The organism is Clostridium weizhouense, assembly GCF_019431045.1.
Classification (GTDB): domain Bacteria; phylum Bacillota; class Clostridia; order Clostridiales; family Clostridiaceae; genus Clostridium; species Clostridium weizhouense.
In genome coordinates this window covers 230,687-288,357 of record NZ_JAHXPT010000001.1, presented here as the reverse complement: position 1 = coordinate 288,357, position 57,671 = coordinate 230,687, and the positions used below count along the sequence as shown (strand labels likewise).

Genomic DNA, 57,671 nt, shown 5'->3' with positions numbered 1-57,671 from the left:
ACCATTAACTAAAGTTGCAAGCAGATATGTGGTAATTATGGCTGGAATGTTATTAGTTATACTTGGTCTATTTCCTAAATTTGCAGCGTTAATTAATATTATGCCACAACCCGTTTTAGGTGGAGTTGGAATCGTTATGTTTGGTACAGTTGCTGCATCTGGAATTCAAACATTAAGTAGAGTTAAATTAACTAACCGTAACTTATTAATAATAGCAGTATCTATAGCATTAGGTCTTGGAGTAACTTTTAGACCAGAGATCATATCACAATTACCAGAAGGTCTAAAAATGATATTTGCTTCAGGAATTTCTACAGGAACAATTTCTGCATTAGTTTTAAATTTAGTATTAAAAGAAAAAGATTTATAGAAGTTTCATATAAAAGGACTGTATACAAAAGCATATATATATATATTTATTTGCTATATTTAAGTGAATGTTAATATTGAATATAATGATGAATTGGCATTGAAATTTGCTTTTGTCAATGAATTCTATATTCAATATTAACTTTTTGATATAAAACTCATTGATTTAACTAAAATATACTAAAAATAAAAATATATTTTAAACAAATATGGAAAATATATACTGGGAAACAAACAATTAATATGCAATAATGTAATTAAAATACATAATAAGAAAGGGGTACCATATGAGAAAAATAAAAAGAATTTGGTCCATTATATTAACATTTGTATTAATAACAACTTTTTTTGTTGGGTGTGGAAAAAGTAAAGAAGTAGTTAGTAATAATGTGGACAAAACTATTACTGTTGAAGATCAATTAGGAAGAAAAGTAGAAATAAAAGGGGAAGTAAATAAAATAGTTTCAAGTTATCCTATTACAACTTCACTTTTAGTAGCTTTAGGACTTAAGGATAAACTTACAGGTGTTGAAATGAAACCTAAAGATAGAGAACTTTATAAAAGGGTTGCGCCAGAATTTTTTGATCTTCCACAAATAGGTTCAGCAAAAAGCATAAATGTGGAAGAGTGCGCAAAGATAAAACCAGATTTAGTTATAATTCCAACTAGAATTAAAGAAGTAATTCCACAATTTGAACAACTTAATATTCCAGTTATAGCTGTAGAACCAGAATCATTAGATTCATTTTTAGATTGTGTAAAACTTGTAGGAAAGTCTACTAATACAGAAAAAAGAGCTAATGAAATAGTAAAATACTATGAAGATAATCTAGAAAAAGTAAAGAAAATAAATGAAAACAATAATAATAAACCTAAGGTTTATTTATCAGGAAGTGCAAATGTTTTAAGAACATGTACATCAAAGATGTATCAAGATTACATGATAAAAGCTTCTGGTGGAAATAATGTGACTTCATCGCTTGAAGATGGTTATTGGGTAGATATATCAGCTGAACAATTATTAGCTTATAATCCAGATATTATTTATATTGTGCAATATGCTAAATATAGCGTAGAAGATGTGCTTAATGATGAAAGATTAAAAGACGTAAATGCAGTAAAAAATAAGAAAGTTTTTGTTATACCATCTGTAATAGAACCTTGGGATTATCCAACACCATCATCAATTTTAGGTATTCTTTGGATGACAAATAATATTAATCCAGATAAATATTCAAAAGATGAATTTGAAAAGACAGCAAAAGATTTTTATAAGAAATTCTTTAATTTAGAAGTAGAAAATAAGGACATTGGAATATGAGATTAAGATATTCTAAAGTGATAAGTAGCATTATCTTATTGATATTAATAATTAGCTCTCTATTAATAGGAAGATATAATATTAAACCAATAGATATAATAAAAACTATGTTTTATGGACAATTTAATTCATTAGAATTTAATCTGATTTGGAACATAAGATTTTCAAGGGTAGTATTAGTATCAATAAGTGGAGCTGCATTATCACTATCAGGAATAGTTTTTCAAAGTATATTTCAAAATCCAATAGTATCTGCTGATGTACTTGGCGTAAGCTCAGGAGCCTCTCTAGGTGCAGCAATTGCTATAGTTTTTTTACCTTTTTCTCCAATAATAATTCAAGTAATGGCATTTATTTTTGGAATAGGAGCTGTGATTTTTTCATTACTTTTATCTAGACAAATGAGAAGCAATAGAATATTAGCTCTTATTATATCAGGTATTGTAACTGGTGCAATATCATCATCGTTTTTAATGATTATAAAGTATTTGGCAGATCCATACAAAGAATTACCATCAATAGATTTTTGGTTAATGGGTGGATTTTATAATAGTACATGGAATAGTGTATTGTATGTATTTATATTAACAACTATATCAGCAGTAATATTATTCTTATTTAGATGGAGATTAAAAGTGCTTACTATGGGTGATGAACAGGCAAAACTTTTAGGGGTTAATGTTAAGGTTATCAGAATAATTGCTATATTTTGCTCAACTCTTTTAGTATCTGCTGTAGTTTCTGTGGCCGGAATTATAAGTTGGATAGGTCTATTAGCACCTCATATAGTAAAGTTTTATGCTAAAGATGACATATCAGAAGTTATGGGATTAACTATGGTTGTTGGAGCAATAATTCTTATAATAGCAGATACTATTGCAAGAAGTTTAACTTCAACAGAAATTCCAGTTAGTATATTAACTTCATTAGTAGGTGCACCGTTTTTAGTTTATATTCTTAATCGAAAGGAAAATTTTATTAGATGAAAAGCGATTTAGAAATAAATAATTTAAGTGTCAGATATTCAAATAAAGCAGTATTAAAAAATATTAATCTAACACTTAAAAGAGGAGAAGTTACAATACTTTTAGGATTAAATGGAGCTGGAAAAACAACTTTATTAAAGTCTATGACTGGACTTATGAAAAGCATTACTGGGGAAGTAATTTATGATAAGAAAGATATATTAAAGCTTTCTAATAAAGAAAGAAGTAAATTAATATCTTATATTCCACAAAATTTACATACAAGTCAAAATTATAGTGTTCAAGATGTAATTCTTATGGGGATCACACCGTACCTTGGAGTATTTGATATGCCAAGTAAAGAGCATCATGAATTAGTGAAAGATATTTTAAAAAAATTAAATATAGAGTATTTAAAAGACAAGTATATAAGTGAAATTAGCGGTGGAGAAAGAAGACTGGTTTATTTAGCAAGAATATTTATTCAAAATTCTAATATCATACTTTTAGATGAACCAAATACTTTTTTGGATTATGTAAAACAACATGAGTTTTTTAAATTTATTAGTGATTTAATTAAACAAAATAATCTAATTAATTTAATTACAGTACATGATATTAATTTAGCATTGAGATATGCAGACAAAATAGTGATATTAAATGCAAATGAAATAGTGGATATTATTGATTGCAAAATTGAAGGTTATGAGAAAAAATTTATAAGTTTAATGGAGCAAATTTATAACAAAAAACTTGAACTATCTTATACAAAGTTTGGTCCTGTTATAGTTTGTTAATATAATAGTATTTTATTTTTAAATTAAGTTATATAGTGCAAATTTTAATGCTAAATTTTCAGTTTTATAATGCAGAATAACTTTAATTAATTTATATATTTGGAATTTTAATGTTCAATATAACATATTTAAATATTTGATTTATTGAACAAATCTTATTACACATATATATAATTTAAAATTAAAAAGTTAATAAAGGAGATACGTTAACATAATATGAAAATCTTTAAATGTGAGAATACGAGAGTGAGTAAAGCAAAATCATTAATACAAGTTTTAAATATAGATATTACTAAAAAATTAATAATCTCATTTGTAGGTGGTGGTGGTAAGACAAGCTTAATATATCAATTAGGTGATGAATTAAGCAAATTAGGTAAAAAAGTTATTATAACAACAACTACTCATATGCTTATGCCTGAAAGTAATGTAGTAGTTACAGGCAAAAAAGATGATATTACAAAATTTTTATATAACGAAAACATGGTTACAGTTGGGTTATTATGTGATGAAAAAAAATCTAATGTTAGAGATATTGAGTTAAAAAAAATAAAGGGTTTATCAAAAGAAACAGCTGAAAGTCTTATAGAACTAGCTGATTTTGTATTAGTTGAAGCTGATGGAGCAAAGAGATTACCATTAAAAATGCCTGCTGAACATGAACCAGTAATATTAGAGGGAAGCAATTTAGTTGTAGGGGTATGTGGCATTGATTCAGTAGGGAAAAGTATTAATGAAATATGTCATAGACCTAATTTGGTATCAAAATTTTTAAATACAGATGAACAGCATATTATTAATGAATGTGATATTGCTCAAATAGTACTAAGTGAAAAAGGACAAAAAAAGGATGTAAAGTGTGATTATAAAGTAGTTATAAATAAAGTGGATGATAGAAAAAATCTTGAAATAGCTAAAAATATTTTACATGAATTTTTAAAATTAGGAGCAAATGAATTAATATTAACAACGTTTAGAGGAAATATAGATTAACATTAACTTGAAATATAGAAATGTTGTAATATAAAAACATATTTTATATGCTTCTTAAGCAAGGGACGTGAAACTTATGATATTAATGAAGGGCGCAGGAGATTTAGCAACAGGAGTTGCTAATAGATTAAAAAAATGTGGATTTGATATAGTCATGACAGAAATTTCAAAACCAACTACAGTAAGAAGAACTGTGGCATTTTCACAAGCTGTGTATGATAAAGAGGTAGAAGTTGAAGGAATAAAGGGTATTTTAGCCTCTAAAAAAGAAGATATTAATAAAATAATTTCAGATGGAAATATTGCGATTATAGTAGATGAGGAAGCTAAAATTGCAGATGAAATTAAGCCAGATATAATAATAGATGCTATAATAGCTAAAAAAAATTTAGGAACACATATTGATGATGCACCAATTGTAATTGCACTTGGACCAGGATTTACAGCTGGAGTTGATTGTGATTGTGTTATTGAAACAAAAAGAGGACATTATTTAGGAAAGACAATATATAGTGGAAGTGCTATTCCTAATACTGGTGTACCTGGAAATGTTGGAGGATTCACTAAGGAAAGAATAATCAGGGCCACACATGACGGTAAAATATTACCAGTCTCTAAAATAGGGGACTATGTGAAAAAAGGCGACATTGTAGCCTATGTTAATGAAACACCAATTTTTGCACAATTAGATGGAATAGTACGTGGAATGCTTCAAAAAGATGTTAGTGTATTTAAAGGAATGAAAAGTGGAGATATTGATCCAAGATGTGAAAAAGATCATTGTTTTACAATTTCAGATAAAGCTAGATCTATTGGAGGAGGCGTCTTAGAAGCAATTTTATATTTAAGAAATAATTTAGATTAATTTTAATGGGAAAACAAGGAGGGTATTAAATGAATAAGATAGTTGATGCAAAGGGCAAGAATTGCCCAATACCAGTAATAATGGCAAAGAAAGAGATTGATGGTGGAAATAATAATTTCTTAGTTGAGGTTGATAATAAAATAGCTGTACAAAATCTTCAAAAGCTAGCTAATAGCCAAGAATTTATATCATCTGTAGAAGAAGACAATGGAGTATTTAAAGTATATTTTTCAAAGGATTCTGATAGTGATAATAAATTAGAAGAGTGTGAAGAATGTAATCAAATACTTGAAAAAATAGAAGGAAATAAAAGAGGTATAGATACATGGTCAGTATTTATAGGAAAAGAGATTATAGGTGGTGGAAGCGAAGACCTTGGTAAGACACTTATGCAAATGTATTTTTATACAATTTCAGAGTCTGATAAGTTACCAAAATCAATTTTATTTATGAATGCTGGAGTAAAAGTACCTACATTAAATGAACAAGCAATAGAAAATTTAAAAGTTTTAGAGGAAAAAGGTGTTGATATATTAGTTTGTGGAACATGTCTTAACTTTTATGGAATTGAGAAAGAATTAAAAGTAGGAAAAGTAAGTAACATGTATGATATAACAAATGCTATGAAAGAGGCATTAAAAGTTATTACATTATAAAAATATTTTAGATATGTTTTAAATAGTATTGATATTTAAAACATATTGAATTTTTAAAACTGTTTAATAGGAGGATATGTTATATGTCAAAGGATATAAAACTTACTAGTTTAACTAAGAGTTCAGGATGTGCTGCTAAGATAGGTCCAGGCGTTCTTCATAATGTTTTAAGCAGTCTACCTAAGTTTAAAGATGAAAATTTACTTGTTGGATTTGATAATAATGATGATGCCTGTGTATATAAGGTTAGTGATGATAAGGTAGTAATTCAAACAGTAGATTTCTTTCCACCGATGGTAGATGATCCGTATACTTTTGGTCAAATTGCAGCTGCTAATGCTCTTAGTGATATTTATGCAATGGGTGGAAATCCAGCAATAGCTATGAATTTAATGTGTTTTCCTTCATGCATAGATATATCAATTATGCATGATATACTTGCTGGCGGATATGATAAGGTTAAGGAAGCAGGTGCAATAATTGCAGGAGGACATACTATTGCAGATCCTATTCCTAAATATGGACTTTGTGTAAGTGGATTTGCACATCCAAATGAAATTCTTTCAAATAGTAATGCAAAGACTGGAGATGTGCTTTTGCTGACTAAACCTTTAGGTATTGGAATAATGAATACTGCAACAAAAGCAGGATTGTTAAGTGAATCTAAAATTAAAGAAGTTACATCAATTATGTCTACATTAAATAAGTATGCTAAAGAATGTATATCTGGATTAGATATTCATTCATGTACTGATGTAACAGGATTTAGTTTAATTGGTCATAGCTATGAAATGGCAAGTGGTAGTGATAAAACTATAGAAATTTTTAGTGATTCTGTTCCTATTATAGAAGGAGCATTAGAATATGCCAAAATGGGAATTATACCTGAAGGTATGTATAATAACCTTGATTATTTAAAGGATAAGTTTACTTTAGGTTCAAATATTTCTCAAGAATTACAAGATGTATTGATAGATCCTCAAACATCAGGGGGATTATTACTTTCAATCTCAGAAAAAGATGTTAAGGAATTTTTATCAAGGACCGAAGTATTTACTTCTCATGCAAGAATTATTGGACAAGTTGTTGATAAAGTAGATAAACACATAGTAATTAAATAAGAATGATGAGGGAGATTATACAATAATTAATATAATGAAGATAAATTTAATTTTATTGGCATCAGGAAATAGCATAAGATTTAAAAGTAACAAATTATTAACTATAGTTAATAATAAACCAATGTATATGAATGTGGTTGAAAAGGTTTTAAAAGTTGATTTTAATAAAATAGTTTTAGTTACTCAATATAAAGAAATTAAGTTAGCTTTATCTAAGCAAGATATTCAGGTTGTTATGAATAAAAATAGTGAATTAGGAATATCTCATTCCATTAAACTCGGTATACAAAATGATATGAATGCGGACGCTTATATGTTTATGGTATGTGATCAACCATTTATATCATTAAAAAGTATAAAAACATTAATTAATAGATTTATAAAGAGTGATAAAGGAATGGCTTGTGTTGAAAATAACGGTAAACTCGGTAATCCAACTATATTTTCTAAAAAGTATAGGGATGAATTATTGAATTTAAAAGGTGATATTGGTGGAAAATTTGTTATGAAGAAGCATATTGATGATTTAGAAAGAGTAGTTATTATTAATCAAATAGAAATGATGGATATAGATACTAGAGAAGAATTAATTAATATATCCTACAATAATATATAATGAGGTAAAAAATGATGAAGAAAAATTTTTATAAAGATCTTTTTGAAAAATTAAACTTAAATGAAGAAGTATTTATAGTAACTGTTGTAGAAGGAAAATATGATGGTAAAAATATAGCAGGACAAAAGTTATTTAAAAGTAAAGAAACTGTGGTTAAAGAAAACGAAAATATTAAAAATTTTTGGAATGAAATTTTAAGTAAAGTAGATTTTAATAAAGGCACATACATTTTAAAGTTAGATAATGATGTAAAATTATTTATAGAATATATTATAGGACAACCTAATTTAGTTATTTGTGGTGCTGGGCATGTCGCTTTACCTTTATGTCAAATGGCTAATTTATTAGAGTTTAATACTACAGTAATTGACAATAGAAAAGAATTTGCTAATAAAGAAAGATTTCCTATGGCTGATAATATCATATGTAAAGATTTTAGTGAAGCATTTAATGAAGTTAAATTTAATAAAAATACTTATTTCGTTATAGTCACAAGAGGTCATAAAGATGATAAAATTTGCGTAGAAACAGTACTTAAAAATGACTTCTATTATGTTGGAATGATTGGAAGCAAAGGAAAAGTAAAATTTGTGACCAATAGTTTATTAGAAAATGGATTTAAAAAAGAAGAAATTGATAAAGTCCATACTCCAATAGGTCTTAGTATAGGAGCTAAAACACCAGCAGAGGTAGCAATAAGTATTTTGGCTGAAATAGTTCAAGCTAAGAATGAAAAAATAATAAGTACTATATCAGATGATATTTCTAATGCTATATTAAATAGAAATGAACCGATGGTTTTAGCTACAATAGTTGAAAAGCATGGATCAGGTCCTAGAGAAGCAGGAACTAAAATGCTTGTATATAAAACAGGAGAATTTGTTGGTACTATTGGTGGTGGAAGTGTAGAAAATTCTGCACATAAAAAAGCACTAAAATTATTTGAAGAAAAACAATCAACTTTAGAAAAATATGATTTATCAAATTCTGCATCTGCAAAACTTGGTATGGTATGTGGAGGAAATGTAAAAGTATTTTTTGAATATATTGAATAAAAAATATATTATTTTTATTTTATATATTTAATATGAATTAAAAATAGAGACTCAGAAATTGATATATTACTGAGTTCTCTATTTTTTAATGTATATATTATATTTTAAAGTATATTAATTACAATACTGATTAATATATGATGGTAAGATTAAATCTAATCTAAAGTATCAAAATATCTATTCATTTTACATCTTCTTAATGAGTTAATATCTTGATTTTGTTCCCAATCTTCAACTAGTTTAATAGCATCTAAAGGTATATTTCCTAAGCCTACTAGTATACCTGATAAAATTGATTTTTTAATGAGCGCACTACAGGTAATATTTTCATTTTCTGATAAGATAATGTTAATTAATGGTTCGATAAATTTATTCCAATCATCCAAAGTGAAATTAACTGTAGATTGTTTAATATAATTTTTAGGCATTGATAAATTATTCATAGTATTATTTGATGAAAGTATATTATTAAGTTGTGTAATATGATTTAATTCATTTGCAATTATATTTGATAATGTAGATATATATGAAGATCCAGTAGGAAATCTATCTCGAATCGACTTATATCGTTCTACTTCTTTTAATTCCCTACTTATAGCTTCACTAATACCAGATAAGTATGATTCTGGCATTACTAGTTTTTCTTTAGCATCATGTGAAATCTCAATCCCTGTAAGTTCTTGATACATTTTTCTAAAAAGTGTAGCATGCATACGTTCATCATTTATTATAGAATATATTATTTCTTTCTCTTGATCTGTTGGTGCTATATTAGCAAGATATTCATAATATATTAAATCACTTCTCTCATCTTGGAATGCTTCATTTAAATCTCCAATAGATTCCATAAATTTTGTACTAGTAGGATCTAAATTATTATTATAGTATTCCATAAATATTATATCTCCTCTTAATAATTAATTTACTTCTATCTTATTAACTCAATATATATTTGTGCTTTTTAGATTAATAAAATAAAAAATGTAAAAATAATTTATATATAGATTAGTATTATTAAGCATTTGGATGACATGCAGTTACTATTATATATCTAAATAATTAATAGTTAATATGTTTTGAAGTACTAGATGCAAAAGTGAGAAATTATTAAATGAAGTTGAAGTTAGATATATATAAGATTTTTATTAAAAAGCTCAAGTTTATTAATTATTAATTTAAGAAATAAAACTTCAACTAAGAACACTTACGTTGAAGTTTTATTTCTATTCATTGTTATATTTATATATAGTTGTATTTAATATAATCTCCTAAGTTTAATTATTACCATTTAATCATTAATATCTAAATTCTATAATATTAAACTTAATATATATGTTCTAAGTTAAGTTATTATATTTATAATTTTTATAAAATTTTTATAGAAAATTATGTCTTGAATTAATAGTACTAATTATAAACATATATATTAGTTAAAGTAATAAGTAATTATTATAATTTTATTTACTTTTTATATTTTTATCTGTATTTAATGAATCAGAAGAATTATTTATCCAAATAATTTTTTCTTCAGAAAAATTTTTTGTATATTTAATAGTATCAATATTTTTTAAAACCCATTTTAATAAATCATTCATAATATCCCTCCATAATGTGAATAAATGGTTTAGAAATTATTATGTTATATACAACATATACAACTAAAAAATTAAGAATTTTTTATAGAATATAACATAATAATAAATGTTTACCAAATAGGTATAAAAAGACAACATCCAATTAAGAATGTTGTTCATTTAATTCTTTTATAATAGCTTCAGCATCTATTTTGTTTTCTTCAAGTTGTTTTATAAATTCTTGCATCATATTCATATCAAATTTACTTTTTTTTCCGCTCTTAAATTTTAAATGAATATCACCTTTAGGAGTACTTATATTAGTTTTACCAGTTAATAAATAATCAGTAGATGTATTAAAAATTTCACTAAGCTTAGTTATAACTTCTAGATTAGGTTCTCTATCTCCATTTTCATAATTTCCTATTGTTTTATATGTGACTTTTAATAACGCAGCTAAATCTTTTCTACTCATGTCATTAGCTTCTCTTAAATTTTTTATAGCCTCACCAATACACCACATTATTATACCTCCTCTTATTGAAAATATTTTACTATAATATACACAATTTTCAAAGAAAAATAGAACAATTTGTAGAAAAAGAGGTTGACATGGAACTAATTGTACTTTAATATAATATTTAATTGGAACAAATTGTTCAAAAAGTAAAAAATAACAATATGATAATTAATATGGTAGTTAAAATCCAAATAAAAAAGGGGTATAAAAGATGAATGTAAAAATAAGGAGTATAGAAATTGAACATCCTCAGAATGTGGTAAAAAACGAATTTTATGTAAAGTTATTCAAAGAACAAGGAAAAGATATAAGAAGGATGTTGGAATGTTTTGGGAAAAGTGAAAGGAAAGTAGTAAATAATAATTCTGATACTACAGTTACATTAGGGGTAAAAGCTGCATTAAAGGCGTTAGAAAGTGCTAATCTTACAGGAAATGATATTGATATCATTATATTTTCAAGTCAATTTCCAGAGTATACATGTCCAACGCAAGCATTAATAGTTCATGATGCTATAGGTGGAAAAGAAGATGCTATGGTTATGGATTTAAATGTTAATTGTATTGGTATGCTCGTAGCACTTGATTCAGCTACAAGATATTTACTTCAAAATCATAATTTTAAAAGAGCTTTAATAATAGGTGCTGATTATGCTACAATTCATGCAAAAAAAACTGATGAGTTTGTATATCCTATGTTTGGTGATTGTGGATGTGCAATCATTTTAGAAAAAACTGAGGAAGATTGTGGTATGATTGATTCAACTTATTATACAGAAAGCCCAAAATATGATTCGGTAGTATATCCAAAATGTGGTGCATCTTCTTTTTATAAGAATACTACATCACATGAAGATATGAAATTAGGTTGGACAGAATGTGATGATAATGTTGTATATATTGCAAAAAATTCTATTAATAAATTATTAAAAAATAATAATTTAAAGGTATCAGATATTAAAGCATTTTGTTTTTCTCAATTTGCTAGTTCTCTTGTTTATGGTTGTGCTGATATACTTAGAATAGAGGAAGAAAAAGTAATATATGTTGGTGATAAGTATGGATATACTGGTACAAGCTCTCCGCTTATTGCTTTATATGAAGGTATAAAAAAAGGACAAATTAAAAGAGGAGATAAAATAATGTTTTGGTCTATTGCTGCGACTAGAACAGCTTGTGCATTGTTATTTAAATATTAAATTTTATTCTACATAATAAACATCAACTTAAAACATAGGGTTAAATAAAATAAAAGCTGTTTCAAAAAAATATTATTTGTTATTTGAAACAGCTTTTGTTTAATATGCTTTAAGTAATTATTAATATTATAGTAGGATGATAAATTTATCTAGTTAATATTATTATTTTTAAATGTAACATATTTATTTATTTATTTATTTATTTATTTGCTGGCTCCCATTTACAACGTATAGGTGATACAATAGCTTCTTCTTTTTTTAGTTCTTTAAATGCCTTATCAATATCTTTACGATCTAGCCCTAAAAGCTTTTCTACTTCTCCAGCACTTAATGGTTTATTAGCTTCTTTCATAGTATTTAATATTTTTTCTTTAATTTCCATTTTAATACCTCCTGAAAACTTTAGTTGTAAATTTTAGATAATATATTATGAATATTAGAATTATATTATTATTTAATAATAGTTATTATAACATAACGATTATAAAAGTAAAGTGCTTAAAATTATATTAAAAAATATTTTCTAATATTTAAACAGATATTATTATTAAAATGAATTTTATACTTATATATAAAAGAGGTGAATTCATTAATTCGAATGTACCTCTTTTAGTATAATAATATTTAAATAAAAACATTATACATATTCATTTAAGACACATTCAAAATAATAACAAGTCAATATACTAGTCTATTTCGTGTCATGTTGCGTCATCATAATGGCCTAATAGCCTGCTATTAAACAATTATGTTTCCTTGCCTGATGCAAAATATACATCGCATTTTGGACTTGTTATTTTCTTTCATGTGTCTAATAAATTTCTCAATTTACTTAGAAAATATTATACAGAATAATTATTTTAAAACACAGAGTGAAAAATACATTATTTAATTTATAAAGGTCCATATTTATCTTTATCTAATATAATTAATACTTTAGTAAGTTCTTCAACATGTTCCTTTTCATCTCTAGTAACTTCTTTTATAATATTAAATATCTCATCATTTTCTGTATTTTTTAAAAAGTCTTCATACAATATTATAGCTTCTAACTCTCCTTTAATTGCTTCTCTAATATGAGTTAATAAGTATGCTTTACTTTCTTTTGTATTATAATATTCTTTATAATTGTTCTTGGTAGTTATATTAACATGTTCATCTACATCTTTATATAATTCAAATTCTTCTTTATCTATTGAGCGCAATGCTTCTAAAAATAGACCATAGTGTTCTTTCTCTTCTTCCATTATATGATGAAATACTTCCTTAACTTCCTTATTTTCAGTAATACTTAAAAATTTACTATAGTCATTAATAGCAACTATTTCAGCTATTAAACCTTCTCTAAGAAATGTCTCATCATTTTTTAATGTTCCTTGAGGTTGCCTATTTGTAGTATAGCTCATAAAATCTCCTTTATTATATTAATTAATATATATTATTAGAATATTTATGAAAATGTTCTAAATCTCTATTTATAGTGGTAAAATAATAAATTATGATATACTATATGGTATAAAAAGTTTAATTGTAAGGTGGAGAAATTGATGAATGTAATAAGTATTAAAAAATATACAAAATTAATTTTGTTAATAATTTCTATAAGTTCATTATTATTAGTCGGTTGTAGTAATGTTAAAATGAAGGATAAAAAAGAAAATAGTAATGCAACTAATACAACTGAAAATGCTAACGGTGATTTACCAGAGTTGACTGAAAATTTACCTTTAGCAACTATAAAGGTAAAAGATTATGGAGATATTGAAGCTGTATTATATCCAGAAACTGCGCCTAATACAGTAAATAATTTTATATACTTGGTTAATAAGGGATTTTATAATAATCTTAAATTTCATAGAGTAATTAAAGGATTTATGATTCAAGGTGGAGATCCAAATGGAGACGGCACTGGAGGTCCAGGATATTCAATAGAAGGTGAGTTTACTTCAAATGGTTTTCCTAATGGATTAAAACATACAAAAGGTGTGTTATCAATGGCAAGAACACAAGATCCTAATAGTGCAGGTAGTCAATTTTTTATAATGTCTGGAGATGCACCACATCTTGATGGTGAATATGCTGCTTTTGGTAAAGTTATATCAGGATTAGAAATAGTAGAAAAACTTGAAAATGTAAAAACTAAGTCAAAAGATATACCTAAAGAGGATATAATTATTGAATCAATTACTGTTGACACTAAGGGCGTAGAATATAAAGAACCAAATAAAAAATAAAAATTTATTTATTAGTTTTTATATCATCATTGCATTTGCTTTGATGATATTTTTTCTTTTAGAAATTTAATGTTTTAATTAAGAAAGTTCATGTATAAAATAAATAAGAATGTTTTCATAGGATTATTTTTAATAAATAGAAATTTAACAATTACTATAGAACATTGTTAAATTATTTAAATAAGGGAATTAATGATATAATAAAGGGTAAATAGTTATTCTTGGAAGGGGATATTTTGAGTTGGTTACTAAAGATATAAATATTAATATGTCTAAAAATGGATATGCTAATACTTCTGAATCTGTACATTTAGGAATACTTTTAGCTATGGTAGGAGGATTTTTGGATGCATATACGTTTGTGTGTAGGGGAGGAGTTTTTGCTAATGCAGAAACAGGAAACATTGTTTTAGTGGGAGTAGCAGCAACTAATGGAAATTGGAAAGGTGCCATTATGGCATTTTTACCTATTTTAGCATTTATAATTGGTGTAATTGTTGCAGAGAGAATAAAAGAAATTAAAGCATCAGCATATTTTATAAATGTGGATAGTGATCGTGCTATTTTAATTATTGAAATTATAGTACTTTTTATTATAGGATTTATACCTATTACTGCACCTAATATATTTGTAACTACAACAATATCATTTGTTTCATCTGTTCAGATTTCTTCATTTAGAAAACTAGTTGATTCTCCTTATAGTACAACAATGTGTACTGGAAACTTAAGAAGTGCATCACAGGCTGCTTATATGGCTTTTAGAAAAAAAGATAATATTTATGTTGTAAAATTAATTCGATATTGTATAATTCTATTTTCTTTTTTAACAGGGGCATGCTTAGGGGGAGTATCAACTATAAAAGTTGGAGTTAAATCTGTTTGGATTTCTGCATTTATATTAATTTGTGCTGTTATATTATTTAGTATAGATGAATATAGACTGAAAACAGAATGTAAGTAATAAACAATAGAAGTGTAATAAAATTTATGCACTTCTATTTTTATATTTTTGATTAAATTTTATGTTATATATTCACTAGTAATATTTTTTAATATACATTAAAAATTAAGATTTGTAAAAAATAATCAGATATTAAATTAGCATAAGAATTGTAATTAAATTGAATTAAATTCTATTAAAAGTAATTTTATTGAATTTAATTACAGCTACCAATAAAATGGAAAAAAAGTAATATAAACTGAGAAAAGGTGAATTAAATAAATCTAATAAGATATTGCAAAAATTACATCATTTTACTATTTAGCGATTTAATTGTACAATCGATTGAGATTATTATGATTATTTGGAGGGATAGTATAATGTTATATTCGGATATAAATCTCCAGCAAGAGGTTTATAGAGAAGATGTTTTTAATATGGCAAAATGGTTAAGCGATAAAGATGTAACAAAATTTTTAAATGAGAGAAATGGAATAAATAATAGTTTAAATAAATTAGCAAATAAGTCTACATTACCTATAATGACCCAATATTTCAATACTAATGGACCATTTTATATAATAGAGCATAAAAATAAATCTATTGGATATTTAAAGATTATTCCTAAAGGCAAGATTGCAGAAATGGTTATTGCTATAGGAGATAAGAAAAAATGGGGAAAAGGAATAGGAACTATAGCAGTTAAAAAAGGATTAAGCGAAGCATTCTTAAAATATAGGGTTGATGAGGTTGTGGCAAAAGTTCATAAAGAAAATCATAGATCTAGTAAAGTAGTTAAAAAAGTAGGATTTATAGAGAAAAAATATTTAGAAAAAGAAACAAAATATTCTATAACTTTTAATAAATATATTAGTCAATTTAATTGATATAAATATTTTTTTTGTGCTAGGAGATACTATTTAATATTAGACACATTAAATAGATAACCAAGGAGGAATTAATATGAATTTTCCAACTTCATTTCTAGCACAGCATCAAGATCATCAACCAGGGTTTGAATATGAAATGAATCCAGCACCGATATATGATGATCCTAATTATAATAAAAAGGGTGAATTATTAAATAATAAAGTTGCAATAATTACTGGAGGAGATAGTGGAATAGGAAAAGCAGTAGCAGTAGCTTATGCTAATCAGGGAGCAGATATAGTAATTGTTTATTATAATGAAGAAAAAGATGCAGAAAATACTAAAAAAACTATAGATCAAATAGGTAGAAAATGTACTCTTATAAAAGGGGATATTGGAGATCCTGATTTTTGTAAGGATGTAATTAAAAAAACGATTGATGAATATGGAAAAATAGATATATTAGTAAATAATTCTGCTGTTCAATATGAATGTAAGGATATAAAAAAACTATCAGATGAGCAATTTGATAAAACTTTTAAAGTAAATGTATATGGTACATTTTATATGACTAGGGCTGCAATGGAGCATTTAAAAGCAGGAAGCTGCATAATAAATACAGCATCAGTTGTAGCTTTTAGAGGAAGTGAAACTTTAATAGATTATTCAATGACCAAAGGAGCAATTACTGTGTTTACAAGATCGTTAGCACTTGCATTAGCAAAAGGAAAAACTGGAATAAGAGTAAATGCAGTTGCTCCAGGCCCTATATGGACACCGCTTATACCAGCTAGTTTTGATGCAAATAAAGTTTCTCAATTTGGTTCAGATACTCCAATGGGAAGAGCAGGTCAACCAGTTGAATGTGCTGGAGCATATGTATTTTTAGCCACAGAATGTGCTTCATATATTACAGGCCAAACAATTCATGTTAATGGGGGAGAAATAGTTAATTCATAATATAAAAAATAATGAGCCTTAACTTTAAAGGCTCATTTTGGCATCCTAATTATCTTTTAAAATTAGATTGATTAGTATTATTTCTATTATACATATTATTTTGATTCATGTTATTCATTCTATTCATATTATTATTTTGATTCATCATACCATTCATATTCATAAATGGATTAGTGCCATTATTGTTTTGTCCTCTCATTAACATATTAATTAGAGAATTCATATTCATGTTGTTATTTCCATTCCCATTCATATTCATATTCCCATTATTCATATTGTTACCATTCATAGGATTTCTATTAGGATTAGATGCCATCATATTCATCATATTAGGGTTCATACCACCTAAAAGCATATTTAATAGGGGATTACCACCCATTCCTTGAGGATTATTATTCATGCCACCGAACATGTTCATTAAAGGATTACCGCCCATCATTTGATTGCCACCCATGGGATTCATCATACCACCTAGACCCATATTAGGGAAAAGGGCACTAAATAGCATATTTAATAATGGATTCATTTTTTCACCACCTAAAATATTTATTACTGTTTAGTTTATCTTATTGCAGTTAATGAAAAAACGATACATTAAATTATAATATGAGTAAAATAAATTAATTATGAATTAAAGTATATTATTAGGATAAAATAACACCATAATGTTATAGGAGGTGTAATTTTATGGACAATAAAGATGGAATGTTAGGTGGATTACCAATTAACATTAATAAAGAAGTACCGACACCTAATAGTAATGCACAATCAATAGCAGCTTTAATAAAACACTCTGGAGAAGTGATTGGATATGAACTTTCGAATGGTGAAAGAATATCTAAAGAAGATGGAGTAAGAATGGCTAAAGAAGGTAATATATATGGAGTAGCCGTTGGAGTATCTAAAAAAGGTGAAGAATATTTAAGAAGTTTACCAGACCAAAATGAATCTAATAACTTAAATTCTTTGCCATCTATAACTGAATAAATTTAAGCCTAACCTTAATTATTAAGTTATTAATTTAGGTTAGGCGTGTATATAATATTTATATTATTCTAAATTTAATTTATTTTTTACAACATAATTAGTTATGAAGAAATAGCAGATAAAGAAAATTAAATTAACTGCAATAACACCCCAAATAATTCCGTGTAATAATCCTAATGAATGTTGATTTATAGTATCTGCATACATTTCTAACTTCCAAGAGAAAGTTATTCCAAGAATAGAAGTAATTGTGTTCATAATAATATTTAATACAATAAAAGCACCAAATGAAGAAAGAATTTTTCTTTTATTAAATAAATGACCTATTGAAATAGAAGCATAAATCATAATTATACCCATTGCCATTTGTATAAATACGGCTAATATAAATTCTAAAAATAGCATGAATCCACTTATTCCCACTTCTTTGTATATTTCAGAAAATACTTTACCAAGTTCATTAAAGAAATTAGGATCAAAATTACTAACACTAAATGCTAAAATAAATATAGAAAGTATCGCTACAATACCACTTATTACAGTCCAAAAAATTCCGATTAAAAGTTTACTTAAAATATTCTTCCATGTAGTTACAGGAAGGGTATGCATTAAATAACCTTCATCTCCAAGAAGATTTTTATAAAAACGTTGTATTATTATAAAGAAAGTTACTATAAAAATTGCAGCCATAGTAACGCCATAAGCAAATATACTAAGAACAGCAGGAATTCCACCTAAAGTACTAGCATCTAAAGTATCCCAATTGTTACCTATAAATAGTTTGTTAATTAATGTAAATGCTAAAAGGACTCCATATAGTGGCAAAAGAATTCTCCCAGTTGCTTTTATTTCATATTTCATTAATTTTCCTAACATTTAAATACCTCCCTAAATAGAGCATCAACAGTTTTTCCGTGCTCTTCTCTTATTTCGTCAACACTTTTTGTTAAGAATATTTCCCCATAAGAAATAAATATTACATCATCAAGTACTTGCTCAATATCTGATATTAAATGTGTAGATATTATAACTGTAGCATTTTCATTATAATTATTAATTATTGTATTTAAAATATAATCTCTAGCAGCAGGGTCAACTCCAGCTATTGGTTCATCTAAGAAATAAAGTTCAGCTTCTCTACTCATTACTAAAATAAGTTGAACTTTTTCTTTAGTCCCTTTTGACATAGTTTTTAATTTATCCTTAGGATTTATATTTAACTTTTGTAACATGTCATAAGCTTTTTCAGAATTAAAATCATCATAAAAATCTCTAAAGAAGTCTATGATATCAGAAACTTTCATCCAATCATTTAAATAAGTTCTTTCAGGTAAATAAGAAACTATTTTTTTTGTTTCAACGCCAGGTTTATTTCCAGCAATTAATATTTCACCACTTGTTGGTGTTAATAGTGAATTTGCAAGTTTAATTAAGGTACTTTTACCACTACCATTTGGTCCAAGAAGTCCTACAATTCTGCCTCTATTTATTTTTAAGTCAATTCCTTTTAAAGCTTCTTTTCCACCATAATGTTTAACTAAGTTTTTACATTCTAATATAGGATTATCCATTATTTCATCTCCTTTACTATTTGTTCGACTATTTCAATTGTTTCTTTAGGGGTATAACCAATTTTTTTCATATTTTCAAAGAAATCTTGAATTTGTTCTTTAGCTATATCATCTCTCATTTTTTTAATCATTTCCCCATCCTCCGTAATAAATCTACCACTTGTTCTTTGACTAAATACCAGACCCTTCCGTTCTAATTCTGTAAGTGCTTTTTGCATTGTATTTGGATTTACTGACGCTTCACTTGCTAAATCTCTTACAGATGGAAGTTTTTCTCCTATGCCATACACACCAGATACTATTCTAAGCTGTATTTGTTCTACTAACTGTATATATATTGGACGTTCATCCTTGAATTCCCATATCATAGTTTCATCTCCTTTGTACTATTGTACTAATTGCTTAATACAATAGTATAATGATACATATATTTTGTCAATAATATTTTGGAAATATTGTATATTTGATTATAAAAAATAAATTTTATTATTATAGAAAAAGCAGTGCAGTGAAAACATATAATAATATATATTTGAATTTTAATGCGAATTAACTATTAAAGCTATATATAAATAATTTATAAGGAGGAAAAATGTATGATTATCAGTAACCTAACTTCCTCAATAGATATTATAGTTATTGTTTTGATTATAGCTGGATTGTCGCTTATAGGTATGATAATTCTTTATTTCATTGTAGAATTACAAGAATCATTATATGAGAATAAAAAGAAAAATATATTATCAAAAGAAATCAATAATAATTTAGAAACTAAAAAAGAAATACAATGTAAACTCAATAAGTAATAATTTAGAAAGTATTAGTATATTAAAAGAATAGTATAGTTTTTCATAAAACACATTACAAACTAAAAAACACACTATAATTTATAGTGTGTTTTTTATGGTTGCGGGGGCAGGACTTGAACCTACGACCTTCGGGTTATGAGCCCGACGAGCTACCAACTGCTCCACCCCGCGATATTAAGTTAATATATACATTATAATTTATTTTATTATATAAGTCAACAGTTTCTTTTTAGAAAATGTTGATTTATATAATAAATTTCAATTAAATATATTAGTAGTAAGTTTTTTACAGATATATGATATAATTAATAAAAAAATATACTTAAAATTAAAAAGGGAAAAGACAATGAGTAAGATAATTACTTCATTAGAAAGGGCTAATAAACTTAATTAAAGGTGATAAGGGAGCTGAAGAATATGTTGATAATGTAGAAGAAGTAACTACATTACAACAAAAGCAAGATGAACAAATTAACAACATACAAAATAGTGTAGAAAATATACAAAATCAAAGTAAAGAACTTGAAAAATATTTAATAGATAAGTGTATATTATGCTTAATAGTGTATATTATATAAAATAATATAATTAAAAACGTACATTGTATTAAATGTGCGTTTTTTGAAATTAACTTCACTATAGCCAATTAAGTTTATAATTAAAGATAATAAAATTTATTGTAAACTTAATTAGGATACTAAACACGGGGGGATAAAAATGATAAAAAAGATTATCTGTATATTGTTTCCTATTTTTATAGCTTTGATAACTATTAATTATTTAGACTTTTTTTTGGACAAGGAAGTAAATAAAATGCTTAAAAGTAAAAATTTAGATTACATAAACAGAGAATATGGAAGTGTATATAAAGATAAGGGTGTAATATATAATGAAAATATTACTAAACAGAATGAATTGGTATTACAAGGATCTTCTGAATTAGCATCTCCAGTTTCACAATTACCAGCAACATTTTTTCCAATTAAAGGGTTAGATACAATTGTTACAAATGGAAGATCATATTCTCAAAATTTACATCAAGTATCTACATTAGGAAGTCAACATGTAAATATGAATGAGAAGAAAGTTGCCTTTATAGTTTCACTTCAATGGTTTATGGACGAAAATGGGATTGATGCAAATAGTTTTCAAGCTAATTTTTCACCAGTTCAATTTTATAAGTTTTTAGACAATAAAAAAATAAGCAATGAAAATAAAAATTACTATGCTAGTAGAGTAAGTAAGTTATTATTAGGAAATACTCAATTTTTATCAGAAAGAATTTATGCAAAAATTTATCTTAATAATAGTTACATATATAAAATAGCTAATATAATATGTAAGCCATATCTTATTGCAAGAAAAAAAGTTGTGGAACTTAAGGATAAAGGATTATTATATAAAGAGTTAAAAAAGTTACCTGAAAAAAGAGAAATTTCAAGCAAAGAAGTTAATTGGAAACAAGAGTATGAAAAAGCTGAAAAAGAAGGAAAATCTCAGGTGACAAATAATGATTTTATGGTTTATGATAGTTATTATAATAATAATTTAAAAGCAAATGTAGAAGCAAAAAAAGATTCTAATAAGGGTATAGATTTGATGAATTCAAAAGAATTTGATGATTATAAATTATATTTAGATACATGTAATGATTTAGGAATAAAACCGTATATAATTTTAATGCCAACTAACGGATTATGGTATGATCATACTGGGTTAAAAAAGGAAACAAGAAATAATTTTTATACTAGAGTACAGAAGATGGCTGAAGATAAAGGCTTTGATGTTTTAAATTTAGAAGATGAAGAATATACGCCTTATTTTATGTGTGACGTAATGCATTTAGGATGGAAAGGATGGCTTAGAGTAGATGAAGAACTTTATAACCGTTTTAAAAACTGATAAATATTTAAGTTTTGCAATAGTAAGTTCTATTATAGTAATTTTAGCTATCCTTATATTAGTGTTTGAACCATTTAATGAAATACCATTTATATATAATCAATTCTAAAGGGGGAATTTTAAAAATGAAGATTTTAAATGGAATAAAGAGATATTCAGAGAGTGAGAGAATTGCATTAACTTGTGATGGTGTATCTATGACATATAGAGAATTAGATAATGTATCTGAATGCGTAGCAGGATTTTTATTAAAAGAATTAGGTGATGATAGAACACCTATTATTATTTATGGAAATAAAGAGAATTTAATGATGGCAGTTATGATGTCTGCATTAAAGTCAGGAAGAGCGTACATACCAATAGATATAAGTTATCCTAAAGAAAGAGTAGATGCGATTATTAGTGAAGTTAATCCTAAAATACTTATAGATTTTAGTGAAGGAAATACATTTGATAATATAAGAGTTTTAAGAGAAAATAAAATTCATGAAATAGTTAAAGAATATAGTGATGTAAAAGTTGATAAGAATAACTGGGTTAAAGAAGATGAAAATGCCTATATTTTATTTACTTCTGGTAGTACAGGCAAGCCAAAGGGTGTACAAATAAGTAGTAATAATTTAGATAATTTTGTTGAATGGATAGCAGAATACTTAAATTTAGATGAAAAAGAAGAAGTATTTATGAATCAAGCAGCATATTCTTTTGATTTATCTGTAACTTCAATTTATCCAGGATTATGCTATGGTAAAACATTACATGGCTTTTCAAAGAAGACACTTTCAAATTTAAAAGAAATGTTTAGTGATATTGCAAATTCAGGAATTAATATATGGGTATCCACTCCATCATTTGCTGGAATGTGTGTAACTGAAACAGCATTTGACTCAAATATGTTACCTAATTTAAAAGCTATGGTATTTGTGGGAGAAGTGCTTCCAAAACCATTATGTGAAGAACTTTTAAATAGATTTCCAAATACAAGAATTATAAATGGATATGGCCCTACAGAAGCAACAGTAGCAGTGAGCGTAAATGATATGAATAGAGAAGCTTTATCAAAAGAAGGAAGTTTACCTATTGGACATCCTATGAAAACATCAATTGTTAAAATTGTTGATGAAGATGGCAATATTGTAAAAGATGGTGAAAAGGGAGAAATTATAATTGTTGGACCTAGTGTAAGCAAAGGATATTTTAATAATGAAGAAATTACAAAAAAAGCATTTTTCTATGATGATTATAATGGAGAGAAGTGCAGAGCTTATAGAACTGGAGATCTAGGATATTATATTGATGGAAATTTATATTATTGTGGAAGAAAGGATTTCCAAATAAAACTTAATGGATATAGAATTGAGATAGAAGATATAGAAAATAATTTAGTAAGAGTTAGTAATGTAAAAAATGCAGCAGTTGTTCCAGTAAATAAGGATGGCAAAATTGCATATTTAACTGCTTTTATCGAATTAAAAGAAGACAATGGATTAAGTGGATTAAAAAATGGAATAATGATAAAGAAAGAATTAGGTGAACTAATACCTTCATATATGGTTCCTAGAAATATAAAAATAGTTAAGGAGTTCCCAACAAATATAAATGGAAAAATTGATAGGAAAAAATTAGCAGAGAATTTATAGCGGAGGATTTATAATGAAATTAACGCAGTATGGAGATTACTTTTATTTATATTTATTATTTGTAACATTCATTCCTGCAATACTCTTAGGATTAAGTGGCATTAATACTAAGTATTATGGAATAATTGCATCAATAGGTATGACTCTATTAATAATGGGTAATACCTTGGGATTAAAATTATTCCTAATGTTTTTAGTGTTAGAAATAATTTTAATTTATATGTACTTATTTATAAGAAAAAAAACGGATAATAAGTATGTATATTGGTTATTTTTATTTAGTTCTATGCTTCCAGTTATTTCAACTAAAGTAGCTGGAGTTACACAATATGCTTCATATGTTGGATTTATTGGATTATCATATTTAAATTTTAAGGTAATCCAAATGATAATTGAAATTTATGATGGAAGAATTACAGAAATAAAATTTATGTCATTTATATATTTTATTATGTTTTTTCCAACATTAAGTTCAGGACCAATCGATAGGTGGAAAAGGTTTGAGGATAATTTAAATACCAAAATAGAAAAAGATGTGTATATAAATGAATACTTAATATCAGGATTAAAAAAGATATTTATAGCAATAGGTTATAAATTTATTTTGGCATACTTGATAGATACCTATTGGTTGTTAAAAATACCTGATAATGTTACTATATTTAATAGTATAAATTATATGTATGCTTATACATTATATCTATTTTTTGATTTTGCTGGTTATAGTTTGTTTGCAGTTGGAACAAGTTATATATTTGGCATAAAAACTCCAGAAAATTTCAATAAACCTTTTTTAAGTAAAGATATGAAAGAGTTTTGGACTAGATGGCATATATCATTATCAAGATGGTTTGGAGATTATATTTTTTCAAGATTTGTATTAAATTCAATGAGAAATAAAAGATTTAAAAATAGATTTATAGCATCGCATGTTGCACAAATTATAACAATGTTTATAATGGGATTATGGCATGGACTTACTGCATATTACATAATTTATGGATTGTATCAAGGCTCAGCGTTAGTTTTAACTGATATATATCAAAGAAAATCTAAATATTATAAAAAGCATAAAAAAGAAAATTGGTTTCAAATTATGCAGAGGATAATAACATTTCATATAGTATGTTTTGGTATGTTGGTATTCTCAGGATATTTATTTAAATAAAAAGTATGTTTTAAATTGACTTTGATATTTTTAGTATAAAGCTCATGGACAGAGGAATTTACTTAAAAACTCTAAAAATAAAGATTAATCCAATTAATGCATGCTCCCAATCAAAGATTGTGACAAGCAATTAATTGTACAGATCTTCATTAAGAGTTCTAAAAAGCAAATTCCAATGCCATTCCGCCCTTATACTAAAAATATTAACATTTATTAATTAAAACATGGATAAAAGAAATAAAGTGTAGTTAACTCTATGCAATATATATTAAAGGAGTGTAAATTATGAAAGATAAAGTATTAGAAATATTTATTGAGGTTACTGGTAATGATGAACTTGCAGAGGATTTAGATTTAGATCTTTTTGAAGCTGGATTATTAGATTCATTAGCAATTATAGAAGTTTTACTTCAAATAGAAGAAAAGTTAGGAATAAAATTACAACCAACAGATTTAGAAAGAGAAGATATGTCAACTGTAAATAAGTTAACTGCATTCTTAGAAAATAGATAAATAGTATAATGAACATTTTTTAAATATAGATGTTGATATTATAGTATAAAGCTCATGAACAGATGAATGTATACTTGTAATATAAACATTTATGAAAAGATAATTGGAATGTTTAAGTATATAACTAAAAAAATCTCTTTTGTGATTTAATAATTCACAAAAGAGATTTTTTGTTTTTTAGGAATTTATAATAATTTTAAATATAGGGATAATGAATATTTATATAAAAAGTTCACAATTCTACAGTAGTATTGATGAAATCTTATTCTATTATTTCACCATTTGTTGAGATAGTAACTATTTGCCACGGAATCATTTTTCCACTTGCAATAAGTGCATTTTTTACTGCATTAACAATTCCTCCACAGCAAGGAACTTCCATACGTACAACAGTAAGGCTTTTTATATCATTATATTTTAGTATTTCAGTTAGTTTTTCAGAATAATCATCTTCATCAAGTTTAGGACATCCAATTAAGGTAATTCTATTTTTTATAAATCGATTATGAAAGTCTCCATAAGCATAAGCAGTACAATCTGCGGCAATTAAAAGATTGGAATTTTGCAGATATCCTGCATTAGAAGACACAAGTTTAATTTGAACTGGCCACTGATTTAATTGAGAAGAAACTTTCTCATTATTACATTCATTAGAAATAACTTTATGCTTAAGAGTTTTTTCTTGGGATCCTGGACATCCACAAGGCAATTTTAGGGCTTTTTTTTCAGCCTCTCTTTTTTGCATATTAATTTTTACTGCTTCTTCATCATATTCTAAAGCTTCTCTTTCCTCAAAAGAAATTGCACCTGTTGGGCAAGAAGGTAAACAGTCACCTAATCCATCACAATAGTCATCACGTAATAATTTTGCTTTACCATTGACTAATCCGATTGCACCTTCATGGCAAGCATCAACACAAAGATTACAACCAGTACATTTATTTTCATCAATTTTAATTATTTTTCTAATCATAATTAAATTCTCCCTCATATATTTATAATTTTGCTATGTTTTAAACAGTATTGATGTTGTAGTATAAAGCTCATGGACAGAACTTAAATAGGAAACTCTACTCATGTATATTCGTGGAGTAAGTTCGAATAACCAAATATAAAAGTTGGATTCTCACTTAAGAGTTCTAAAAAGCAAATTCCAATGCTAGTTCGCCCTTATACTACAATATCAATTTTTACTCAAAATACAGTATATAATTTTTATTAGTATTCTTAATTTGTTTTTTAAATTTTGATTTGATAAGTAGAGTATAATATAATATTAAGAAAAATTCCGTATCATTTGATACAAATAGAAGAAATAAAATTTGTAAATTTTAGGATATATTTTAATTCGATATTGGAAAGTGTATATTTCTGTAGATAGATTATAATTGCATCGTATATAATGGGGGTGGAAGTAGAGTTATAGAAAATGTATGATTACAGGATATTCTATAAGAAAGAATTACAAACTTGTAGAGACTAACATTAAAACAAGTTTCTTTCGCAGATATAAAAGTTTATAATAGCAAAAAGAAGGTGATAGTTTTATGAAAGTTCAACATGTTAAAGGAACGCCATTTGATTATAGTGATGATAAAGTAACTGTTTATTTTGAAATAGTAGATAAGCAAAGTGTAAGAAGAATTATGGAAGATATATATTTTATAGATAACATTAAAGATTTAGAACATGGATTTGAAGTGAAAATAGCAATACAACAAATACCAGAAGTAATCCGTTGTTTAGCTGAGGAAAACATTGCTATATATGCTGTAATTCCTGAAAAATAATAATAAGCAATATTTTTATATTATCTATTAATGAAGAGTGTTTTCTTTTTCTTAATATTTAAAACATATAATGAATATTAAGAAATTAAAAATTGAATAAAAAAGTATATTAAAATTATGATATATAAATAAATAAAAAATATAGAAATAAATTTAAAATAATAATTAATAAAAGAATATTTTGTATTAATTGTTTTAATATGATATTTGACATACTATTTTTAATGCTATATAATTTAGGAACAGACAACAAAATTGAATATGTAAGTTTACAAACATCTTATGAACATGGGGGCGTTTTGGCTTCGACGGGGGTAAGAGGGGTTTGTTAAGCGAGTCGAGGGAAGCATGTGTCCTCGTTAATAAAGTATGCATTAAATGTAAACGCAGAAGACAATTTTGCATTAGCAGCTTAATATAAGCTACTCATCAGCCCAGGTTGCCTACGGCTTGGATCACTGGTGTCATTGAGTGGGACACGAAGTTTAGCAAAGCTTTGAGCTAAAGGGGTATTTATGAAGCTACCAAAAGGTGAAGCCTGTCTATGGGCGTCATCTGGCGGGAATTTTAAAATATAGACTGCACTCGGAGAAATTCAAATTCAACTACTTTCGGACACGGGTTCGACACCCGTCGCCTCCACCATGAAATCCACGACAAATTTGTCGTGGATTTTTTTATATTATATTGAATTATGTTTAATATTAGTAGTTCGCAATTTGATTAGAATGAATAACTTTCTTTATTTTACAAAAAATATTATAGGGTGATAATATGCCAAAATATATTCAAGATGATTCATATTTTGAGAAGATAGATACTGAAAGAAAGGCGTATTGGTTAGTTTTTTTGTATGCAGATGGATGTGTATTTAAAAAATTTGAAAAAATAAAAATGTAATAATGCAATTAAATCCAAATGATAGAAATATATTAGAAGAGTTTTTAAAAGATATAAATTTTGATAGACCAATATGTGTAAATAAAAAAGGATATATTTCTATTAGTATTAGTAGTACTAAGATGGCGAATGACTTAATAAAACTAGGATGCATACCAAGAAAATCATTGGTATTAAAATTCCCAAATGAAAATATGGTGTCTAAAAATTTAATTAATCATTTTATTAGGGGATATATGGATGGTGATGGCTGTATATCAACTTATATGAAATCAAGAAAACAGAGAAAAAGTTTAAATTTTATTTGTGAAATAAAATTTATTGGTACATATCAAATGTTATATGGAATTAAGAAATTTTTTGATTCAGAAAAAGAGGTTTTAATAAATAGTCATTCACCAAATAGTTATCAAATAAGTTTTCCTGGTAAAAAATATAGAGATGCTATAGAGTTTTTATATGAAGATGCAACTATTTATATGAAAAGAAAAAAAGATAAATGGGATAAATTTAAGAGATACATGGAGTATCAGGAAAATAGAAGAAGTAGAAATGAAGATATAAGAATAGTAAAATTGGATAAAAATGCGAATTATATAGGGGCATATACTTTACAAGAGCTAAAAAAAGAATTTGATTTAAGTTCTATTAAAAAATGTTGTAAATATGAGAAGCATAAATCACATAAAGGCTTTTTATGGTTATATTTAAGAGAATATAATGAATATTTAAAATATGGAATTAACATACGGAGTAAATTTGGATATACAGAAAGAGATATTAATGGAAGGTTAATTAAAGTGTGGGGGAATTTACGGGAGGCCGCTACTTTTTATGATGTTACATTTCAATCTATTGAAAGAGCTATTAATGGAAAATATAAAACTTGCTGTGGGTTTATTCGGAAAAATATGTGAAAAAATTAAAAACATATAATATAGATTTTAAATTTGAAGTTATAATTAATATTAAGTAACAGAATTTTAATAATATAGAAAATAATTCTTTTAAAAATTATATTGCATAATAGAAAAAAAAGTGTTATGATGTAAACGTAGTCAAAAAAGATTTAGGAGAGTTCTTAAGTAGATTACAATAAAATAAAAATATTTAGCGTGTTACTGATTCGATCAGGCATAAGCGTATGGAAATAAAAAATGCAATAGGATAAATGTAATATTTGTTTTTTGTATCACATGTTTTGTATATTTTTATAAGGTATTATAATATTTTTTTATGATTCAATTTAGTATACAAGAGGTGTGACAAATTCTTAACATATATTGCTTTATTTTATTTCCAAATGCTTATGCTTTTTTTGTTTTTGTAACAAATAAAAAAATAGGAGGTATAAAAATGGTAGGAATTATTCTTGCTAGTCACGGAGAATTTGCTAAAGGCATCATGCAATCTGGTAAAATGATTTTTGGAGAACAAGAAAACGTAAAAGCTGTTACGTTGATGCCTAGTGAAGGACCTGATGATCTTAAAGCAAAAATGAAAGACGCAATTGCATCCTTTGACAATCAAGATGAAGTCTTATTCTTAGTTGATCTTTGGGGTGGTACACCATTTAATCAAGCAAATGGTTTATTTGAAGAACACAAAGATAAATGGGCAATAGTAGCTGGTTTAAATTTACCAATGCTTATTGAAGCTTATGGTGCACGTCTTTCTATGGAATCTGCACAAGAAATTGCATCTTATATTGTAACATCAGCTAAAGACGGAGTTAAGGTTAAGCCAGAAGAATTAGAACCAGAAGATACTGGTAAGGCTATTAACGCTTCAGCTCAACAATCTAATGCAGGTGCACCAGGATCATTTGAATATGTTTTAGCGCGTATTGATTCTCGTTTACTTCATGGTCAAGTAGCAACTGCTTGGACAAAAACTGTTCAACCTACAAGAATTATTGTAGTTTCAGATGCAGTAGCTAAAGATCAACTTCGTAAGAAATTAATACAACAAGCTGCTCCTCCAGGAGTTAAAGCACATGTTATTCCAGTTGATCATATGATTAAACTTTCAAAAGATGATCAACATTTTGGGGGTCAACGTGCATTACTTCTTTTTGAAAATCCAGAAGATGTACTTAGAGCGGTAGAAGGTGGAGTGCCATTAAAGACAATAAATGTTGGTTCTATGGCTCATTCTATAGGTAAGGTTCAACCTAATAAAGTACTTGCTTTTAATCAAAAAGATATCGATACATTTAATAAGTTAAAACAAGCTGGACTTAATTTTGATGTTCGTAAAGTACCAAATGACGCAAAGGGAAATATGGATGAAATACTTAAAAAAGCACAACAAGAATTAAATAAATTAAAATAATCTAATTATTTAAATAAAAAAGGAGGATTAGTAATCATGACTTTAAATATACTTCAAATTGTATTAGTCATTATTATAGCATTTCTAGCTGGTGTAGAAGGTATATTGGATGAATTCCAGTTCCATCAACCATTAGTTGCATGTACATTAATTGGATTGGTTACAGGTAATTTATTACCATGCTTAATCTTAGGTGGTACTCTTCAAATGATGGCCTTAGGTTGGGCCAATATAGGTGCGGCAGTAGCACCAGATGCAGCATTAGCATCTGTTGCATCAGCAATCATTTTAGTTCTTGGAGGACAAAGCGGTAAAGAAGGAATTACTGCGGCAATCGCTATTGCTGTTCCTTTAGCAGTTGCAGGACTATTATTAACAATTATTTGTCGTACAATTGCTACAGCATTCGTACATTTTATGGATGCAGCGGCTAAAGAAGGAAATATAAGAGCTATTGAAATGTGGCAAATTGCTGCTATTTGTTTACAAGGTATACGTATTGCAATTCCAGCAGCATTAATTTTAATAATTGGCGCCGGTCCAATATCTGGATTACTTGCATCTATGCCAGCTTGGTTAACAGATGGTTTAGCAATCGGTGGTGGAATGGTTGTAGCTGTTGGTTACGCAATGGTAATCAATATGATGGCTACAAAAGAAGTTTGGCCATTCTTTGCAATTGGTTTCGTATTAGCAACTATCTCACAAATTACACTTATAGGACTTGGAGCAATAGGTGTAGCTTTAGCTCTTATTTACTTAACACTTAGCAAACAAGGTGGAGTAGGTAATGGTGGAAGTTCAAATACTGGTGATCCTTTAGGGGATATCATTGATAGATACTAAGAAGGGAGAGGAAACGAAAATGTCAAAACAATTAAAATTAACAAAAAAAGATCGTATTTCTGTTTGGTTCCGTTCATTTTTCCTTCAAGGTTCTTGGAACTATGAAAGAATGCAAAACGGTGGTTGGGCATATGCAATGATTCCAGCAATTAAGAGATTATATAAGACTAAAGAGGAACAATCAGAGGCATTAAAACGTCATTTAGAATTCTTTAACACTCACCCATATGTAGCTTCACCAGTTCTTGGAGTAACATTAGCTTTAGAAGAAGAACGTGCAAATGGCGCACCTGTAGATGATGCAACTATTCAAGGTGTTAAAGTTGGTATGATGGGACCTTTAGCAGGTATCGGAGACCCAGTTTTTTGGTTTACTGTTAGACCAATTTTAGGAGCATTAGGTGCTACTCTTGCTATGAGTGGTAATATACTTGGACCAATAATATTCTTCTTGGCTTGGAATATTATTCGTATGGCATTCATGTGGTATACACAAGAATTTGGTTATAGAGCAGGATCTCGTATTAGTGATGATTTATCAGGTAGTTTATTACAAGATGTTACAAAAGGAGCATCTATACTAGGTATGTTCATTTTGGGATCATTAGTTAATAGGTGGGTATCTGTTAAATTTGCACCAGTAGTATCATCAGTTAACTTAAGTAAAGGTGCATATATTGATTGGAGTGCTCTTCCACAAGGAGCAGAAGGTATAAAAACAGCGTTAATGCAACAAGGAGCAGGTATGTCATTAACACCTGAAAAAGTTACAACATTACAAAATAACTTAGATTCATTAATCCCTGGACTTGCAGGATTAATAATTACATTTATTTGTATGTGGTTGCTTAAGAAGAAAGTATCTCCAATTGTAATTATTCTTGGATTATTCGCAATTGGTATAGTTTTCCACTTGATTGGTTTAATGTAATATTTTTTGTTTAGCCTAGGCATTTAGCCTGGGCTTTTATTAACACATAAATCAGTTAAAGTAAGAAAAATAATTTTTATATTAAAGAATTATGAGATTTGTTTATATAGGAATCAAACAAATTAGTGAAATATGTGTTATTTTTAATTGATTTTTAAATGATTGATAGAAATATATAAAGGATATATAATAAAAATAAATGTATATACAAGTAGAAATGGGGTAACTTAGATGGTTCAATCACTCAATACAAAGGTGGATTTAGTAATTGATGCAACAGCTTTTACTGGACTTGCAGATTATGGTAAAATAATGATAGGTGATAAAGGCTTTGAGTTTTATAATTCTCGTGATTCTCATAAGTATATTCAAATTCCTTGGGAAGAAGTTGAATATGTTATTGCATCGGTATTGTTTAAGGGAAAGTGGATTCCGCGATATGCAATCCAAACGAAGAAAAATGGTACATATACGTTTTCTTCTAAAGAAGCAAAAAAAGTGCTTCGTGCTGTTCGAAATTATGTTAATCCAGATCATATGGTTTCTTCGTTAAGTTTTTTTGATGTCTTAAAAAGAGCTATGAAATCTATATTTAAGAAGAGTTGATTAACCTTAATCTTTACTAATGAAATCCACGACAGAGATGGAGTGTTTACAACTTATAATGTAGATTAAATTTTTAATACAGATTCAAACGTGGAAACGTTGACAAATAGAAAAATATATGTTAATATGACAATATATTAAGAGGAACAGGGTAGTAATTGTTTAAGTGCAAGCTAAGCCTATTCATTAATATGCAGAGGATACTTATAGTTTCTTTTGCATTATAATGAATGGGCTTTTTCATTTTTAGATAAAATTTAATTTATATAACTAAATTAAGCAAAACATCCTTGAAAGGGAGGAAAAGCTATGGTTATTAATAGACTTTTGAATAATAATGTTGTAATTACAGTAGATTCTAATGGTGAAGAAATAATTGTTATGGGAAAAGGAATAGGATATCAAAAGTCCAAAGGTGATGTTATTGATGAAGAAAAGATAAATAAAGTATTTAGAATATCTAATAAAGAAATCTCAAATAAGTTTGAAGAGTTACTTAATAGTATACCAATACAATATATGAAGTTATGTGATGAAATTATTGAATATGCTCAAGATAAGTTAAATAAAAAATTGAATGAAAGAATTTATATTTCATTAAGTGATCATATATATACTGCAATTCAAAGAACTAAAAATGGAATTATAGTGAGAAATGCTCTTCTTTGGGAAATTAAACGTTTTTACATAGATGAATTTGAAATTGGAATGAAAGCATTAGATATTATAAGAGAAAAAACAAAAGTTAAACTTCCAGATGATGAAGCCGGATTTATTGCTTTTCATATTGTAAGCGCACAGTTAAATGAAGAACAGCCTATGGTTCAAGGGATTACAAAGTTAATAAATGAAATACTTACTATAGTGAGAATTCATTTTGGAGTCCAATTTAAAGAGGAATCAGTATTTTATTATAGATTTATTACACATTTAAAGTTTTTTGCTCAACGTTTATTTTCAGATAATACATATAGTGGAGATACAGATGAAGAGCTTTTAAGCATAATAAAGAAAAAATATTCTAAGGAATTTGAATGTATCATTAAGATTAGAACTTTTATTCATAAAAAATATAATTATAATTTAACAGTTGATGAAATGATATATTTAACTATACATATTGCAAAGGTAATACAAGATTTAAAATTAAAAGTATAGATATTTATTATATAGTTTGAAAGGATGTGGTATTTGTATAAATTATCTTTTAAGTTGGATAGTAACATTAAGTTGGCTAAACCTTCAAATTTCAATTAATAATTTTAAAAGAAAGATGGAGGAGTAAAAAGATGAAAAAATATAATCAATTAGCAAAAGAGATTGTAAAAAATGTTGGTGGAAAAGAAAACATTATTGGTTTAACACATTGTATTACTAGATTACGTTTTAAATTAAAAGACGATAATATAGCAAATGATGATGTATTAAAAAATATGGAAGGTATCGTTACAGTTATGAAAAGTGCTGGACAGTATCAAGTAGTTATAGGAAATCATGTTCCAGATGTATATTCAGAGGTATGTGAATTAATAGATATTGACAATTTTAATAAAGGTTTGGATGAAAAAAAATCAGGAAGTTTACTTGATAAGGGAATTGATATTGTATCAGGAATCTTTCAGCCTATATTAGGTATTATGGCAGCTTGTGGTATGATAAAGGGATTAAATGCATTATTTGTAGCAATAGGATTATATACAAACACTTGTGGTGGATATTTAACAATAAATGCGATTGGAGATGCATTATTTACATTTCTTCCTTTATTTCTAGGATATACTTCAGCTAAAAAATTTGGTTTAAAACCAATGCTTGGATTAGTTATTGGAGCAACTATGTGTTATCCAGGTATACAGTCAAGTGCTCTATCAGCAGGAATAGATCCATTATATACTTTATTTAATGGAACAATATTTTCTTCACCAATTTATATTGATTTCTTTGGTATACCAATAATTTCAATAGATTATACAGGAACAGTTATTCCAATTATACTAGCAGTATATTTTGCAGCAAAATGTGAGAAATTCTTTAGTAAATTTATACCGGATTTAGTTAAATTCTTTTTTGTACCAATGTTAACTTTATTAGTGGCATTACCAATTGTATTTATAGTTATTGGACCAATAGCAACTTTCGGATCTAAAATTATTTCTGAGTTTGTATTTTCAGTAAGAGATTTTAATCCATTATTAGCAGGAGCAATAGTAGGATTTACTTGGCAAATACTAGTTATTTTTGGATTACATTGGGGATTTATTCCAGTATATATAAATAATATTATGACATTAGGATATGATAATGTTATGATGCCTTTCTTTGCATGTACATTTGCAACATCAGCAGTTGTATTAGCAATATTCTTTAAGACAAAGGATAAAAAGCTTAAGGAAATGGCACTTCCAAACTTTATATCAGGAATATTTGGAGTAACTGAGCCAGCTATATATAGTATTTTATTACCATTAAAGAAACCTTTTATAATTAGTTGTGTTTCTGGTGGTATTGGAGGAGCATTTTATGGATTCTTTAATTTGAGAAAATTTATGGCAGGTGGAATGGGAATATTTGAATTACCAGCTATGATTGAACCAGATGGATCTATGGGAAATTTAATAGTAGCTTTAATAGGTATTGTTATTTCAATGGTTGTAGGGTTTATATTAACAATGATTCTATATAAAGATAAAACGGAAACAGTAAAGGAAGAAAAAGCTACAGAAGTTAAATCTAATAAGTTAGGAAAAGTAGTAATAGCCAGTCCGTTAAAAGGAGATGCTGTTAAATTAAACAATATAGAAGATGAAGCCTTTTCATCAGGAGTATTAGGTCATGGAATTGCAATTATTCCTAGTGAAGGAAAGGTAGTAGCTCCAATAGATGGAGAAGTTACAACTTTATTTCCAAGTTTGCATGCTATAGGGATTACTGCTGAAAGTGGTGTAGAAATTCTTATTCATATAGGATTAGATACTGTGCAACTAGAAGGTAAAGGATTTAAGGCACATATTAAGCAAGGGGATAAGATTACTAAAGGACAACCTTTAGTAGATTTTGATATAGATTTAATAAAAGAGGCTGGGTATAGTGTAGTTACTCCTATAGTTGTCACTAATATGTCAGAGTATTTAGAAGTAGTAGAAACTGAAAATAAAAATATAGAAAGAGGAAGTAATTTAATAACTGTTATACTTTAATTATTAGATAAGGCACATTGAATTTTTTCATGTGCCTAAAGCATTAGCGTAAGTTAATGCTTTATCTAACTAGGAGGAGAAAAAATATGAAATTTAGAGATGGTTTTTTATGGGGTGGAGCCACTGCTGCCAATCAATGTGAAGGTGGATATAATGAAGATGGTAGAGGACTAGCTAATGTTGATTTATGTCCTACAGGTAAAGACAGATCATTAGTTATTAAGGGTAAATTAAAAATGTACAACTTTGATGAAGAGCATTATTATCCAGCTAAGATAGCAATTGATATGTATCATAATTTTAAGGAAGATATAAAATTATTTGCACAAATGGGGTTTAAAGTGTATAGAATGAGTATTGCTTGGAGCAGAATATTTCCAAATGGAGATGAAGATATTCCAAATGAAAATGGACTTCAATTTTACGAAGATATATTTAAAGAATGTCATAAATACGGTATAGAACCATTAGTTACAATTACACACTTTGATTGTCCTATGCATTTAATAGAAAAGTATGGTTCTTGGCGTAATCGTAAAATGATAAGTTTCTATGAAAAATTATGTAACGTTATTTTTAGAAGATATAAAGGTTTAGTTAAATATTGGCTTACTTTTAATGAAATAAACATGATTTTACATGCTCCTTTTATGAGTGCAGGAATTTGTTTTGAAGAAGGAGAAAATGAAGAAAAGATAAAATATCAATCTGCTCATCATCAACTGGTGGCTAGCGCTATTGCAACAAAGATTGCACATGAAATAGATAAAAATAATTTAGTTGGATGTATGTTTGCAGCAGGAAGTGTATATCCGTATAGTTGTAATCCTAAAGATGTTTTAGAATCTATAAAGGTTGATCGTGAGAATTATTTTTTTGTAGATGTGCAAGCAAAAGGTAAATATCCTAATTATGCAATTAAAGAATTGGAACGTAAAGGTATTATGCCTATAATGGAAGATTCTGATAAAGTATTATTGGAAAAATATACGGTGGATTTTGTTTCATTCTCATATTATAATAGCCGTTGCGTAAGAACTGATGATAACAAAGATGATACAGCGGAAGGTAATTTATTTGTATCAGCTAAAAATCCATATCTTAAATATAGTGAATGGGGATGGCCTATAGATCCAATAGGATTAAGAATTACGTTAAATCATATATATGATAGGTACGAAAAGCCTTTATTTATTGTAGAAAATGGGCTAGGTGCAAGAGATACAGTAGATGAAAATGCATATGTAGAAGACGATTATAGAATAGATTATTTGAGAGAACATATTAAAGCAATGAGAGATGCAGTAAATATTGATGGAGTAGATTTAATTGGGTATACATCTTGGGGGCCTATAGATTTAGTAAGTGCTGGTTCAGGAGAAATGGAAAAACGTTACGGCTTTATATATGTAGATAGAGATAACAAAGGAAATGGAACTTTAAAAAGAAGTAAAAAGAAAAGTTTTTATTGGTATAAAAAAGTAATACAATCAAATGGTGAAAATTTGTATTAGATGATAAAATAATTTAAATTGATAGATTTCAAAAATCATGTTTCATCTTCACCATAGAAAAAACTGTACATTTTTTTGTACAGTTTTTCATTTTATAGAAATAAATTCATTACAGAACTTTTTTAAACTTTAAATTCTAATAGGGATAGAAATAACAAATAAAATATTTTCAAATTTAGTAGAAGTTAGATTTATAGTTCCACCATGTTTTTCTATAATTTTCTTTGTTATAGCTAAGCCAAGTCCACTTCCACTGGAGTTACTATTTTCTGATTTTACAAAAGGTTCAAATATTGTTTCACCTATTGAAGTATCAATTATTTCACCATTACTACCAATTTCTAAGATTACATGATTATCTTTTAAATAAGATTGAATATTTAGACTTGCATAATTTTCATTATGACTTAAAGCATTATTAAAAATATTAGAAATTGCTCTTTTCATAAGTTTTTTATCAAAACTAAATATAATAGAATATTCACTAATATTAAGTGATAAGTCAAAATGCTTATTTTGAAACTCTTCATAATATTCTACAATAAGACGCCTTAGCCATTCATTAAAATCAAGTTCTACTAAGGATAATTTATATTCTGAATCTTCTAGTTTTGAAAGTGCAAATAAATCTTCAATAAGTATTGCTGAATATGCTGATTTATTATAGATTATTTTTAAAAACCTATCCCTTTCTTCTGGTGTTATATTTTCTTCTAATAAAAGTTTTGAAAAACCTTGGATAGAGGTTATTGGAGTTTTTAAATCATGTGATATATCTACTAAAAGCCTTTTTTTACTTTTATCCATTTTTTTATTTTGTTCCTTAATAGTTTCAAGTTCTATTACCATTTCATTAAATTCACTCTGAACCTCTTGAAGTTCTTTTAAACCTTTTATATTAGCTCTAGTACCATAATCAAGCTTTTTAAAATTTTTTATACTGTTTACAAATGTTTTAAGAGGAGTTGTTATAAATCTTGAACTTATAATACTGTAAATATATATACTTATTATTAAGAGAAGAGCTTGAATTAAATACAATGTACCATAGGCCTTTAAAGAAAGAAGGCTATTTGATTTACTAGAAAAATTAGGTTTGTACATGAATGAATGTTCAATATTTCGTCTATCAATTTTACAAAGAAAAATATAGTCTTCTTCGTTTTTCCCTTTTACTGAAAATATCTCTCCGATATAAGGATTTTCAGGTGAATACTTTGAAGAAGAAGCTAACTCAAATAGTTGTTTTTCAGTATAGTGTATAATATCATCTTTCTTTTCACCTTTTACATAAATCACATTTTTATTTTCATCTAGAACTTCTTCCCAAGCATCCATTTCAGATAAAAATCCAAGCTTTATTTTATCAAAATCCTTATTATAGTATGAGACCATTGATGTAACTCTAATTTGTTCATCCTTAAAGATAAACTTTTCTAAAATAAAAGTTGAAGATTTATATGATAACTGAACGAGTATATATAATATTAAAAAGGTTATTAAATAATTTAAAATAAGAAAGCCTTTTACATCTAATTTTTTATTACCGATCTTAAAATTTATCTTCATAATTTTACTTACCTTCAAACATATAACCAAGACCTCTTATGGTTTTAATAAACTTAGGGTCTTTAGGAGTATCTTCTATTTTATCTCTTAATTTACTTATATAAACCATTATAATTTTTTCATCTCCAAGATAAGATTGATCCCACACCTTTTCATACAATTGACCTTTAGTAAAAACTTTATTTTTATTTTTCATAAGAAAACATATAAGCTTGTATTCAAATGATGTTAGCTGAAGTTCTTCGTTATTTTTATATAATTTGCAAGTTTTTTCATCTAATTTTAAATATTCATTAATGATTATGCTTTCACTCTCTTCTAGATGATTATTTAAGATAGTACTTCTTCTTAAAAGGGCTTTAACTCTCGCTATGAGTTCTATAGGATTAAAGGGCTTAGCAAGATAATCATCTGCTCCAAGGAATAATCCATCAATTTTATCTATATCCTCACCTTTGGCAGATAAGAATATTATAGGAGTATTATTTTCTTCTCTAATTTTTCTTAAAACCTCTTTTCCATCAAGCTTAGGCATCATTATATCTAATATTATTATGTCTATTTGTTCTTTTTCAAAAATTTCTAATGCTTCTTTACCATTAAATGCTCTAAATGTATTATATCCATTATTTTTTAGATAGAAATCTATTAGCTCAACAATTTCTTTTTCATCATCAACAATCAAAACTGAATTCAATTTTTTCACCTCTTATATTGATATATTTGTATTTTATTATAATACTTACCAATAAATAAACTACCATAGTTTAACAGCTAATTCAAATTAATTATTAAAAGCTAAGTTTAAGTTTTATGTTTCATTAAGCCTATATTAATCAGATATTAATTTTAGTGATATATACTTTGGTTAACAAAGAAAATTTATAGAACATGAAATAAGAGAAGATTATATATGGATATTTGAAAATTAGGAGGTAAAGTTATGATAAAAAAAATGTTACAGATTTTATTAGTATTTATGTTGGTTATTATATTGGTAGGAGTAGGCATTGTTTATTTTTTACCAGGTAAAACAATTAATGAAGAAAAAATTTTTACTTCACAGGAGATATCAAATTTACAGGAAATATCATTAAATGGAAATTTTGATATTAATATTACAGATTCTGATTCAAAGGATATAAAATGTAGTTTTTCTAAAACACAAAAGGGGTATGTAGCTAATGGGTATGAAATAGAAAGCAAAATTGAAAATAATGTTTTATATGTTACAACAAATAATCAAAAAGAATCATCAGTTGTTTTAGGTGGTGAGACTTTAAAAGTAAATATTGATATTCCCAAAAGCTATAAAAATAAATTATCAATAAAATCTAAACTAACTCCAATAAACATATCAAATTCGAATTCTGAAGATATAGAATGTAGTACAACAGATGGTAAAATTGAAATTTCTTTAGATAAAATATGCGGTGATATTTCTGTAAATACACACTTAGGAGATATAGATTTAAAATTACCTAAAGATGAAAAATTTAATTTATCTGCTAGTTCAAGAATAGGAAAAGTAATTAATAACCTTGAGTCAAATGTAGATTCTTCTACAAGTGATAAGCATATTAATCTTTCAGCTTTAGATGGGACAATAACTATAAGTGGAAAATAATTTTAGGAGGAAATATTATGCTTTCAATAAAAAATGTTTCAAAAAAGTATTCAAATGATTTTACAGCTCTTTCAAATTTTAATTTGGAACTAGAAGGGGGAGTAATAGGACTTTTAGGTGCGAATGGTGCTGGAAAATCAACATTAATGAAGATGATAGCAACAGTTTCAAAACCAAGTGAAGGTATTATCACTTGGAAGGGACACGATATTCATAAAAATGGAGATGAACTTAGACATGATTTAGGATATCTACCACAAAGTTTTGGAGTATTTCCTAATTTAACGGCTGTTGAATTTTTAAAGTATATGGCAGCTTTAAAAGGGATTAATATGAAAAAAGCAATAACTAGGATAAGCGAACTTATTGATTTATTAAATCTTAATGAAGTAGCTAATAAAAGAATAGGAAATTATTCTGGTGGTATGAAGCAGAGAATAGGAATTGCACAAGCACTTTTAAATGATCCTAAAATTATTATATTTGATGAGCCTACTGTTGGATTAGATCCAAATGAAAGAATGAATTTTAGAAATTTAATTAATAGTTTATCTAAAGATAAAATAATTATATTATCTACTCATATAGTATCTGATGTAGAGTCTTCTGCTGAAAAAATTGTTCTTATGAATAATGGAAAACTTATATGCTTCTGTAAAAATGAAGAACTTTTAAATTCATTAGAAGGAAATGTGTGGGAGTACTTAACTCAGGAAAGTGAGCTTGAAGATATAAAAAATAAATATATAACAGGAAACATTATAAGAAGAAATGAAGGAATGGTAGTAAGAATAATATCAGAAACTAAACCAAAATCAGAAGCTGTAAATGTGCAGGCTACTCTTGAAGATGCTTATATTTATTATACTTCTGGAAAGAGAGGAAGAAATATTGAATAAGTTATGTCAAATTTATTATATAGGAATATCTGATTTTTTAGATAGGATAAGAAGAAAAAGTATATTTATTAGTACTCTTTTAATGATGTATATATCTTATTTATTTTTTCCACAAAATAATAGTAGTTTTTATTATACATTGAATTACAATTTTGAAGGATTTTTTTATAGGGGAATTTATAATTCTGTATGGCTTGGTTGGATTGCTACAATAGCATTTATTAGTGTTATAACCTTGATTGGTTTTTATTTTGTTAGAAATTCTATAAAAAGAGAAAGAGAACTTTTAATAGGTGAAATAACTGCTTCTATGGAGGCAAAGTCTTGGATTTTTATATTTGGAAAAACCTTTGGTAATTTATTATTTTTATTATTGCAAATGGTTATAGTGATTTTTATTACAATCATAATGCAGTTTGTGAGAGGAGAAAGTTATTCTTTTGAAGTAATTAAACTTGTAACACCATTTTTTATATTAGCAGTACCAACTTGTTTTATCATAGCAGTTATAGCTATAATTTTTGATATTATTCCTATACTTAGAAATTCTTTTGGGAATGTGGCATATTTCTTTGCTTGGTCTGGTATATGTGTAGCATCTCTTGGAGAATCAAAATCTTATTTAGCAGATGTTTTTGGAATGAATACTACAGCTAGAATAATTTTAGAACAATTCAAGAATAACTTTGATGAGTTTAAAGATATTGATAGTTTTAGTCTTGGAACAAATGGTCCACTTCATGATAATATTAACACTTTTGTAATGGATAACGTTAATATTGATATAACTGTATTTATTGGGAGATTATTTTGGATTGTTATAGGAATTTTAGTACTTTTTTTAATTGCTATATTTTTTAAAAGAAGTTCTCTTATAAGAACAAAAGTATCTACAAGAATAAAAAAGGGTATGGATATTAAACAAAAGGAATTTAATACTGAAAAAAGAATAGTTTTAAGTAAAATATTTGAAAATAAAACTTATTCTAATAATTTTAATATAATATTAAGTGAGCTTAAGATTATGTTTTCCACATGTAATTTATGGTGGTATTTAACAATGGTTTTATGTTCAATAGGAGTATTTTTTGCAAAAGGAGAAAACTTATATAAATTGTTAATTCCAATAATGTGGATTTCACCTATTTTTATATGGTCTAAATTAGGAACTATTCAAATGAATTTTAATATGGAAAATTATCTTGTTACTTATAAAAATTATAGAAAATCTCAAATGTATAATTCGGTTATTGCTGGAATTTTATTTACTATAATTATAAATATAAGTATAATTATAAAATTTATTTTATTAGAAAATTTTCTAGGAGTTATTTATATTTTAATGGGGATTTTCTTTGTAAATGCTTTTGGAATGTTTATGGGTAATATTACTAAAAATTCTACTGCTTTTGAAATAATTTATATAATCTTATGGTATGTAGGAATGTTAAATGATTTCACAAGTTTAGATTTTCTTGGTCTTACTAAAATAGCTGTAAGTAAACACATTCCAATTATGTATTTAGTAGTGGGAATTATATTGATAATAGCGTCAATTCTAATTAAGAAAAATCGAATTAATACTTTGAAAATTTAGATAGTTTAAATTTTAAAACAGATATATTATTAGATAGATTTAAAAGAGGATAATTCACTTTAATATGAAACTCACGGAAATTTTATTAGATTTTCGTGAGTTATTTTATTTTGAGAATTAGTAATGAAAATTGTATTATTTAATTTTGGAGTAAAGATTTTTTATAGATAATTATTACAAGAAAGTAAATAAAAACTTTTAATGTATTTAAGTAGATGATAGAATATAATCTGGGATTAAACAATAAGAAAAAAATTAGGGGGAACAATAATGAAGAAAAAAAGAATAATTAGCTTTTTTACATTAATAGTTTTATGTTTTTTATTTAGCGGATGTTTTGATAATAATGCAGCTAAAACTTCAGCTGAAAGATACTGTTCATTAATTTTTAAATCAGATCTAGATAATACTCAAAAATTAGGAATATCTGAGTCAGAAAAAGATGATCTAGTAAATAAATTTAAAGATAAGATCAAGGAACAACTTAAACATAATCTTCTTTTAATGGGATATTCAGCTTCAGATGATCAATTAAATTTAGTATCTGATGGATATAAAGAAGCACTTTCTAAAATTACATATAATGTAAAACAAATTTCAAAATCAGGTGATGAAGCGGAAGTTGAGATTTCAACTAATCATTTTGATATTAAAGAAATTGATGAAAAAGCAGCTATGGATGCACTGGATGAAACAGAGGATATGAGATTTACTATTGGTTATGAAGAAAATAAAAAGTTTAGTGAGATTTATTTAAATAAACTTGCAGAGGGACTAAAAAATGTAGAGGTAAGCTCTGAACAATCTAAAAATACATTTAAATTTAAAAAAGAAAATAATCACTGGATTCCAGATGATTCAGATAATTTCGGATATAAGTTAGTTAAATTAGCAACAAATAATAAAAATCCTGATTTAAATATCAATGAAGAAAGTATTTCTCCAGAAGAAAGTGCTAAAGTATTTTGGGATTTAGTAATTAAATCTGATAGTACTTCTATAGAGAAAATTGGATATAGCAAAGCTTTTGGAGAAAGAATAATAAAAACTATGAATAAGTCAGAGTTAGAAAGTTTAAAAAAAGAATTTAAACAATCAGGTGTTTCACCATCAGATGATCAAATACAAGGCATAGTAGATGCTTTAAGAAGCGCAATAAGTCAAAATTCAGTTGATTTTGAAGTAGTATCTAAAACAGATACTACAGCAGAAGTTAAAATATCAGCAACATCAATAAATTTAGATTCAATAGTTAATGATGTATCAAATGAAACTAGAAATCAAATAATATCAAGTAGAATGACAGATAAGCAGAAAGCTGTAGAATTATATTGTAGAAATCTTGTAGATTCAATAAAAAATGTACAAGTAGGATCAACAAAGAGTGAACAAATATTCAACTTCTCTAAAATAGCAGATATGTGGATGCCAACAAATGTAGAGAAATTTTTTGAGAGTATTGGAAAACTGAATATACAATAAACTTTATAAAGGTTATATATGAATAGAGTGTATTAAAAATATAATGCTTTGCTTTGATAATAGAAAAAACTGTACATCTCTTTTGTACAGTTTTTTTATTGTAGACATAAATTTATTATAGAATTTTATTTAAGTTAATTACTATCATTAACTAAATACTCTTGGCCTAATCCGTATTTTGCAAGAATTTTTTGGATAGTTCTATCTTTTTTCATCTCATCAATTTTTTTATTCATTGAATTTAATAAATTAACATCATTTTTTCTGACTGCTATTCCTACGATTCCAGGATATTCAGGTGTATAAGGTTCTAGTATTTTTAAATATAGATTTCCTTTAAATAATAGGTATTGTCCGATTATTGAGTCCATTATACCAGCATCTATTTTTTTAAAGCTTATTGCTGTTAACAATTCAGGTATATCGTCAAAGACAATTACATCTTTCACTTTACCTTCTTTTTTCCATTTTTCTGCCAAATCTAGATACACTGATCCTTTTTGTGCTCCTACAACTGCATCTTTTAAATCTTCAACAAAATTAATTCTTGAGACTTTTGGCACAATGATAGCTTCTGATTGTTTATAGAGTGGATAAGTGAAATCTACTAATTCTTTACGTTTATCTGTAATAATAATTCCACTAGCTGCTACATATGTACTATCATCACTATTTAATTTTTCAAATAAATCTGAAAAAGGAACTATTTTCATATCTACTTTATTAAAACCTAGTTCTTTTGCAATTTCATTCATTATATCTATATCTATTCCAGTCGGTTCATCTGTTTTAGGATCTATAAAAGAGAAGGGAGCAAGATTAGATGTTAAAACAGTAAATACTTTTTTGTCTTTAATTTGTTCTATTTTATTATTGTTTTCTGTAGTGTTTGGAGTTAAAGTATTAGTGATTTTTGCACTACATACTTTAGAGAATCCGATACAATTTATAAGTAAAAGAAATAAAATTATAATTTTTTTATAATTTCTTTTCATAAATAATATCCTCCTTAAAAATAATTATGCTATTTTTAAAAATATATTGTATATATTAATAAATAAATTAAGTATAACTGTATAAAAATATCATTATTTATGTGGAGATAATTCTATAATAGAGCAAAAGAAGAAAAAGTAGTCCAAAAGGACTACTTTTTCATTTGTAAAATGGTTTTGTGGTCACTTTTTTATTGTTGTGAGAAAGTTTCCCCTATCTATATAAAGTATATTTATAATATATTTTATTTTACTTTATTATTGCCTTTATCTTCATTATTCTTATTTTTATTTTTATCAGTATTACTCTTATCATTTTTATTCTTGTTATATTGACATTTACCCATTAATATCACCACCTTATCTTATTCTTTTATTATTCACGGAAGAAGTTTACGTTATTCATATTTATAAATAAATTTTAGAAAGTACTTTTCCAGTACAATAAATTATAAGTTTTAAAGTAATGTAAAAAAATATAAAAAAGTTAAATCTTTATAGTAATCACTAAGATAATAAATGGATATTTTACATTAATAAAATGTTAGTAAGTATGACAGATTTTAAAGATTAAGACTTTCATTTATAATTTAAATCTACAATAATTTAAATATAGATTGGTGTAGATTTTTTTTAGTCTTAAATAAAATTAGCAACAAGAATTAAATAAGTATAAATTGAGAAAAATTACATATATTGTATAATGGAATGATAGGATTTAATTTTGTGATAATATAGGGGAGAAATTTTAAGAGTAAAAAACAAAAAAATATCTATAAGGTATTAGTACAAATTATTAGGGGGGTTAAATCATGGAAAAAGAAGCTAAAAGGTATGATGCAATAAATATTTTAAGAATTGTATGTGCTTATTTAGTAATTGTAATTCACTTAATAGCATTTCAATCATTAGGTGATACAGCAATATATGTTACAAGTGATTTTATTTGTAGAATTTCAGTTCCATTCTTCTTTATAACATCAGGTTACTTTTTTTATTTAAAAGTAAATAAAGAAGGTTATCTTAAAACATATGTAATGAAATTAATTAAAATTTATGTAATTGCAACTATTGTCTATTTAATAGTGTTTATACCACTTATACCATTTATGTATCAAATGTTTGTTAAAGGAGGAATAGGGTTTACCTTAAAGCTATTTTTAGTGAACAGTATTTCTGGCGCTATGTGGTATTTTCCTGCACTTATTATTTCTATCTGTGTAGTAAATCTTTTTCTAAAAAAAGATTTAATAAAGCCTTTAATTGTGACAAGCATTATTTTATTACTAATAGGACTTATGGGAGACAGTTATTATGGATTGATTAAAGATAGTCCATTTATACATATTATAAATGGTTATAATTTCATCTTTGATAACACAAGAAATGGTATTACATTTGGTGTTCCTTTTATTACGATAGGTGTTTTAATTAATAAGTATAAAATAAATGAAAAAGTTAAAAAGCCATTAATTTTCTTAATTTCATTTTTTATAATTTTTGGAGTGGAAGTATATTTTTTAATTCATAATGGAATAGCACAGGATTACAATATTTATTTTTCAGAAGCATTGGTTGTTCCGATAATATTTATTATAGCATTGAATTCAAAGATTAAAATAAGTGACAAAGCATCTAGCTATATGAGAGAAATGTCTGTATGGATTTATGTTTTTCATTCATTGATACCAACTATTTTATATTTTTGTAAAATAGAAATATCAAATAGTATTGCAAGATATTTAGTAGTTTGCGTAATAGTAACTTTAATAGCTTATATCATTACAAAAATTAAGTTCAGAAAGAAAGATTTTAATAAAATGGTTAATAAGAAAAATATATAAAAGCATTAAAAATTTAAAAAAATTAAACTTGGTATTTAATTAGGTAGAAAAAGGAACTATCGCATTAGCAGATTAAAAAATGCGATAGTTCCTTTTTTTTAGCTATAATAATTAGTCTGCTGATTAGAGGTTATACATAAAAATAATTCAATGTGGAGAAAGTACTATTATTATAGCCTAAATAAAATAACAATATAGAGATATAAACAAAAGACTTAAAAATTTAAAAATAAACTATAAGATAAGGAGGAAAAAAATGAAGTCAAGCGTAAAATCAATAAAAAGATTAACCTTGGTACCTTTGACATTAATGATTTTTACATCTGTTTATGGATTTAACAACATTCCAAGATCATTTTATAAGATGGGTTATGCTGCTATTCCCTGGTATATTTTTTCAGGAATAACCTTCTTTGTTCCATTTGCATTAATGGTAGCTGAATTTGGTTCAGCCTTCAAAAAGGAGAAAGGTGGAATATATTCATGGATGGAGAAATCTATAGGGCCAAGATTTGCATTTATAGGAACATTCATGTGGTACTTTTCTTATATAACTTGGATGGTTAATGTTGCATCTGGGATGTGGGTTACTGTGTCAAATGCTATATTTGGAAAAGATACAACACAAAGCTGGGCTTTATTTGGTTTTGAAGGACCACAAGTATTGGGGATTTTAGGAGTTTTATGGATAATATTAGTAACTTATATATCAACAAAAGGTATTGATAAGATAAAGAAAGTAACTTCATTAGGTGGAACTGCTGTTTTATTATTAAATGTATTTCTTTGGATTGGCGCTTTAGCAGTTTTTTTAGGTAATAATGGACAATTAGCTCAACCAATTGAAGGTTTAAAATCATTTATACAAACACCCAATCCTAAATATACTGGAGATATAATTGCTTCATTAGCATTTATAGTATATGCTCTATTTGCTTATGGAGGAATAGAAGCGGTGGGTGGATTAGTTGACCAAACTGAAAAGCCAGAAAAAATTTTCCCTAAAGGAATTATTATTTCTGCAACTATCATTTCAATAGGATATTCAATAGGAATACTATTTATTGGTATATTTACTAATTGGGAAACTATAATGGGAATTAAAGAGGTTAATTTAGGAAATGCAAGTTATATAGTTATGGCTAATTTAGGATATTCAATTGGGAAAGCGTTTGGAGTGAGTGAGAATACTGCTATAGTTTTAGGAAAGTTTGTTGCAAGATATGTTGGACTTTCAATGTTTTTAGCATTATCGGGTGCATTTTTTACACTGATGTATTCTCCATTAAAACAAATAATTGAAGGAACACCAGCTAAATTATGGCCTGGAAAAGTTGGAGAGACTAAAGATGGATTGCCGATAAATGCTATGTGGATTCAAGCCACTATAGTTTGTATCATTATAGCACTAGTAGCATTTGGAGGAAGTTCAATGGCTGCATTTTTTAATATACTTGTTTCAATGACTAATGTAGCGATGACATTGCCATATGTGTTTGTAGCTATTGCATTTCCGTATTTTAAAAAGAAAACAAAGATAAAGAAACCATTCGTAGTATTTAAAACCCAAGGAATTGCAAATTTTTGGACCTGTATAGTTGTTTTAACTATAGGATTCGCTAATTTATTTTGTATAATACAGCCAGCTATAGAAGGAGATATACAAACAACAATATGGAGCATAGCTGGACCAGCAATATTTTCAATAGTTGCATGGGTAATGTATAAGAGTTATGAAAAAAATAATAAAGATGAAGTATTGAAATAGACCAATAAAATTATTATAAATAATTTATTTAATTTTTCAATTAATGTTGAATATAATATTGTTATTAAATTTTTAAGCCCATAATAATTATATAAAATATTATTATTAGTTATTTTACTGAAAATATTTAACAGAAAGATAAAGAAAAATTAGAGATATAATTATATTAAGAAATAAATAGACTTATATTAAAAATATTAAAAAATAATGGAGTAGTATAATATCATTTAATTTCTTAAAATGTGTTTTAAATTAAGATAACCAGTAACAATACAAAAATATATTGTTACTGGTTATCTTAATTTATATAAAAACTTTATATTTATAATAATTATGATTTAGCCTTTTGGTTTAAACACCATGGCAGAAATAAATCCAAAGATTATTGCAGCAGAGACACCAGCACTTACAGTTTTTAAAACGCCAGTAAATATTCCGATAAAACCAGTTTGTTCAGCATCAGTTATAGCTGCTGTTACAAGTGTATTTCCAAAACTACTTATAGGTACAAATGCTCCTGCTCCAGCAAATTTCACCAATGGGTCATATAAACCCAATCCGCCTAAAATTGCACCAACAACAACTAATGTACAAGTTACATGAGCAGGGGTAATCTTTAAAGTATCCATTAAAAGTTGCCCAATAACACAAATTAAACCACCTATTATGAATGCAAAAATAAATTTTTCCATACTTAATTTACACCTTCTTTTTTTACATTTCTATAGAAACAGCGTGTGCAACGCTAGGTATGCTTTCCTTTTGTTGAAAGGAAATAGGAGACATTAAAGCACCTGTTGCAACAATTAATATTTTCTTTAATTCTCCTTTTCGCATACGATTAAGTAAATGTCCATAAGTTACAACAGCAGAACAACCACAACCACTGCCACCAGAAAAACTTGGTTGGTCTTTTTTATATATTAAAAGTCCACAATCAGTAAATATATCTGTTGGCATGTTTATTCCATGCTTTTCTAATAAAGCATTAGCAAGTTCATGACCGACTTTTCCTAAATCACCAGTAGCAATAAGATCATAATGAGAAGCATCAATATTTAAATCCCTAAAATGAGCTTCAATTGTATCTACAGCTGCTGGGGCCATGGCAGCTCCAACGTTATAAGGATCTGAAATCCCCATATCTACAACTCTTCCTATTGTAGCAGATGTTATTTTAGGACCATTTCCACTTTGACCAAGGACTACAGCTCCAGCTCCAGTTACTGTCCACTGAGCTGTAGGTGGCCTTTGTACACCGTAATCAGTAGGATATCTAAATTGCTTTTCAGCAGCTGCATTATGACTACTTGCAGCTGCTAAAACATATTTAGCAGCTTTACTTTCTATTAATTGTGCTGCCAATGATAAACCTTCCATAGAGCTAGAACAAGCACCGAAAATTCCTAAAAAAGGTATCCCTAAAGTTCTTGCAGTAAAGCTACTAGAGATAATTTGATTCATTAAATCTCCACTTAAAAAAAAGTTAATATCTTCTTTTTGGATTTTGGATTTTTGTATTGCTCTTTGACAAGCATGTTCAAGTAAAGTTTTTTCTGCTTTTTCATAGCTATCTTGACCAAGCCACAAATCTTCAGAAATTATATCAAAGTCATCAGCTAAAGCACCATTACCTTCAAAAGGACCGCCAACGGCTGCAGAAGATAATATTGTAGGTTTAGAATTAAAAATCCAAGATTGATGTCCTTTAAGCATTTACATCGCCCCCAACCATATTATTGTCATTTTTATTGTAGCAACTACAAAAGCAGCAAAAACTCCATAAACAATAACTGCACCTGCAAGACTGAACATATTTCCAGCTACTCCAAGTACAAATCCTTCAGTTTTATGTTCAATTGAAGCAGAAGCTATAGAATTAGCAAAACCAGTAATAGGGACGGCAGTTCCACATCCAGCCCATTGACTAAGATGATCATACACTCCAAGTCCAGTAAATAAAACTGCGAAAAAGATTAGAACTATGGAAGTAGGGCCTGCTGATGTTTTCTCATCGAAATTAAAGTAGTTAATAAAAACCCATTGCAAGCCTTGACCAATGGTACATATTGTACCTCCTATTATAAATGCTCTAATACAATTATTTAAAATAGGTCTTTTAGGCTCTATACTAGTTACTAATGCATCATATTGTTGTTGAGTAGGAGTCATTTTTTTCTTTTTCATATTTGACATTTATTTCACCTTCTAACGTAATAAATATGGTTCAAGTTTTTTTATGACTTTTTCTAATTTTTTAGCATTTTCAGAGTACATGGTTTTTGCATCTTCATTGTCACAATCTAAAGAAAATGACATAAGATCTGCTAGACTTTTTTGAATGCTAGCATATAACATCTCTTTAACTTGTGCTTTAGGAATCTGTATCATATCATCAAAAAGATCAACATATAAATCTCCAGAAGAATCTACTTGACCTAAAAAAACATTTTCAAGGGTAACTCCTTGAATTTCAAGTTGGGCTGTAAGCCAACCGTGATTTAATCCAGCATTAGTAAGACCTTCATTTAATATATTTCCATCTAAAATAACTGTTTGTGGTTCTGCATTAGATGCTACTTTTTGTCCTAAATCATGTGGGGTAACAGGTTTTTTATCAGCTTTTAAACTAACATTTATATCACCAGTTGTTTCCATTACAGCAAATTCAACATCAGCTAAGTTGAATGCTTTTTTTGAACGAATTGTTTCTAAAAATTCTTGCCCTGTAATTCTTTCTTTAGATAGATTATCTTCCATTATTTTCCCATTTTTAATTAATACTCTTTCTTTACCATGTATTATGTTATAAATAGATTTACTTCTCATAGAAGCATAATCTAATATAATAGGCATTAAGGCCCAAACAGCCAATGTAATTAGCCCAAAGTAAATATTATCAAGTATATTTAAAGAAGTTAAAGTAATTATAATAGCTATGACTCCATAAGAAATAAAATCAAAAGGAGTAGCCCTAGATAAAGACTTTCTTTTCATGTATTTTGTTATAACAAATGTCAAAAAAAACAAAACTATTGAATTAAATAAAAGTATTAACCAAGAATCCATATTCCACCTCACTTAATTGCCTTTATATTGGGGTTCCTCAAACTCCATAAATCCTACTCTTTTTTCTAAGTCTGTTTTGATTTTATTTATTTCTTTAGCTGCCTGACTATAAATATCTCTAGCTTCTTTATCACGTTCTTGCAATGAATACATTCTTAAAGTAGCCTCAGCCCCCTTTAATGTAGTTAATGTTTGTTTTACCTTTGAAATTGCAGTCATATAAAAGTCTCCTTTATAGTTATTAAATTGTTTACTAACTTACTTTAACCAATAGTATTAATTTTAATTCATCTTTTGATATATAGATATTTATTTTAAATATCTATATATCAAAAGATGAATTATTAAAGTTTAGTGAATGTAAACTAAATTTAAAAGGAATATATTTCATTATAAATAAATAGAATATTTAAATTAATTATGAACAAAATATATTTGCAATAACAAAATATAAAGGAGGAATTTTTATGCCAACAGGAACAAAACTTGAAACAGCACTAGCTAGTGCTAAGGGGTTAGCAGCAGATATGAAGACATTTTCTTTAGATACAGATAATCAAGAAGCAAAGCAAATGTTTAATCAACTTGCAAGTACAATGGAAAATGTAGAACAAACAATTCAATCAAGACTTGATTTTGTAAAGCAAGAAGAACCTCAATATAATAAATAATAATTGAAATACTCTCATATCTAGCTAAATTTATATTTTATAGATATGAGAGTATATTAATATGTTTTTGAATTATTTTAGAATTATTAAAATATAAATTATTTACAAAAATAAATATTAAAAAATATATTATAACTATGTTTTTATAATATATTTAGGTAAAGAAAGAATCATTTTCACCCTAAATATTAAAAATAAATTTAATATTTAGGGTGATTTTCTATTAAAAAATATTTAATAAGATTAAATATTTTGGAACATTATTTATTTAAAAATATTTTAGTAATAAAATAGAGTATATAAGATTATCAATTTAATTAAATTTAAATATAAAATCTAAGAGTGAGACATTATATTATTTTTTATATTCTTTATAAGGTAGTCGAATTACAACACCAGTATCATCAAATTTATAATCTGTATTTTCAAGAGGAGGTTTTTTATAAGCTAGGTTCATTCCAATATTATAAAGCGCTTCAGCATTAGCTTGAGCATCTTGGATAACAGTCCCTGTCATATATCCTTTATTAACTAATTCAATAGCTTCTGGTAGTCCATCAATTCCAACAACAGGAATACTCATGGATTTATTACCTTTGTTATATCCGTATTTCTGTAACGCTTCAATAGCGCCTATTGCCATAGCATCATTATTTGAAATTATAGCTTCAATTTTGTTGCCGTATTTTAAAAATAAAGATTCAATAGCCTCTTTAGCTAAATCTTTACTCCATTCACCATTGAATGAGGTGAGTTCTTCTGTTTTTATTCCAGATTCATTAAGTGCCAAAATGGAATAATTTGTTCTTTGATCTACTATTGGATCACCAATTCGGCCTTTTAACATAATATATTGTAATATATTATCATTATTCTTATCGATATATTGTTTATTAGTATTCCATTCATTAGCGAGAATATTTCCTTCTATAATACCAGATTCTTTTCCTTGACTTGCAATAAAAACACCATAACGTCCAACAAACCTTATTAAATTTTCATCTGGCTCTCCCAATAGGATTAATGGCATGTTTTCTTTAATTATTTTATTTAAAATACTTCCTACTTCATCTAATTTTAGAGTATGTAAATTTACAATAAAAACATCAAAATTTTCTGTAAGAGCTTTATCAATACTTGCATTTTGTATAGTTTGATTTTCTTTTGCATTAAAAAAAGTAAATTCTACTTTATCAGGATTTTCTTTTTGAATAGTCTCTAAATTTTGTTTTACAAGAGAAAGATAGTCATCGTAACTATGTAAGAATACAGCTATTTTAATAGGAGCTTTTTTATTAAAATTTGAATTAGCACATACATTGTTTTTGAAAATTTCTATTGGTAAAATTATTATAATAACTAGAGTCATAATAAATATTAAAAATTTTTTTAGAATTTTCATTTGAATCCTCCATAATAGTTCTTCAGTTTATAACTAATTTTATGATGTGTTTTTAATAAAAAAATATACTGTATTAGTTCATTTTAAAATTTATAATGGAAGATGATGTTATCAAAATTAAATTTTATTCTTTTGTCATCTAATATATAAATTAAGTGTAAAATTAATAAAGATTAAATCACACTTAATAAATGGTTTAATCTTCATTAGTTATATAATATATTTATTTACCTAATCCATCCCAATGATCATAAGCTTCTTTTAACTGAATAAGTGAGGCAGATTTATCTTTTGCCATTATGGCACCATCAAGACGTGCTATACTAGATTTAAAAGAATTTATTTCATCTCTTTCTGAACTAAATTGAATTCTTTTAACTATTTTTTCCCAAGTTTTTGATAAACTTTTTGTTTTCTCATTAGCAGCATCCCAGTTACCTGATTCTACATCTTCAATAATTAATTGTATTGAATTAGGAATACTAATCTCTGTGCCTAATGATTTCTTTAAAATACTAGTACTAAGCATAATCGCTATAAAAAAAATCAATGATACTATAGGAATCGTTATGACTAAAAATTTTCTCATAATAACATTTCTCCTTAATATGGCCCTTTATAATCACCAATATCAGTTATTTTTACAGTATGATCATCATATTTATCTATATATAATGAACCAGAAGGGGTAAGTGTTGCAAGAAATATCTCTGAAACATCTTTGACTTGGTACATTTTTAGCTGATCTATAAGCCATTTTTCGGTTTTGTTAAGTTGTTTTAAGTTTTGATGCATAATAATACCATCATAGATAAGTTCTGTACTTATACCTGATGGTGCTTTAGTAATATTCATGTCTTTAGGTGTTAAAGGTTCATATTGTGGTTTTTTTAATACAGATAATTGCCCATTTGGTTCAATAATTGCAAAATCTACTTGCGATAGATCAAAAACATCTTTATTTCTTAATAATCCCATTATATCAGACACTTTATATTTCATTTTTCTAAGTGCATTTTCCATTATTTTACCGTCCATAATTATAATTGTAGGTTCGCCATCTATATATTTTGAAGCATATCTCCATTTTAATGTAATATATTCCATTGAGTATCCTAGTATAGACCAGACTAGAAGACCTACAAAATGAGGCCAAGCTCTACTAGATAAATCTGTTGTAAGAGTTGAAGCCATAGAACCAATTGTTATTCCAAGTACATAATCGAAAAAACTTAACTGACTTATTTGTTGTTTACCTAAGATCTTAGCAAAAATAAGTAAGGAAAAAAATCCAATAATAGAACGTACTAAAACTACTAAGCCTTCATTCAATTTTTATACCTCCTAATCTTAATAATATAGATTTATTATTTGATTTAAAGTAAATTTTATACTATTAAAGTTATTTATATTTAATTATGAATAACTTTAACATTATAAAATTAGATTAAAAATTAAAAATAATTAAAGTACAGAAATATATTTATAACGTATTAAAACAATATAAAACTACATTAATTAATAAACAATTATTTATAAGGGGTAAAAATTTCAAATTAAAATAATAAATATAATGCTAAGTAAATTGACATAATAAGATTTATTAAATATAAATTAGAAAAGGAGTTTTGTTATGAAAAAGAAAATTAGCCTAATTATTACTTTAACTTTAATGGTATCACTATTTAATATCATTGGGTTAAATTGTTATGCTCATGCACAAGTTACAAATTTAGCGCAAAAGGAGGAAGTTGATGAGTCAAAAGATATTGTTGATATTGCTAGTGCTGACAGTAGATTTAAAACTTTAGTAAGTGCTTTAAAGGCAGCTGGATTAGTTGAAACACTTAAAGGTCAAGGTCCATTTACAGTATTTGCACCAACAGATGATGCATTTGCAAAGATTCCTAAAAATACACTTGATGATCTTTTAAAACCTGAGAATAAGGAAAAACTTACAAAAATTTTAACTTATCATGTTGCACCAGGAAAGTTAACTGCAGAAGAAGTAGTAAAACTAAATGGTAAAGATTTAAAGATGTCAAATGGAGAGAAAGCAAAAATAGAAGTAAAGAATAAAGAAGTATATATTGATGGAGCTAAAATTGTGGTTACTGATATTAAAGGTAAAAATGGAGTAATACATGTAATAGATACAGTAATGATGCCATAAGTTAGCTTTAGAAATTAAAAGTTCTCTGAAATATTTTAGAGAACTTTTAATTTTATAATTTAATAATAAACTTTTTTATTTATTTTTTCATATAGCTTGATACCAGAATGAAGAAAACAATTTTTAAATTTACAAATTTATTAATATTTATTTCAAAGAATAATTTGTTAGAAAAAATTCAATATAATAACAATTTGATATAAATAATATAAAATTGTCATTTAAATAACTGTAAAGTTGTTAAATTAACGATACGACAATTAACTATAAATAAATTAATGTCGCAAAAGAGAATGATTAAGGGAGTGAAAAAATGAGTAATGAGAAAAAAAATTTTTGGGGAATGAGAGCCAAATTAATTTCTAGTTTAATGAGCATATGTTTAATACCTCTTATTATTGTTAGTTTAACAACTTATTTTAAATCAGCAAATATAGTTAGAAATAATTTGGAAAAAACAAGTCAAGAAAGTTTAAATCAAATAAGTATTAGATTAGATAATTATTTTATATCTATTCAAAACCCTATAAATATAATAAGTAAAGATTTTAATTTTAGAAATATAGATAAAGATATTAATTCTGAGGCATTAGTTAAAGAACAATTATATGAATTAAAAAATATAGATAAAGATATACTTGGAACATATTTTGGAACGGAATCTGGCAAATTTATAAATTACCCTGAACAAGCTATGAGTAGTGACTACAATCATAAAGTAAGACCTTGGTATAAATTGGCTTTAGAAAAAAAAGGAACTGTTGTTATAACTGATGTTTATACAGATGCAACTACAGGGAAATTAGTAT

General features: G+C 26.6%; 62 protein-coding genes, 1 tRNA gene and 1 other RNA gene (2 of these 64 running past the window's edge). 42 read left to right on the top strand and 22 right to left on the bottom strand.

The features are described 5' to 3' along the window. The 10 genes from KYD98_RS01360 to KYD98_RS01315 form a co-directional block, all read left to right on the top strand. Nucleotides 1-370, top strand: partial view of a nucleobase:cation symporter-2 family protein gene (locus KYD98_RS01360; protein WP_258049582.1) — the 3' end only. It extends 905 nt beyond the left edge of the window; only the last 370 of its 1,275 coding nucleotides appear in the window; its start codon lies beyond the left edge, outside the window; the stop codon is at nucleotides 368-370. A gap of 286 nt (nucleotides 371-656) precedes the next feature. Then, complete coding sequence (locus tag KYD98_RS01355) at nucleotides 657-1,691, top strand: ABC transporter substrate-binding protein (protein WP_219777792.1); 1,035 nt, start codon at nucleotides 657-659, stop codon at nucleotides 1,689-1,691. After that, entirely contained in the window at nucleotides 1,688-2,677 is a 990-nt protein-coding gene (locus KYD98_RS01350) for a FecCD family ABC transporter permease (RefSeq protein WP_219777791.1), read from the top strand. Before KYD98_RS01355 ends, KYD98_RS01350 begins: the two co-directional genes overlap by 4 nt. Next, nucleotides 2,674-3,453, top strand: coding sequence for an ABC transporter ATP-binding protein (locus KYD98_RS01345; protein ID WP_219777790.1), 780 nt, complete (start codon nucleotides 2,674-2,676; stop codon nucleotides 3,451-3,453). The genes KYD98_RS01350 and KYD98_RS01345 overlap by 4 nt, the downstream gene beginning before the upstream one ends. A 216-nt stretch (nucleotides 3,454-3,669) precedes the next feature. Continuing rightward, nucleotides 3,670-4,446: a selenium cofactor biosynthesis protein YqeC gene (gene yqeC, locus KYD98_RS01340; protein WP_219777789.1), complete on the top strand. Its 777-nt coding sequence runs from the start codon at nucleotides 3,670-3,672 to the stop codon at nucleotides 4,444-4,446. Between the two features lie 76 nt (nucleotides 4,447-4,522). Beyond that, the gene (gene yqeB, locus KYD98_RS01335) at nucleotides 4,523-5,311 is read left to right on the top strand and encodes a selenium-dependent molybdenum cofactor biosynthesis protein YqeB (protein ID WP_219777788.1); all 789 of its coding nucleotides are present in this window, start codon (nucleotides 4,523-4,525) and stop codon (nucleotides 5,309-5,311) included. A 29-nt stretch (nucleotides 5,312-5,340) separates the two neighbouring features. Further along, a complete protein-coding gene (gene yedF, locus KYD98_RS01330; RefSeq protein WP_219777787.1) occupies nucleotides 5,341-5,967 on the top strand; it encodes a sulfurtransferase-like selenium metabolism protein YedF in 627 nt (208 codons plus the stop codon). An 83-nt stretch (nucleotides 5,968-6,050) separates the two neighbouring features. Beyond that, nucleotides 6,051-7,088 (top strand): selenide, water dikinase SelD, encoded by a 1,038-nt coding sequence (selD, locus tag KYD98_RS01325; RefSeq protein WP_219777786.1) that lies wholly within the window; start codon nucleotides 6,051-6,053, stop codon nucleotides 7,086-7,088. Nucleotides 7,089-7,119: 31 nt separating this feature from the next. Continuing rightward, on the top strand, nucleotides 7,120-7,704 hold the full coding sequence (locus KYD98_RS01320; RefSeq protein ID WP_219778004.1) for a nucleotidyltransferase family protein: 585 nt from the start codon (nucleotides 7,120-7,122) through the stop codon (nucleotides 7,702-7,704). A gap of 11 nt (nucleotides 7,705-7,715) precedes the next feature. Continuing rightward, nucleotides 7,716-8,759 (top strand): XdhC family protein, encoded by a 1,044-nt coding sequence (locus KYD98_RS01315; protein ID WP_219777785.1) that lies wholly within the window; start codon nucleotides 7,716-7,718, stop codon nucleotides 8,757-8,759. Between the two features lie 155 nt (nucleotides 8,760-8,914). Here KYD98_RS01315 and KYD98_RS01310 read toward each other — a convergent pair whose 3' ends face one another. From KYD98_RS01310 to KYD98_RS01300, 3 genes are all read right to left on the bottom strand, one after another. Further along, on the bottom strand, nucleotides 8,915-9,652 hold the full coding sequence (locus KYD98_RS01310) for a ferritin-like domain-containing protein (protein ID WP_219777784.1): 738 nt from the start codon (nucleotides 9,650-9,652) through the stop codon (nucleotides 8,915-8,917). A gap of 564 nt (nucleotides 9,653-10,216) precedes the next feature. Further along, complete coding sequence (locus tag KYD98_RS01305) at nucleotides 10,217-10,354, bottom strand: hypothetical protein (RefSeq protein ID WP_219777783.1); 138 nt, start codon at nucleotides 10,352-10,354, stop codon at nucleotides 10,217-10,219. 142 nt (nucleotides 10,355-10,496) lie between these two features. Then, the gene (locus KYD98_RS01300) at nucleotides 10,497-10,856 is read right to left on the bottom strand and encodes a helix-turn-helix domain-containing protein (protein ID WP_219777782.1); all 360 of its coding nucleotides are present in this window, start codon (nucleotides 10,854-10,856) and stop codon (nucleotides 10,497-10,499) included. Nucleotides 10,857-11,064: 208 nt separating this feature from the next. Here KYD98_RS01300 and KYD98_RS01295 point away from each other — a divergent pair, with 208 nt between their 5' ends. After that, nucleotides 11,065-12,051: a 3-oxoacyl-[acyl-carrier-protein] synthase III C-terminal domain-containing protein gene (locus KYD98_RS01295; RefSeq protein WP_219777781.1), complete on the top strand. Its 987-nt coding sequence runs from the start codon at nucleotides 11,065-11,067 to the stop codon at nucleotides 12,049-12,051. Between the two features lie 199 nt (nucleotides 12,052-12,250). On the opposite strand, the gene KYD98_RS01290 is transcribed toward KYD98_RS01295, so the two are convergent. Together KYD98_RS01290 and KYD98_RS01285 are read right to left on the bottom strand one after the other, a co-directional pair. Next, nucleotides 12,251-12,433 carry a transcriptional regulator gene (locus tag KYD98_RS01290; protein ID WP_219777780.1) on the bottom strand — a complete coding sequence of 61 codons (183 nt, stop codon included), beginning with the start codon at nucleotides 12,431-12,433 and terminating at the stop codon, nucleotides 12,251-12,253. A gap of 511 nt (nucleotides 12,434-12,944) precedes the next feature. Next, entirely contained in the window at nucleotides 12,945-13,457 is a 513-nt protein-coding gene (locus tag KYD98_RS01285) for a ferritin family protein (protein WP_219777779.1), read from the bottom strand. 141 nt (nucleotides 13,458-13,598) lie between these two features. Here KYD98_RS01285 and KYD98_RS01280 point away from each other — a divergent pair, with 141 nt between their 5' ends. The 4 genes from KYD98_RS01280 (at nucleotide 13,599) to KYD98_RS01265 (ending at nucleotide 17,058) form a co-directional block, all read left to right on the top strand. Then, nucleotides 13,599-14,285, top strand: coding sequence for a peptidylprolyl isomerase (locus tag KYD98_RS01280; protein WP_219777778.1), 687 nt, complete (start codon nucleotides 13,599-13,601; stop codon nucleotides 14,283-14,285). 241 nt (nucleotides 14,286-14,526) lie between these two features. Continuing rightward, entirely contained in the window at nucleotides 14,527-15,249 is a 723-nt protein-coding gene (locus tag KYD98_RS01275) for a YoaK family protein (protein WP_219777777.1), read from the top strand. A 359-nt stretch (nucleotides 15,250-15,608) separates the two neighbouring features. Next, a complete protein-coding gene (locus tag KYD98_RS01270; RefSeq protein WP_219777776.1) occupies nucleotides 15,609-16,115 on the top strand; it encodes a GNAT family N-acetyltransferase in 507 nt (168 codons plus the stop codon). 76 nt (nucleotides 16,116-16,191) lie between these two features. Further along, the gene (locus tag KYD98_RS01265) at nucleotides 16,192-17,058 is read left to right on the top strand and encodes an SDR family oxidoreductase (protein WP_219777775.1); all 867 of its coding nucleotides are present in this window, start codon (nucleotides 16,192-16,194) and stop codon (nucleotides 17,056-17,058) included. A 49-nt stretch (nucleotides 17,059-17,107) separates the two neighbouring features. Here the strand turns inward: KYD98_RS01265 and KYD98_RS01260 are convergent, their stop codons facing one another. Continuing rightward, nucleotides 17,108-17,584: a hypothetical protein gene (locus tag KYD98_RS01260; RefSeq protein WP_219777774.1), complete on the bottom strand. Its 477-nt coding sequence runs from the start codon at nucleotides 17,582-17,584 to the stop codon at nucleotides 17,108-17,110. A gap of 161 nt (nucleotides 17,585-17,745) precedes the next feature. Here KYD98_RS01260 and KYD98_RS01255 point away from each other — a divergent pair, with 161 nt between their 5' ends. Continuing rightward, a complete protein-coding gene (locus tag KYD98_RS01255) occupies nucleotides 17,746-18,045 on the top strand; it encodes a DUF3892 domain-containing protein (protein WP_219777773.1) in 300 nt (99 codons plus the stop codon). A gap of 63 nt (nucleotides 18,046-18,108) precedes the next feature. On the opposite strand, the gene KYD98_RS01250 is transcribed toward KYD98_RS01255, so the two are convergent. Genes KYD98_RS01250 through KYD98_RS01240 form a run of 3 tightly spaced genes read right to left on the bottom strand, consistent with a single transcriptional unit; the run spans nucleotide 18,109 to nucleotide 19,984 of the window. Continuing rightward, complete coding sequence (locus KYD98_RS01250) at nucleotides 18,109-18,921, bottom strand: ABC transporter permease (protein WP_219777772.1); 813 nt, start codon at nucleotides 18,919-18,921, stop codon at nucleotides 18,109-18,111. After that, nucleotides 18,915-19,616, bottom strand: coding sequence for an ABC transporter ATP-binding protein (locus KYD98_RS01245; RefSeq protein WP_219777771.1), 702 nt, complete (start codon nucleotides 19,614-19,616; stop codon nucleotides 18,915-18,917). The genes KYD98_RS01250 and KYD98_RS01245 overlap by 7 nt, the downstream gene beginning before the upstream one ends. Next, on the bottom strand, nucleotides 19,616-19,984 hold the full coding sequence (locus KYD98_RS01240) for a GntR family transcriptional regulator (protein ID WP_219777770.1): 369 nt from the start codon (nucleotides 19,982-19,984) through the stop codon (nucleotides 19,616-19,618). The genes KYD98_RS01245 and KYD98_RS01240 overlap by 1 nt, the downstream gene beginning before the upstream one ends. Before the next feature lie 228 nt (nucleotides 19,985-20,212). On the opposite strand from KYD98_RS01240, the gene KYD98_RS01235 reads away from it, so the two are divergent. After that, nucleotides 20,213-20,422 carry a hypothetical protein gene (locus KYD98_RS01235; protein ID WP_219777769.1) on the top strand — a complete coding sequence of 70 codons (210 nt, stop codon included), beginning with the start codon at nucleotides 20,213-20,215 and terminating at the stop codon, nucleotides 20,420-20,422. Nucleotides 20,423-20,520: 98 nt separating this feature from the next. Here the strand turns inward: KYD98_RS01235 and KYD98_RS01230 are convergent. After that, nucleotides 20,521-20,596: transfer RNA gene (locus tag KYD98_RS01230), tRNA-Met, on the bottom strand. Between the two features lie 546 nt (nucleotides 20,597-21,142). On the opposite strand from KYD98_RS01230, the gene dltD reads away from it, so the two are divergent. The 5 genes from dltD to dltC all read left to right on the top strand — a co-directional run bounded on the left by dltD (nucleotide 21,143) and on the right by dltC (nucleotide 25,648). After that, nucleotides 21,143-22,327: a D-alanyl-lipoteichoic acid biosynthesis protein DltD gene (gene dltD / locus KYD98_RS01225; protein WP_258049558.1), complete on the top strand. Its 1,185-nt coding sequence runs from the start codon at nucleotides 21,143-21,145 to the stop codon at nucleotides 22,325-22,327. Next, nucleotides 22,296-22,436 (top strand): hypothetical protein, encoded by a 141-nt coding sequence (locus tag KYD98_RS01220; RefSeq protein WP_219777768.1) that lies wholly within the window; start codon nucleotides 22,296-22,298, stop codon nucleotides 22,434-22,436. The genes dltD and KYD98_RS01220 overlap by 32 nt, the downstream gene beginning before the upstream one ends. Nucleotides 22,437-22,452: 16 nt before the next feature. After that, complete coding sequence (gene dltA / locus KYD98_RS01215) at nucleotides 22,453-23,967, top strand: D-alanine--poly(phosphoribitol) ligase subunit DltA (RefSeq protein WP_219777767.1); 1,515 nt, start codon at nucleotides 22,453-22,455, stop codon at nucleotides 23,965-23,967. Between the two features lie 13 nt (nucleotides 23,968-23,980). Beyond that, entirely contained in the window at nucleotides 23,981-25,135 is a 1,155-nt protein-coding gene (gene dltB, locus KYD98_RS01210) for a D-alanyl-lipoteichoic acid biosynthesis protein DltB (RefSeq protein WP_219777766.1), read from the top strand. Nucleotides 25,136-25,420: 285 nt separating this feature from the next. Continuing rightward, nucleotides 25,421-25,648, top strand: coding sequence for a D-alanine--poly(phosphoribitol) ligase subunit DltC (gene dltC / locus KYD98_RS01205; protein WP_219777765.1), 228 nt, complete (start codon nucleotides 25,421-25,423; stop codon nucleotides 25,646-25,648). Nucleotides 25,649-25,910: 262 nt separating this feature from the next. On the opposite strand, the gene KYD98_RS01200 is transcribed toward dltC, so the two are convergent. After that, on the bottom strand, nucleotides 25,911-26,621 hold the full coding sequence (locus KYD98_RS01200) for an ATP-binding protein (protein ID WP_219777764.1): 711 nt from the start codon (nucleotides 26,619-26,621) through the stop codon (nucleotides 25,911-25,913). A gap of 574 nt (nucleotides 26,622-27,195) precedes the next feature. On the opposite strand from KYD98_RS01200, the gene KYD98_RS01195 reads away from it, so the two are divergent. From KYD98_RS01195 to KYD98_RS01150, 11 genes are all read left to right on the top strand, one after another. Then, nucleotides 27,196-27,438: a hypothetical protein gene (locus KYD98_RS01195; protein WP_219777763.1), complete on the top strand. Its 243-nt coding sequence runs from the start codon at nucleotides 27,196-27,198 to the stop codon at nucleotides 27,436-27,438. Nucleotides 27,439-27,728: 290 nt separating this feature from the next. Further along, nucleotides 27,729-28,083, top strand: a transfer-messenger RNA (tmRNA) gene (gene ssrA / locus KYD98_RS01190). 129 nt (nucleotides 28,084-28,212) lie between these two features. Continuing rightward, nucleotides 28,213-28,338, top strand: a complete 126-nt coding sequence (locus KYD98_RS18045; RefSeq protein ID WP_258049556.1) for a hypothetical protein — start codon at nucleotides 28,213-28,215, stop codon at nucleotides 28,336-28,338. A 2-nt stretch (nucleotides 28,339-28,340) separates the two neighbouring features. Continuing rightward, entirely contained in the window at nucleotides 28,341-29,255 is a 915-nt protein-coding gene (locus tag KYD98_RS01185) for an LAGLIDADG family homing endonuclease (protein ID WP_219777762.1), read from the top strand. Nucleotides 29,256-29,694: 439 nt separating this feature from the next. Further along, a complete protein-coding gene (locus KYD98_RS01180; protein ID WP_219777761.1) occupies nucleotides 29,695-30,672 on the top strand; it encodes a mannose/fructose/sorbose PTS transporter subunit IIA in 978 nt (325 codons plus the stop codon). Between the two features lie 36 nt (nucleotides 30,673-30,708). After that, nucleotides 30,709-31,518: a PTS mannose/fructose/sorbose transporter subunit IIC gene (locus KYD98_RS01175; RefSeq protein WP_219777760.1), complete on the top strand. Its 810-nt coding sequence runs from the start codon at nucleotides 30,709-30,711 to the stop codon at nucleotides 31,516-31,518. Nucleotides 31,519-31,537: 19 nt separating this feature from the next. Continuing rightward, entirely contained in the window at nucleotides 31,538-32,449 is a 912-nt protein-coding gene (locus KYD98_RS01170; RefSeq protein ID WP_219777759.1) for a PTS system mannose/fructose/sorbose family transporter subunit IID, read from the top strand. Nucleotides 32,450-32,680: 231 nt separating this feature from the next. Further along, entirely contained in the window at nucleotides 32,681-33,055 is a 375-nt protein-coding gene (locus tag KYD98_RS01165) for a DUF956 family protein (protein ID WP_219777758.1), read from the top strand. 309 nt (nucleotides 33,056-33,364) lie between these two features. Continuing rightward, complete coding sequence (gene licT, locus KYD98_RS01160) at nucleotides 33,365-34,213, top strand: BglG family transcription antiterminator LicT (protein ID WP_219777757.1); 849 nt, start codon at nucleotides 33,365-33,367, stop codon at nucleotides 34,211-34,213. Nucleotides 34,214-34,344: 131 nt separating this feature from the next. After that, complete coding sequence (locus KYD98_RS01155) at nucleotides 34,345-36,252, top strand: beta-glucoside-specific PTS transporter subunit IIABC (RefSeq protein WP_219777756.1); 1,908 nt, start codon at nucleotides 34,345-34,347, stop codon at nucleotides 36,250-36,252. 86 nt (nucleotides 36,253-36,338) lie between these two features. Further along, on the top strand, nucleotides 36,339-37,766 hold the full coding sequence (locus KYD98_RS01150) for a 6-phospho-beta-glucosidase (protein ID WP_219777755.1): 1,428 nt from the start codon (nucleotides 36,339-36,341) through the stop codon (nucleotides 37,764-37,766). 129 nt (nucleotides 37,767-37,895) lie between these two features. Here the strand turns inward: KYD98_RS01150 and KYD98_RS01145 are convergent, their stop codons facing one another. Together KYD98_RS01145 and KYD98_RS01140 are read right to left on the bottom strand one after the other, a co-directional pair. Beyond that, complete coding sequence (locus KYD98_RS01145) at nucleotides 37,896-39,335, bottom strand: HAMP domain-containing sensor histidine kinase (protein WP_219777754.1); 1,440 nt, start codon at nucleotides 39,333-39,335, stop codon at nucleotides 37,896-37,898. 4 nt (nucleotides 39,336-39,339) lie between these two features. Then, nucleotides 39,340-40,041, bottom strand: a complete 702-nt coding sequence (locus tag KYD98_RS01140) for a response regulator transcription factor (RefSeq protein WP_308462423.1) — start codon at nucleotides 40,039-40,041, stop codon at nucleotides 39,340-39,342. Between the two features lie 237 nt (nucleotides 40,042-40,278). On the opposite strand from KYD98_RS01140, the gene KYD98_RS01135 reads away from it, so the two are divergent. The 4 genes from KYD98_RS01135 to KYD98_RS01120 all read left to right on the top strand — a co-directional run bounded on the left by KYD98_RS01135 (nucleotide 40,279) and on the right by KYD98_RS01120 (nucleotide 44,940). Then, the gene (locus KYD98_RS01135; RefSeq protein WP_219777752.1) at nucleotides 40,279-40,962 is read left to right on the top strand and encodes a DUF4097 family beta strand repeat-containing protein; all 684 of its coding nucleotides are present in this window, start codon (nucleotides 40,279-40,281) and stop codon (nucleotides 40,960-40,962) included. Between the two features lie 17 nt (nucleotides 40,963-40,979). Next, nucleotides 40,980-41,861, top strand: a complete 882-nt coding sequence (locus KYD98_RS01130; RefSeq protein ID WP_219777751.1) for an ABC transporter ATP-binding protein — start codon at nucleotides 40,980-40,982, stop codon at nucleotides 41,859-41,861. After that, nucleotides 41,854-43,458, top strand: coding sequence for a hypothetical protein (locus KYD98_RS01125; protein ID WP_219777750.1), 1,605 nt, complete (start codon nucleotides 41,854-41,856; stop codon nucleotides 43,456-43,458). The genes KYD98_RS01130 and KYD98_RS01125 overlap by 8 nt, the downstream gene beginning before the upstream one ends. A gap of 270 nt (nucleotides 43,459-43,728) precedes the next feature. Then, nucleotides 43,729-44,940, top strand: coding sequence for a DUF5105 domain-containing protein (locus tag KYD98_RS01120; RefSeq protein WP_219777749.1), 1,212 nt, complete (start codon nucleotides 43,729-43,731; stop codon nucleotides 44,938-44,940). Between the two features lie 134 nt (nucleotides 44,941-45,074). Here KYD98_RS01120 and KYD98_RS01115 read toward each other — a convergent pair whose 3' ends face one another. After that, nucleotides 45,075-45,935, bottom strand: a complete 861-nt coding sequence (locus KYD98_RS01115; protein ID WP_219777748.1) for an ABC transporter substrate-binding protein — start codon at nucleotides 45,933-45,935, stop codon at nucleotides 45,075-45,077. Nucleotides 45,936-46,747: 812 nt separating this feature from the next. Here KYD98_RS01115 and KYD98_RS01110 point away from each other — a divergent pair. Together KYD98_RS01110 and yjeM are read left to right on the top strand one after the other, a co-directional pair. After that, complete coding sequence (locus KYD98_RS01110; protein ID WP_219777747.1) at nucleotides 46,748-47,779, top strand: acyltransferase family protein; 1,032 nt, start codon at nucleotides 46,748-46,750, stop codon at nucleotides 47,777-47,779. Nucleotides 47,780-48,035: 256 nt separating this feature from the next. Further along, nucleotides 48,036-49,547, top strand: coding sequence for a glutamate/gamma-aminobutyrate family transporter YjeM (gene yjeM / locus KYD98_RS01105; protein WP_219777746.1), 1,512 nt, complete (start codon nucleotides 48,036-48,038; stop codon nucleotides 49,545-49,547). A 338-nt stretch (nucleotides 49,548-49,885) separates the two neighbouring features. Here the strand turns inward: yjeM and spoVAE are convergent, their stop codons facing one another. The 5 genes from spoVAE to KYD98_RS01080 are packed head-to-tail and all read right to left on the bottom strand — an operon-like array spanning nucleotide 49,886 to nucleotide 52,835. Continuing rightward, on the bottom strand, nucleotides 49,886-50,239 hold the full coding sequence (gene spoVAE, locus KYD98_RS01100; RefSeq protein ID WP_219777745.1) for a stage V sporulation protein AE: 354 nt from the start codon (nucleotides 50,237-50,239) through the stop codon (nucleotides 49,886-49,888). Nucleotides 50,240-50,261: 22 nt separating this feature from the next. Beyond that, nucleotides 50,262-51,263: a stage V sporulation protein AD gene (spoVAD, locus tag KYD98_RS01095; RefSeq protein WP_219777744.1), complete on the bottom strand. Its 1,002-nt coding sequence runs from the start codon at nucleotides 51,261-51,263 to the stop codon at nucleotides 50,262-50,264. Continuing rightward, a complete protein-coding gene (gene spoVAC, locus KYD98_RS01090; protein WP_219777743.1) occupies nucleotides 51,264-51,743 on the bottom strand; it encodes a stage V sporulation protein AC in 480 nt (159 codons plus the stop codon). A gap of 12 nt (nucleotides 51,744-51,755) precedes the next feature. Then, nucleotides 51,756-52,616: a DUF421 domain-containing protein gene (locus KYD98_RS01085; RefSeq protein WP_219777742.1), complete on the bottom strand. Its 861-nt coding sequence runs from the start codon at nucleotides 52,614-52,616 to the stop codon at nucleotides 51,756-51,758. A gap of 12 nt (nucleotides 52,617-52,628) precedes the next feature. Next, nucleotides 52,629-52,835, bottom strand: a complete 207-nt coding sequence (locus KYD98_RS01080; protein ID WP_219777741.1) for a DUF1657 domain-containing protein — start codon at nucleotides 52,833-52,835, stop codon at nucleotides 52,629-52,631. Nucleotides 52,836-53,083: 248 nt separating this feature from the next. Here KYD98_RS01080 and KYD98_RS01075 point away from each other — a divergent pair, with 248 nt between their 5' ends. Continuing rightward, nucleotides 53,084-53,287 (top strand): DUF1657 domain-containing protein, encoded by a 204-nt coding sequence (locus KYD98_RS01075; protein WP_069679860.1) that lies wholly within the window; start codon nucleotides 53,084-53,086, stop codon nucleotides 53,285-53,287. 355 nt (nucleotides 53,288-53,642) lie between these two features. On the opposite strand, the gene KYD98_RS01070 is transcribed toward KYD98_RS01075, so the two are convergent. From KYD98_RS01070 to KYD98_RS01060, 3 genes are all read right to left on the bottom strand, one after another. Next, nucleotides 53,643-54,689, bottom strand: coding sequence for a galactose ABC transporter substrate-binding protein (locus KYD98_RS01070; protein WP_219777740.1), 1,047 nt, complete (start codon nucleotides 54,687-54,689; stop codon nucleotides 53,643-53,645). Between the two features lie 223 nt (nucleotides 54,690-54,912). Beyond that, entirely contained in the window at nucleotides 54,913-55,278 is a 366-nt protein-coding gene (locus KYD98_RS01065; RefSeq protein ID WP_219777739.1) for a DUF4363 family protein, read from the bottom strand. Nucleotides 55,279-55,292: 14 nt separating this feature from the next. Continuing rightward, on the bottom strand, nucleotides 55,293-56,021 hold the full coding sequence (locus KYD98_RS01060; RefSeq protein ID WP_219777738.1) for a DUF421 domain-containing protein: 729 nt from the start codon (nucleotides 56,019-56,021) through the stop codon (nucleotides 55,293-55,295). A 301-nt stretch (nucleotides 56,022-56,322) separates the two neighbouring features. On the opposite strand from KYD98_RS01060, the gene KYD98_RS01055 reads away from it, so the two are divergent. Together KYD98_RS01055 and KYD98_RS01050 are read left to right on the top strand one after the other, a co-directional pair. Continuing rightward, a complete protein-coding gene (locus KYD98_RS01055) occupies nucleotides 56,323-56,862 on the top strand; it encodes a fasciclin domain-containing protein (RefSeq protein WP_219777737.1) in 540 nt (179 codons plus the stop codon). Between the two features lie 313 nt (nucleotides 56,863-57,175). Beyond that, on the top strand, nucleotides 57,176-57,671 hold the 5' portion of the coding sequence (locus KYD98_RS01050; RefSeq protein ID WP_219777736.1) for a methyl-accepting chemotaxis protein. The gene runs 1,511 nt beyond the window's last position; only the first 496 of its 2,007 coding nucleotides appear in the window; its start codon is at nucleotides 57,176-57,178; its stop codon lies off the right edge, out of view.

Bases quoted from the DNA above. Each gene is read 5' to 3' on its own strand.
- KYD98_RS01200 (WP_219777764.1), bottom strand. From the start codon at position 26,621: ATGATTAGAAAAATAATTAAAATTGATGAAAATAAATGTACTGGTTGT.
- KYD98_RS01055 (WP_219777737.1), top strand. From the start codon at position 56,323: ATGAAAAAGAAAATTAGCCTAATTATTACTTTAACTTTAATGGTATCA.
- KYD98_RS01310 (WP_219777784.1), bottom strand. From the start codon at position 9,652: ATGGAATACTATAATAATAATTTAGATCCTACTAGTACAAAATTTATG.
- dltC (WP_219777765.1), top strand. From the start codon at position 25,421: ATGAAAGATAAAGTATTAGAAATATTTATTGAGGTTACTGGTAATGAT.
- KYD98_RS01285 (WP_219777779.1), bottom strand. From the start codon at position 13,457: ATGAGCTATACTACAAATAGGCAACCTCAAGGAACATTAAAAAATGAT.
- KYD98_RS01115 (WP_219777748.1), bottom strand. From the start codon at position 45,935: ATGAAAAGAAATTATAAAAAAATTATAATTTTATTTCTTTTACTTATA.
- yqeB (WP_219777788.1), top strand. From the start codon at position 4,523: ATGATATTAATGAAGGGCGCAGGAGATTTAGCAACAGGAGTTGCTAAT.
- yedF (WP_219777787.1), top strand. From the start codon at position 5,341: ATGAATAAGATAGTTGATGCAAAGGGCAAGAATTGCCCAATACCAGTA.
- KYD98_RS18045 (WP_258049556.1), top strand. From the start codon at position 28,213: ATGCCAAAATATATTCAAGATGATTCATATTTTGAGAAGATAGATACT.
- spoVAC (WP_219777743.1), bottom strand. From the start codon at position 51,743: ATGTCAAATATGAAAAAGAAAAAAATGACTCCTACTCAACAACAATAT.
- KYD98_RS01185 (WP_219777762.1), top strand. From the start codon at position 28,341: ATGCAATTAAATCCAAATGATAGAAATATATTAGAAGAGTTTTTAAAA.
- KYD98_RS01220 (WP_219777768.1), top strand. From the start codon at position 22,296: ATGAAGAACTTTATAACCGTTTTAAAAACTGATAAATATTTAAGTTTT.
- KYD98_RS01355 (WP_219777792.1), top strand. From the start codon at position 657: ATGAGAAAAATAAAAAGAATTTGGTCCATTATATTAACATTTGTATTA.
- KYD98_RS01075 (WP_069679860.1), top strand. From the start codon at position 53,084: ATGCCAACAGGAACAAAACTTGAAACAGCACTAGCTAGTGCTAAGGGG.
- spoVAE (WP_219777745.1), bottom strand. From the start codon at position 50,239: ATGGAAAAATTTATTTTTGCATTCATAATAGGTGGTTTAATTTGTGTT.
- KYD98_RS01170 (WP_219777759.1), top strand. From the start codon at position 31,538: ATGTCAAAACAATTAAAATTAACAAAAAAAGATCGTATTTCTGTTTGG.
- KYD98_RS01290 (WP_219777780.1), bottom strand. From the start codon at position 12,433: ATGGAAATTAAAGAAAAAATATTAAATACTATGAAAGAAGCTAATAAA.
- KYD98_RS01250 (WP_219777772.1), bottom strand. From the start codon at position 18,921: ATGTTAGGAAAATTAATGAAATATGAAATAAAAGCAACTGGGAGAATT.
- KYD98_RS01255 (WP_219777773.1), top strand. From the start codon at position 17,746: ATGGACAATAAAGATGGAATGTTAGGTGGATTACCAATTAACATTAAT.
- dltA (WP_219777767.1), top strand. From the start codon at position 22,453: ATGAAGATTTTAAATGGAATAAAGAGATATTCAGAGAGTGAGAGAATT.
- KYD98_RS01345 (WP_219777790.1), top strand. From the start codon at position 2,674: ATGAAAAGCGATTTAGAAATAAATAATTTAAGTGTCAGATATTCAAAT.
- KYD98_RS01350 (WP_219777791.1), top strand. From the start codon at position 1,688: ATGAGATTAAGATATTCTAAAGTGATAAGTAGCATTATCTTATTGATA.
- KYD98_RS01245 (WP_219777771.1), bottom strand. From the start codon at position 19,616: ATGGATAATCCTATATTAGAATGTAAAAACTTAGTTAAACATTATGGT.
- KYD98_RS01065 (WP_219777739.1), bottom strand. From the start codon at position 55,278: ATGAGAAAATTTTTAGTCATAACGATTCCTATAGTATCATTGATTTTT.
- KYD98_RS01110 (WP_219777747.1), top strand. From the start codon at position 46,748: ATGGAAAAAGAAGCTAAAAGGTATGATGCAATAAATATTTTAAGAATT.
- KYD98_RS01180 (WP_219777761.1), top strand. From the start codon at position 29,695: ATGGTAGGAATTATTCTTGCTAGTCACGGAGAATTTGCTAAAGGCATC.
- yqeC (WP_219777789.1), top strand. From the start codon at position 3,670: ATGAAAATCTTTAAATGTGAGAATACGAGAGTGAGTAAAGCAAAATCA.
- KYD98_RS01235 (WP_219777769.1), top strand. From the start codon at position 20,213: ATGATTATCAGTAACCTAACTTCCTCAATAGATATTATAGTTATTGTT.
- KYD98_RS01085 (WP_219777742.1), bottom strand. From the start codon at position 52,616: ATGGATTCTTGGTTAATACTTTTATTTAATTCAATAGTTTTGTTTTTT.
- dltD (WP_258049558.1), top strand. From the start codon at position 21,143: ATGATAAAAAAGATTATCTGTATATTGTTTCCTATTTTTATAGCTTTG.
- spoVAD (WP_219777744.1), bottom strand. From the start codon at position 51,263: ATGCTTAAAGGACATCAATCTTGGATTTTTAATTCTAAACCTACAATA.
- KYD98_RS01305 (WP_219777783.1), bottom strand. From the start codon at position 10,354: ATGAATGATTTATTAAAATGGGTTTTAAAAAATATTGATACTATTAAA.
- KYD98_RS01280 (WP_219777778.1), top strand. From the start codon at position 13,599: ATGAATGTAATAAGTATTAAAAAATATACAAAATTAATTTTGTTAATA.
- KYD98_RS01135 (WP_219777752.1), top strand. From the start codon at position 40,279: ATGATAAAAAAAATGTTACAGATTTTATTAGTATTTATGTTGGTTATT.
- KYD98_RS01295 (WP_219777781.1), top strand. From the start codon at position 11,065: ATGAATGTAAAAATAAGGAGTATAGAAATTGAACATCCTCAGAATGTG.
- KYD98_RS01315 (WP_219777785.1), top strand. From the start codon at position 7,716: ATGATGAAGAAAAATTTTTATAAAGATCTTTTTGAAAAATTAAACTTA.
- KYD98_RS01120 (WP_219777749.1), top strand. From the start codon at position 43,729: ATGAAGAAAAAAAGAATAATTAGCTTTTTTACATTAATAGTTTTATGT.
- KYD98_RS01070 (WP_219777740.1), bottom strand. From the start codon at position 54,689: ATGAAAATTCTAAAAAAATTTTTAATATTTATTATGACTCTAGTTATT.
- yjeM (WP_219777746.1), top strand. From the start codon at position 48,036: ATGAAGTCAAGCGTAAAATCAATAAAAAGATTAACCTTGGTACCTTTG.
- KYD98_RS01300 (WP_219777782.1), bottom strand. From the start codon at position 10,856: ATGTGGTGTATTGGTGAGGCTATAAAAAATTTAAGAGAAGCTAATGAC.
- KYD98_RS01195 (WP_219777763.1), top strand. From the start codon at position 27,196: ATGAAAGTTCAACATGTTAAAGGAACGCCATTTGATTATAGTGATGAT.
- dltB (WP_219777766.1), top strand. From the start codon at position 23,981: ATGAAATTAACGCAGTATGGAGATTACTTTTATTTATATTTATTATTT.
- KYD98_RS01145 (WP_219777754.1), bottom strand. From the start codon at position 39,335: ATGAAGATAAATTTTAAGATCGGTAATAAAAAATTAGATGTAAAAGGC.
- KYD98_RS01240 (WP_219777770.1), bottom strand. From the start codon at position 19,984: ATGATATGGGAATTCAAGGATGAACGTCCAATATATATACAGTTAGTA.
- KYD98_RS01130 (WP_219777751.1), top strand. From the start codon at position 40,980: ATGCTTTCAATAAAAAATGTTTCAAAAAAGTATTCAAATGATTTTACA.
- licT (WP_219777757.1), top strand. From the start codon at position 33,365: ATGGTTATTAATAGACTTTTGAATAATAATGTTGTAATTACAGTAGAT.
- KYD98_RS01270 (WP_219777776.1), top strand. From the start codon at position 15,609: ATGTTATATTCGGATATAAATCTCCAGCAAGAGGTTTATAGAGAAGAT.
- KYD98_RS01155 (WP_219777756.1), top strand. From the start codon at position 34,345: ATGAAAAAATATAATCAATTAGCAAAAGAGATTGTAAAAAATGTTGGT.
- KYD98_RS01150 (WP_219777755.1), top strand. From the start codon at position 36,339: ATGAAATTTAGAGATGGTTTTTTATGGGGTGGAGCCACTGCTGCCAAT.
- selD (WP_219777786.1), top strand. From the start codon at position 6,051: ATGTCAAAGGATATAAAACTTACTAGTTTAACTAAGAGTTCAGGATGT.
- KYD98_RS01260 (WP_219777774.1), bottom strand. From the start codon at position 17,584: ATGAATCCATTATTAAATATGCTATTTAGTGCCCTTTTCCCTAATATG.
- KYD98_RS01175 (WP_219777760.1), top strand. From the start codon at position 30,709: ATGACTTTAAATATACTTCAAATTGTATTAGTCATTATTATAGCATTT.
- KYD98_RS01165 (WP_219777758.1), top strand. From the start codon at position 32,681: ATGGTTCAATCACTCAATACAAAGGTGGATTTAGTAATTGATGCAACA.
- KYD98_RS01265 (WP_219777775.1), top strand. From the start codon at position 16,192: ATGAATTTTCCAACTTCATTTCTAGCACAGCATCAAGATCATCAACCA.
- KYD98_RS01080 (WP_219777741.1), bottom strand. From the start codon at position 52,835: ATGACTGCAATTTCAAAGGTAAAACAAACATTAACTACATTAAAGGGG.